The 57671-nt window shown below is 41.4% G+C and carries 56 protein-coding genes and 2 pseudogenes (2 of these 58 cut by a window edge); 51 read left to right on the top strand and 7 right to left on the bottom strand.

Features of this window, described 5'->3' with window-relative positions; all coding sequences use genetic code 11:
• The 11 genes from QM968_RS06650 to QM968_RS06700 form a co-directional block, all read left to right on the top strand.
• On the top strand, positions 1-139 hold the 3' portion of the coding sequence (locus tag QM968_RS06650; protein WP_414383106.1) for a YoaK family protein. The gene continues 542 nt to the left of window position 1, outside the view; 139 of the gene's 681 nt are visible here — the last part of the coding sequence; its start codon lies beyond the left edge, outside the window; the stop codon is at positions 137-139.
• 455 nt (positions 140-594) lie between these two features.
• Entirely contained in the window at positions 595-987 is a 393-nt protein-coding gene (gene merR / locus QM968_RS06655) for an Hg(II)-responsive transcriptional regulator (RefSeq protein WP_001863748.1), read from the top strand.
• A gap of 28 nt (positions 988-1015) precedes the next feature.
• A complete protein-coding gene (gene merA, locus QM968_RS06660) occupies positions 1016-2656 on the top strand; it encodes a mercury(II) reductase (protein WP_009731301.1) in 1641 nt (546 codons plus the stop codon).
• 457 nt (positions 2657-3113) lie between these two features.
• Complete coding sequence (locus QM968_RS06665) at positions 3114-3611, top strand: GAF domain-containing protein (protein ID WP_414383108.1); 498 nt, start codon at positions 3114-3116, stop codon at positions 3609-3611.
• Positions 3611-5287, top strand: coding sequence for a DNA polymerase III subunit gamma/tau (gene dnaX / locus QM968_RS06670; protein ID WP_414383110.1), 1677 nt, complete (start codon positions 3611-3613; stop codon positions 5285-5287). Before QM968_RS06665 ends, dnaX begins: the two co-directional genes overlap by 1 nt.
• Positions 5288-5325: 38 nt before the next feature.
• Complete coding sequence (locus tag QM968_RS06675) at positions 5326-5523, top strand: DUF3272 family protein (RefSeq protein ID WP_414383112.1); 198 nt, start codon at positions 5326-5328, stop codon at positions 5521-5523.
• 207 nt (positions 5524-5730) lie between these two features.
• A complete protein-coding gene (locus QM968_RS06680; RefSeq protein ID WP_049518724.1) occupies positions 5731-6993 on the top strand; it encodes an ABC transporter permease in 1263 nt (420 codons plus the stop codon).
• Between the two features lie 6 nt (positions 6994-6999).
• Positions 7000-7641, top strand: coding sequence for an ABC transporter ATP-binding protein (locus QM968_RS06685; protein ID WP_155172136.1), 642 nt, complete (start codon positions 7000-7002; stop codon positions 7639-7641).
• Between the two features lie 12 nt (positions 7642-7653).
• Positions 7654-9030, top strand: coding sequence for an ABC transporter permease (locus QM968_RS06690; RefSeq protein ID WP_155167599.1), 1377 nt, complete (start codon positions 7654-7656; stop codon positions 9028-9030).
• Positions 9031-9100: 70 nt separating this feature from the next.
• A complete protein-coding gene (locus QM968_RS06695) occupies positions 9101-9754 on the top strand; it encodes a response regulator transcription factor (protein ID WP_009731294.1) in 654 nt (217 codons plus the stop codon).
• A complete protein-coding gene (locus QM968_RS06700) occupies positions 9751-11076 on the top strand; it encodes a sensor histidine kinase (RefSeq protein WP_223356392.1) in 1326 nt (441 codons plus the stop codon). The genes QM968_RS06695 and QM968_RS06700 overlap by 4 nt, the downstream gene beginning before the upstream one ends.
• Before the next feature lie 41 nt (positions 11077-11117).
• Here the strand turns inward: QM968_RS06700 and QM968_RS06705 are convergent, their stop codons facing one another.
• Both QM968_RS06705 and QM968_RS06710 read right to left on the bottom strand, forming a co-directional pair.
• Positions 11118-11807 carry an ABC transporter ATP-binding protein gene (locus QM968_RS06705; RefSeq protein WP_223356394.1) on the bottom strand — a complete coding sequence of 230 codons (690 nt, stop codon included), beginning with the start codon at positions 11805-11807 and terminating at the stop codon, positions 11118-11120.
• 1 nt (position 11808) lies between these two features.
• A complete protein-coding gene (locus QM968_RS06710) occupies positions 11809-12912 on the bottom strand; it encodes an ABC transporter permease (RefSeq protein ID WP_223356396.1) in 1104 nt (367 codons plus the stop codon).
• Positions 12913-13155: 243 nt separating this feature from the next.
• Here QM968_RS06710 and QM968_RS06715 point away from each other — a divergent pair, with 243 nt between their 5' ends.
• The 12 genes from QM968_RS06715 (at position 13156) to QM968_RS06770 (ending at position 21768) form a co-directional block, all read left to right on the top strand.
• Positions 13156-13710: a hypothetical protein gene (locus QM968_RS06715; RefSeq protein ID WP_414383116.1), complete on the top strand. Its 555-nt coding sequence runs from the start codon at positions 13156-13158 to the stop codon at positions 13708-13710.
• A gap of 437 nt (positions 13711-14147) precedes the next feature.
• A complete protein-coding gene (locus tag QM968_RS06720; protein WP_414383118.1) occupies positions 14148-14861 on the top strand; it encodes a hypothetical protein in 714 nt (237 codons plus the stop codon).
• 70 nt (positions 14862-14931) lie between these two features.
• Entirely contained in the window at positions 14932-15417 is a 486-nt protein-coding gene (locus QM968_RS06725; protein WP_414383284.1) for an immunity protein YezG family protein, read from the top strand.
• A gap of 45 nt (positions 15418-15462) precedes the next feature.
• The gene (locus tag QM968_RS06730) at positions 15463-16161 is read left to right on the top strand and encodes a hypothetical protein (protein WP_414383120.1); all 699 of its coding nucleotides are present in this window, start codon (positions 15463-15465) and stop codon (positions 16159-16161) included.
• Positions 16162-16237: 76 nt separating this feature from the next.
• Complete coding sequence (locus QM968_RS06735) at positions 16238-16906, top strand: hypothetical protein (RefSeq protein ID WP_414383122.1); 669 nt, start codon at positions 16238-16240, stop codon at positions 16904-16906.
• 3 nt (positions 16907-16909) lie between these two features.
• Positions 16910-17785 carry a beta-carotene 15,15'-monooxygenase gene (locus tag QM968_RS06740; RefSeq protein WP_414383124.1) on the top strand — a complete coding sequence of 292 codons (876 nt, stop codon included), beginning with the start codon at positions 16910-16912 and terminating at the stop codon, positions 17783-17785.
• Positions 17786-17791: 6 nt separating this feature from the next.
• Entirely contained in the window at positions 17792-18745 is a 954-nt protein-coding gene (locus QM968_RS06745; RefSeq protein ID WP_414383126.1) for a hypothetical protein, read from the top strand.
• Positions 18746-19184: 439 nt separating this feature from the next.
• Positions 19185-19391 (top strand): TipC family immunity protein, encoded by a 207-nt coding sequence (locus QM968_RS06750; RefSeq protein ID WP_414383128.1) that lies wholly within the window; start codon positions 19185-19187, stop codon positions 19389-19391.
• Between the two features lie 97 nt (positions 19392-19488).
• Positions 19489-20010 carry a hypothetical protein gene (locus QM968_RS06755; protein ID WP_414383130.1) on the top strand — a complete coding sequence of 174 codons (522 nt, stop codon included), beginning with the start codon at positions 19489-19491 and terminating at the stop codon, positions 20008-20010.
• 99 nt (positions 20011-20109) lie between these two features.
• Positions 20110-20661: a hypothetical protein gene (locus QM968_RS06760; RefSeq protein WP_414383132.1), complete on the top strand. Its 552-nt coding sequence runs from the start codon at positions 20110-20112 to the stop codon at positions 20659-20661.
• Positions 20662-20745: 84 nt separating this feature from the next.
• On the top strand, positions 20746-21222 hold the full coding sequence (locus QM968_RS06765; RefSeq protein WP_414383134.1) for a hypothetical protein: 477 nt from the start codon (positions 20746-20748) through the stop codon (positions 21220-21222).
• Between the two features lie 3 nt (positions 21223-21225).
• The gene (locus QM968_RS06770) at positions 21226-21768 is read left to right on the top strand and encodes a T6SS immunity protein Tdi1 domain-containing protein (RefSeq protein WP_414383136.1); all 543 of its coding nucleotides are present in this window, start codon (positions 21226-21228) and stop codon (positions 21766-21768) included.
• Between the two features lie 300 nt (positions 21769-22068).
• Here QM968_RS06770 and QM968_RS06775 read toward each other — a convergent pair whose 3' ends face one another.
• The gene (locus QM968_RS06775; RefSeq protein WP_414383138.1) at positions 22069-22557 is read right to left on the bottom strand and encodes a hypothetical protein; all 489 of its coding nucleotides are present in this window, start codon (positions 22555-22557) and stop codon (positions 22069-22071) included.
• Positions 22558-23210: 653 nt separating this feature from the next.
• On the opposite strand from QM968_RS06775, the gene QM968_RS06780 reads away from it, so the two are divergent.
• The 7 genes from QM968_RS06780 (at position 23211) to QM968_RS06810 (ending at position 27850) form a co-directional block, all read left to right on the top strand.
• Positions 23211-23450, top strand: a complete 240-nt coding sequence (locus tag QM968_RS06780; protein WP_003007835.1) for a GlsB/YeaQ/YmgE family stress response membrane protein — start codon at positions 23211-23213, stop codon at positions 23448-23450.
• Between the two features lie 415 nt (positions 23451-23865).
• Positions 23866-24069, top strand: a complete 204-nt coding sequence (locus QM968_RS06785) for a CsbD family protein (RefSeq protein ID WP_021153475.1) — start codon at positions 23866-23868, stop codon at positions 24067-24069.
• A 170-nt stretch (positions 24070-24239) separates the two neighbouring features.
• On the top strand, positions 24240-24602 hold the full coding sequence (locus tag QM968_RS06790; protein WP_414383140.1) for a hypothetical protein: 363 nt from the start codon (positions 24240-24242) through the stop codon (positions 24600-24602).
• Between the two features lie 291 nt (positions 24603-24893).
• Positions 24894-25292, top strand: a complete 399-nt coding sequence (locus QM968_RS06795) for a hypothetical protein (protein ID WP_049517938.1) — start codon at positions 24894-24896, stop codon at positions 25290-25292.
• Between the two features lie 826 nt (positions 25293-26118).
• Positions 26119-26604 carry an immunity protein YezG family protein gene (locus QM968_RS06800; protein ID WP_414383142.1) on the top strand — a complete coding sequence of 162 codons (486 nt, stop codon included), beginning with the start codon at positions 26119-26121 and terminating at the stop codon, positions 26602-26604.
• Between the two features lie 44 nt (positions 26605-26648).
• On the top strand, positions 26649-27308 hold the full coding sequence (locus QM968_RS06805) for a hypothetical protein (RefSeq protein ID WP_414383144.1): 660 nt from the start codon (positions 26649-26651) through the stop codon (positions 27306-27308).
• A 56-nt stretch (positions 27309-27364) separates the two neighbouring features.
• The gene (locus QM968_RS06810; RefSeq protein ID WP_414383146.1) at positions 27365-27850 is read left to right on the top strand and encodes an immunity protein YezG family protein; all 486 of its coding nucleotides are present in this window, start codon (positions 27365-27367) and stop codon (positions 27848-27850) included.
• Positions 27851-27900: 50 nt separating this feature from the next.
• Here QM968_RS06810 and birA read toward each other — a convergent pair whose 3' ends face one another.
• From birA to QM968_RS06825, 3 genes are all read right to left on the bottom strand, one after another.
• Positions 27901-28836 (bottom strand): bifunctional biotin--[acetyl-CoA-carboxylase] ligase/biotin operon repressor BirA, encoded by a 936-nt coding sequence (gene birA, locus QM968_RS06815; RefSeq protein ID WP_414383148.1) that lies wholly within the window; start codon positions 28834-28836, stop codon positions 27901-27903.
• 14 nt (positions 28837-28850) lie between these two features.
• Positions 28851-29858 carry a LacI family DNA-binding transcriptional regulator gene (locus QM968_RS06820; RefSeq protein ID WP_414383150.1) on the bottom strand — a complete coding sequence of 336 codons (1008 nt, stop codon included), beginning with the start codon at positions 29856-29858 and terminating at the stop codon, positions 28851-28853.
• A gap of 67 nt (positions 29859-29925) precedes the next feature.
• Positions 29926-30759 carry an AraC family transcriptional regulator gene (locus tag QM968_RS06825; RefSeq protein ID WP_414383152.1) on the bottom strand — a complete coding sequence of 278 codons (834 nt, stop codon included), beginning with the start codon at positions 30757-30759 and terminating at the stop codon, positions 29926-29928.
• A gap of 160 nt (positions 30760-30919) precedes the next feature.
• Between QM968_RS06825 and QM968_RS06830 the strand changes: the two genes are divergently transcribed.
• The 17 genes and pseudogenes from QM968_RS06830 to QM968_RS06910 form a co-directional block, all read left to right on the top strand.
• Positions 30920-33082: an alpha-galactosidase gene (locus QM968_RS06830; RefSeq protein ID WP_414383154.1), complete on the top strand. Its 2163-nt coding sequence runs from the start codon at positions 30920-30922 to the stop codon at positions 33080-33082.
• 14 nt (positions 33083-33096) lie between these two features.
• A complete protein-coding gene (locus QM968_RS06835; protein WP_414383156.1) occupies positions 33097-34356 on the top strand; it encodes an extracellular solute-binding protein in 1260 nt (419 codons plus the stop codon).
• A gap of 13 nt (positions 34357-34369) precedes the next feature.
• Positions 34370-35236 carry a carbohydrate ABC transporter permease gene (locus QM968_RS06840; protein WP_049523549.1) on the top strand — a complete coding sequence of 289 codons (867 nt, stop codon included), beginning with the start codon at positions 34370-34372 and terminating at the stop codon, positions 35234-35236.
• A gap of 13 nt (positions 35237-35249) precedes the next feature.
• Positions 35250-36083 (top strand): carbohydrate ABC transporter permease, encoded by an 834-nt coding sequence (locus QM968_RS06845; protein ID WP_129299155.1) that lies wholly within the window; start codon positions 35250-35252, stop codon positions 36081-36083.
• A gap of 298 nt (positions 36084-36381) precedes the next feature.
• Positions 36382-37824 (top strand): sucrose phosphorylase, encoded by a 1443-nt coding sequence (gtfA, locus tag QM968_RS06850; RefSeq protein WP_414325765.1) that lies wholly within the window; start codon positions 36382-36384, stop codon positions 37822-37824.
• A gap of 125 nt (positions 37825-37949) precedes the next feature.
• Positions 37950-40373, top strand: a complete 2424-nt coding sequence (locus QM968_RS06855; protein ID WP_414383158.1) for a glycoside hydrolase family 3 N-terminal domain-containing protein — start codon at positions 37950-37952, stop codon at positions 40371-40373.
• 237 nt (positions 40374-40610) lie between these two features.
• Positions 40611-41789, top strand: coding sequence for a galactokinase (locus QM968_RS06860; protein WP_414383160.1), 1179 nt, complete (start codon positions 40611-40613; stop codon positions 41787-41789).
• A gap of 12 nt (positions 41790-41801) precedes the next feature.
• The gene (gene galT / locus QM968_RS06865) at positions 41802-43274 is read left to right on the top strand and encodes a UDP-glucose--hexose-1-phosphate uridylyltransferase (protein WP_414325762.1); all 1473 of its coding nucleotides are present in this window, start codon (positions 41802-41804) and stop codon (positions 43272-43274) included.
• A 64-nt stretch (positions 43275-43338) separates the two neighbouring features.
• A complete protein-coding gene (gene galE / locus QM968_RS06870) occupies positions 43339-44337 on the top strand; it encodes a UDP-glucose 4-epimerase GalE (RefSeq protein WP_414383162.1) in 999 nt (332 codons plus the stop codon).
• Positions 44338-44466: 129 nt separating this feature from the next.
• Positions 44467-45051, top strand: coding sequence for a DUF1307 domain-containing protein (locus QM968_RS06875; protein ID WP_414383164.1), 585 nt, complete (start codon positions 44467-44469; stop codon positions 45049-45051).
• 134 nt (positions 45052-45185) lie between these two features.
• A complete protein-coding gene (locus QM968_RS06880) occupies positions 45186-45515 on the top strand; it encodes a hypothetical protein (RefSeq protein WP_414383166.1) in 330 nt (109 codons plus the stop codon).
• Between the two features lie 86 nt (positions 45516-45601).
• Positions 45602-46027 carry a hypothetical protein gene (locus QM968_RS06885; protein WP_414383168.1) on the top strand — a complete coding sequence of 142 codons (426 nt, stop codon included), beginning with the start codon at positions 45602-45604 and terminating at the stop codon, positions 46025-46027.
• Positions 46028-46039: 12 nt separating this feature from the next.
• Positions 46040-46423, top strand: coding sequence for a barstar family protein (locus QM968_RS06890; RefSeq protein WP_414383170.1), 384 nt, complete (start codon positions 46040-46042; stop codon positions 46421-46423).
• 155 nt (positions 46424-46578) lie between these two features.
• On the top strand, positions 46579-47073 hold the full coding sequence (locus QM968_RS06895) for a hypothetical protein (RefSeq protein WP_414383171.1): 495 nt from the start codon (positions 46579-46581) through the stop codon (positions 47071-47073).
• Between the two features lie 111 nt (positions 47074-47184).
• The gene (locus QM968_RS06900; RefSeq protein WP_414383173.1) at positions 47185-47631 is read left to right on the top strand and encodes an NADAR family protein; all 447 of its coding nucleotides are present in this window, start codon (positions 47185-47187) and stop codon (positions 47629-47631) included.
• 132 nt (positions 47632-47763) lie between these two features.
• Entirely contained in the window at positions 47764-47973 is a 210-nt protein-coding gene (locus tag QM968_RS06905; protein ID WP_414383288.1) for a hypothetical protein, read from the top strand.
• A gap of 6 nt (positions 47974-47979) precedes the next feature.
• Positions 47980-48363 (top strand): annotated as a pseudogene (locus QM968_RS06910) (transposase); the annotation flags it as partial.
• A 120-nt stretch (positions 48364-48483) separates the two neighbouring features.
• Here the strand turns inward: QM968_RS06910 and gshAB are convergent.
• A complete protein-coding gene (gene gshAB / locus QM968_RS06915; protein WP_414383175.1) occupies positions 48484-50748 on the bottom strand; it encodes a bifunctional glutamate--cysteine ligase GshA/glutathione synthetase GshB in 2265 nt (754 codons plus the stop codon).
• Positions 50749-51129: 381 nt separating this feature from the next.
• Between gshAB and QM968_RS06920 the strand changes: the two are divergent.
• From QM968_RS06920 to QM968_RS06935, 4 genes and pseudogenes are all read left to right on the top strand, one after another.
• Positions 51130-51336, top strand: a pseudogene (locus QM968_RS06920) (IS3 family transposase); the annotation flags it as partial.
• A 550-nt stretch (positions 51337-51886) separates the two neighbouring features.
• Positions 51887-52930 carry a M42 family metallopeptidase gene (locus QM968_RS06925; protein ID WP_414383177.1) on the top strand — a complete coding sequence of 348 codons (1044 nt, stop codon included), beginning with the start codon at positions 51887-51889 and terminating at the stop codon, positions 52928-52930.
• A 327-nt stretch (positions 52931-53257) separates the two neighbouring features.
• Entirely contained in the window at positions 53258-55243 is a 1986-nt protein-coding gene (locus QM968_RS06930; protein ID WP_414383179.1) for a peptide ABC transporter substrate-binding protein, read from the top strand.
• Between the two features lie 111 nt (positions 55244-55354).
• On the top strand, positions 55355-57671 hold the 5' portion of the coding sequence (locus tag QM968_RS06935) for a CocE/NonD family hydrolase (protein ID WP_414383181.1). The gene runs 713 nt beyond the window's last position; 2317 of the gene's 3030 nt are visible here — the first part of the coding sequence; it begins with the start codon at positions 55355-55357; the stop codon falls past the right edge of the window.

The following is a 57671-nucleotide window of genomic DNA, read 5'->3' on the forward strand; positions in this document are numbered from 1 at the left end:
GGCCATTTTTTCGACCTACTTGATCCAGTTTTATGGACTAAAGACGATTTGGCTGGTGTCCATCATCTTGACCATCTTTTTAATCTACCGGGCCATTCAATATTTTGAAGTCTTTCACTTCAATCGGCGGCATGAATAGATAAAAGTATCATAAATAACTTTCCTTAGGTGAGTGCGGACGTCAGCGAACTTCTTCGAAGAAGTTCCATGACTAATTATTGAGCCTAAGGTCTCAATAATTCCGTGTGCCTGAAGCAGTTAAGCTTCAGGCACTTTTCTCACAGCGGAAAGTTTAGTATATTCTTTATCAATTTAAATTAATGAGACCTCGATTTTATCTCTTTGCAGAATCGCTTAAGTTATTTTACTAAAAATTAGGGGTCTTCGGAATATATAGTGGAATTACTTTCTTAATAGTTTAAAAACAACTGGTGTTTAAATCGGATTTTCTGGTGGGATGTTAGGATAATCAATAGTATTATATAAAAGTATCAATCACATACGAGTGATACTTTGGGAAAAAAATAAAATAGTCCAATTTACTTGACCGTGTACTATGGTACATGGTTTATAATATTCAGGGGGTGAAATAAGATGATTTATCGCATTAGTGAGTTTGCAGATAAATGTGGAGTTAATAAAGAAACGATCAGATATTACGAGCGAAAAAATTTATTACAAGAACCTCACCGAACGGAAGCTGGTTATCGGATATATTCATATGATGACGTTAAGCGTGTTGGGTTTATTAAACGAATACAGGAACTTGGTTTCTCTTTAAGCGAGATTTATAAATTACTTGGTGTTGTAGATAAAGATGAAGTTCGTTGTCAAGATATGTTTGAATTTGTTTCTAAAAAACAAAAGGAAGTGCAAAAACAAATAGAGGATTTAAAACGAATTGAAACTATGTTAGACGACTTAAAACAACGATGTCCAGATGAAAAGCAATTACATTCGTGTCCAATAATAGAAACATTAACATGAGAGATTAATTAACGAAAGGAGCTTTGTTATGAATAAATTTAAGGTAAACATTTCAGGAATGACTTGTACGGGTTGTGAAAAACACGTAGAATCAGCACTTGAAAAGATAGGTGCTAAAAATATTGAGTCTAGTTATCGTCGTGGTGAAGCAGTATTTGAACTGCCCGATGATATTGAGGTTGAAAGTGCAATAAAGGCGATTGATGAAGCAAATTACCAAGCCGGAGAAATTGAAGAAGTATCATCACTAGAAAACGTGGCGTTAATTAATGAAGAAAATTATGACCTTCTTATTATTGGTTCTGGTGCTGCTGCCTTTTCTTCGGCAATTAAAGCTATAGAATACGGTGCAAAAGTTGGAATGATTGAGCGTGGAACGGTTGGGGGAACCTGTGTGAATATTGGCTGTGTTCCGTCAAAAACTCTTCTTAGGGCAGGGGAAATCAATCATTTATCAAAAGACAATCCGTTTATAGGTTTACAAACATCCGCTGGAGAAGTGGATTTAGCTAGTTTAATCACGCAAAAGGATAAATTGGTGAACGAACTTCGGAATCAAAAATATATGGATTTAATTGATGAATATAATTTTGATTTAATTAAAGGTGAAGCAAAATTCGTTGATGCTAGTACGGTTGAGGTCAATGGGGCAAAGTTATCTGCAAAACGCTTTTTAATTGCAACAGGTGCATCGCCTTCGTTGCCCCAAATTTCAGGACTTGAAAAAATGGACTATTTAACTAGTACAACACTTCTTGAGTTAAAGAAAATACCAAAACGATTAACTGTAATTGGTTCAGGATACATTGGAATGGAGCTTGGACAACTATTTCATCATTTAGGTTCAGAAATAACGCTTATGCAAAGAAGTGAGCGACTTTTAAAGGAGTATGATCCTGAGATTTCAGAGTCAGTTGAAAAAGCGTTAATTGAACAGGGTATAAACCTTGTCAAAGGGGCAACTTTTGAGCGTGTTGAACAAAATGGAGAGATAAAAAGGGTTTACGTAACAGTAAATGGCAGTAGAGAAGTCATTGAATCAGATCAGTTACTTGTTGCCACTGGAAGAAAACCAAATACGGATTCTTTAAATTTAAGTGCAGCAGGTGTTGAAACTGGAAAAAATAATGAAATCCTGATCAATGATTTTGGTCAAACAAGTAATGAAAAGATTTATGCAGCAGGAGATGTGACTTTAGGACCACAATTTGTATATGTAGCAGCCTATGAAGGTGGAATTATTACTGATAATGCTATTGGTGGATTAAACAAAAAAATAGATTTATCGGTAGTTCCTGCTGTTACGTTTACGAATCCGACGGTTGCAACGGTTGGTTTAACAGAAGAACAAGCAAAAGAGAAAGGGTATGATGTGAAGACATCTGTATTACCTTTAGATGCTGTTCCAAGAGCAATTGTAAACCGTGAAACAACCGGTGTATTTAAACTAGTAGCAGATGCAGAAACACTAAAAGTATTAGGGGTTCATATTGTATCTGAAAATGCAGGAGATGTCATCTATGCAGCATCATTGGCTGTTAAATTTGGCTTAACGATAGAAGATTTAACAGAAACCCTAGCACCATATTTAACAATGGCTGAAGGGCTAAAATTAGTTGCACTTACGTTCGATAAAGATATTTCGAAATTATCTTGTTGTGCAGGCTAAGGGAACTTTTTTACAACTCCCTATTCAAGTGAACCAGCTAATGCTTTAAGGGATTTTCTAAGTGAATTTGTGGTCACAAAAATAATTTAACACTGATGATTTCGACATTACAGACAACTTAGGTGTCGATTTTTCCACACTTATTAAGAATTTGGAGAAGGGTGATTTATAAGCCCTTTTCCACCATAAAATCCGAATACCCAAAATTAGTTTATCTATATTCCAGAGGCTGGGGCAAAAGTCATAGCCTCTTAATTGTTTTTGGATTGTCGAGCAAGACGCAGTGGTTGAGTGGGCTCTACTACGCTGATTTCATCAGCTTTTACAGCCCTACTCAACTGTGCGGAGGTAGGACGACGAAATCGATTTCTAACGAATTACCGATTTCTGTCCCACTCTCTTTTCTTTCGCTGTTTGAATCTTAATTTTTGGGCAAAGATTTGGTATAATGAAAGGTATGAAACATTCGAAAAAAGAATCACAATACCAACTTTTACTGGCACAGTTAGATGCTCTCTTAACAGGTGAAAGCAATGCCTTGGCCAATTTGTCTAACGCCAGTGCCCTCTTAAATCAAGCCCTGCCTCGTTCTGTCTTTGCGGGTTTTTATTTGTATGACCAGTCAGAATTGATCTTGGGACCCTTTCAGGGTGGCGTCTCTTGTGTCCACATCGCTCTTGGAAAGGGTGTCTGTGGAGAAGCGGCCCAGAAGCAAAAAACCATGATTGTCGATGATGTCCGCCAACATGCCAACTATATTTCCTGTGATAGCCGGGCTATGAGTGAGATTGTGGTGCCTATGGTCAAGGACGGTCAGCTCCTTGGGGTTTTAGATCTGGATTCGGACTGTGTCTCTGACTACGATCAGCTGGATCAGGAGTATTTGGAAAAGTTTGTCGCTCTCTTGATCGAAAAGACAAACTGGGACTTTAAGATGTTTGGGGTTAAGAACTAATGTATCAAGCTTTATATCGCAAATACCGTAGCCAGACCTTTGGTCAATTAGTCGGCCAGCAAGTGGTGGCACGGACATTGAGGCAGGCAGTGGAGCAGGACAAGATCAGCCATGCTTATCTCTTTTCTGGACCTCGTGGAACTGGGAAAACGAGTGTGGCCAAGATCTTTGCTAAGGCTATGAACTGTCCTAATCAAGTCAATGGGGAGCCGTGTAACGACTGCTATATCTGTGAATCCATTACCAATGGGAGTCTAGAAGATGTTATCGAGATCGATGCAGCCTCTAACAATGGGGTCGATGAAATTCGCGATATTCGTGACAAGTCTACCTATGCTCCGAGTCTAGCCAAGCACAAGGTCTATATTATCGATGAGGTCCATATGCTCTCAACAGGGGCCTTTAATGCCTTGTTGAAGACGCTGGAAGAGCCGACAGAGAATGTGGTCTTTATCCTCGCAACAACGGAGTTGCACAAGATTCCTGCGACCATTTTGTCACGGGTGCAACGATTTGAATTCAAATCCATCAAACTGCCGGATATCGTTCACCATTTGGAAAGCATCCTAGCTACAGAAGGGATTACCTATGAAGCAGATGCTGTTCAGATCATCGCACGGCGCGCTGAAGGTGGGATGCGGGATGCTTTGTCCATTTTAGACCAAGCCCTAAGTCTGACTGCGGGTAGTGAGTTGACGACCGCGATTGCCGAAGAGATCACAGGCTCCATCAGTCTAGCCGCTCTTGATCAGTACGTGGCTGCCATCCTGGACCATGATGCGACGGCTGCGCTGGACCAACTTGCGATTATCTTTGATAATGGCAAGAATATGGCTCGTTTTGTCGCGGACTTACTTCAATACCTGAGAGATCTCTTGATTGTTCAGACAGGTGGAGAAAATACCCATGCTAGTGATTTATTCGCGGCCAACCTTGCAGCCGATCAAGCTCGTCTCTTTGCTCTGATTGATCAGGCGACGACCAGTCTAGCAGATATCAAAAACAGCCTGCAACCGCGCATCTATACTGAAATGATGACCATTAAATTGGCTGAAAGCACGGGTCAAGTTTCTAACTCAGTTGCTGTGGAGCTTCCTTCTAATGTGCTAGCTCAGCTGGAAGACTTGAAGAAGGAAATAGCTCAACTCAAGCAACAGTTAGCGCAATCAGGTAGCAGTCTTCCTGCTTTAAAACCAGCAGTAACTCTTCCAACTAAGTCGAACAAGGGCTATCGGGCAGATCGAAATAAGGTCAACGCAATTTTGCAAGAGGCGGTCGAAAACCCAGAGTTGGCACGAACCAACTTGATCCGTCTTCAGAATGCATGGGGGGAAATTATCGAGAGCTTGGCAGGCGCAGACAAGGCTCTCTTGATCGGATCCCAGCCGGTCGCTGCCAATGAAAATCATGCGATTTTAGCCTTTGAGTCTGCCTTTAATGCTGAACAGACCATGAAGCGGGACAACCTCAATACCATGTTTGGAAATATCCTCAGCAATGCTGCTGGTTTTTCGCCAGAGATTTTAGCAGTCTCGATGGAAGAATGGACCCAAATTCGGGCGGAGTTTTCAGCTAAGGCGCGTGGGCAAAAAGCGGAAGTGGTAGAAGAAGAGGAAAGCCTCATCCCTGAGGAATTTCACTTTTTATCCGATAAAATCACCCTGCAAGACGATTAATACATGAATTTTTTACTGATTCATGGTAAAATGATGGTATGAATACAAAACAATTTGTGATGCTAGCAGTCTTTACTGCTATGGAGACTTATTTTTTCAATGAAGCGACCATGGAGGGGCAGATGTTCTTTGCATTCTTTTGGGCCCTCTTGATCTTGCGCAATCTCCAGACGGCCTATATGGTGGAGAAGATTGCTAATGCCATTGAAAAAGAAATGAAGAAGAAAAGAAAATAAAACCTTTGAAAAGAAATCTTTTTTCAAAGGTTTTTTTCTATGGCGATAGAGGAAGTAACTCTGAACGACTGCTCAGCTTTCCTAGATTTTTCTAGGAAATTTTTTCTATTTCATAAACATTTCACATTTCTCCTCTATAATGAAAGCAACAAATGATGAAAGCGTCCACAATGCATCGCTGTGGACCTTGAAATGGAGGGTAAGATCATGCTCTTACAACAGGCAATCGCCTATATTTCTCGAAAAAGAACGAGGAATCTGGTCCTCTTTCTGATTCTCCTCTTGATCCTCTCTTGCTTGTATTTCTGTTTTTCACTGATGCAAGTGGGAGGAAGACTGGAGGACCATATCAAGCAGTCGGCTGGGACCAGCTTTGCCCTGACCAGTAAACAGGGGAATGCTCCCTTTGCGCTGAAGGAGGCTAAAAAAGTGCAGCAACTAGCTGGGGTAGGATCCATGGTCCCACAATATGAAAGTCCCGTTCGCATTCTTGGGAAAGAAGCGGTAACGGGGCAGCAGTCGGTAGAGCGGGATGATCTGGGGCAGGAAGCCAAGCAAGCGCTAGGCGCTGTCTTTACCCAGAAGACAGACCAGCACCTGGATTTCCGGAGTGGCAGTTTCCAACTGGTGCAAGGCAAGCACTTATCTGATAAGGCTCGCGGCCAGATCTTGATCCACCAAGAGTTGGCTAAGAAGAACAAGCTAAAGGTCGGAGATTCCTTGACCTTATCCAGCTTTCAGATGGGAGAGACTCCTGCCAAAGAGCAAACCTTTGAAATCGTTGGAATCTTTTCAGGTAAGAAACAGGAAAAATTTACAGGAATGACCTCTGATCTGAGTGAAAACCAAGTCTACCTCCCTTATGAGGATGCGACCAAGCTCCTAGGTCTCAGTCAGCAAGAAGTGACCCAGGTCACCTTTGGGGTCAAAGATCCTGAGAAAATCGATGCTCTCTTGAAACAAGTCAAAAGCTTGGATCTGGATTGGCAATCGCTACGCGTGGTCGAAGATCGCAAGGCCTTTGACCAGATGAAGGAATCCTCTCAGACCTTAGAAGGCCTGGTACGGATCATGATGATCGTCCTCCTAGTGACTGGAGCCGGTGCCCTATCGCTCTTACTCAGTCTCTGGACACGGGAGCGGATCCATGAAATCGGGGTGCTCTTATCTATTGGGAAGAGCAAGGGCCGGATCTTTAGACAGTTCCTCTTGGAAGTGGTGCTGGTATCCTTACTAGCGGTGATCCCAGCTTTTCTCATCGGGCGGATGGTCAGCCATCGTTTCTTAGAGCAGTTTGTCGGACAGACCGGTCAACAGCAGACCCTAGACTTGCTCAACCAAATCCCTCAAGGCCTTTCCTTAGGAATCGCCTATGCTAGCCTCTTGTGCTTGATCCTTCTGTCGCTCGGTGTAACTACCAGCATGATCTGGCGCAAGAGTCCAAAAGAAATATTAACAAAAATGAGTTAAGGAGAAATGACACCTATGTTAGAACTCAAACATGTAGCCTATAGCTATCAAAGTTACCAAGAAGAGATCTTCTCAGACGTGAACTATCAGTTCGAAAATGGGACCTTTTACAGTATTATTGGTCAGTCAGGAGCTGGGAAATCAACCCTCCTCTCGCTCTTGGCTGGTCTAGACAATCCCAAGAAGGGGCAGGTTCTCTTTGATGGGGAGGACATCCAGACCAAAGGGTCTAGCTACCATCGCAAGCACCATGTTTCCCTGGTCTTTCAGAATTACAATCTGATTGACTATTTGACGCCACTTGAAAATGTCCGCCTGGTCAACAAACAAGCTGGGAAAGACATTCTCTTGGAATTGGGATTGGATGAAACACAAATCAAACGCAATGTTCTCCAACTATCCGGAGGGCAGCAGCAACGGGTGGCTATTGCGCGTGCGCTCGTTTCAGAAGCACCTGTCATCTTGGCGGATGAGCCGACAGGAAACCTTGATGAACAGACAGCAGGTGACATCATTGCCATTTTGAAGAAATTGGCCAAGGAACGCCAAAAATGTGTCATCGTCGTCACCCACAGCAAGGAAGTGGCAGAGGCCTCCGATGTGGTCTTGGAATTGAGTCGTCGTAGCCTCGTTGAGAAGAGCAAGTAAGGAGGGAATGCTATGTTGCGAAATGCTTTTGCTTATATCACACGTAAATGGCCCAAGTCTCTCTTGCTCTTTGCCATTATTCTCCTCATGGGGACCTTGAGCTTGATCGGACTCTCTATGAAGGGAGCGACCCAAAAAGCTTCATCGGAAAGCCTGGGATCCATCACCAATAGCTTCTCCATGCAGATCAATCGCAGGACTAATCCAGGAACCCCTCGGGGAGCTGGGAATCTCAGAGGAGAAGATATCGAAAAAATCAGCCAGGTAGAGGGGATCACTTCCTCCATCAAGCGGATTAATGCCATCGCAGATATCCTAGACCACGAGATCATTGAGACTGAAGAAACCTTACAAAACCAATCTCCAGAGCGGGCTAAACACTTCAAGAATACCTTGATGGTGACAGGGGTCAATGACTCTTCAAAAGAAGATAAGTTTGTCTCTGGAGCCTACAAGCTGGTCCAAGGGGAGCACCTGACGGATAAAGACAAAAACCAAATCCTTATGCACGAAGATTTGGCGAAAAAGAATGGCCTCAAGGTAGGCGATAAGGTGCGCCTCAAGTCCAACCTCTATGATGCTGACAATGAAAAAGGGGCTAATGAAACCGTCGAAGTGACCATTAAGGGTCTGTTCTCAGGAAAAAACCAAGCACCTCTAACTTACGCCCAAGAATTGTATGAAGATACCCTCATTTCTGACTTGGATACAGCTGCCAAACTCTATGGCAATACTGTCCAAACAGCTACCTATGAAGATGCGACCTTCTTTGCAAAAGGGGATCAGGACCTGGATGCCTTGATCGAAAAAATCAAAGCCTTGGATATCCCATGGAATTACTTTGACTTGGTTAAGAGCTCTTCCAACTACCCAGCCTTGCAAAAATCCATCAGCAGCATGTTCCAAGTGGCGGACTACTTGTTTATCGGTAGCCTCATCTTTGCTAGCTTGCTTCTCACCCTTCTCCTCGTCTTGTGGCTCAATGCCCGTCGCAGAGAAGTGGGTATCTTGCTGGCTCTAGGGCTGTCTAAGGTACAGATTGCAGGGCAATTTGTGGCAGAATTGGTCATGATTTCCATTCCAGCCTTCCTCCTCTCCTATGGAGTCGCAGGTCTTCTTGCCAAAGGAGTCGGAGATACGGTGCTCAAAAACGTCACCAGTGGCATTGCCAAACAAATGGCTCAAGAATCCTCTGCCGCCAACCTTGGTGGAGGAGCTGAGGCGGAAAGCTTCAGTAAGACCCTGACAGATCTCCATATGGACATCCAACCGAGCCAATTGCTGGTGATTGTGTTGGTCGGTGGGCTCCTCTTGATTCTGGTATCCATCCTTTCTTCGCAATGGCTCTTGCATAAGAAACCAAAGGAACTTTTGGTGGATGTCGAATAAGAGATTGTTTCCTAAAATAGAAATAGGGTATAATAGGAGGTAGAAGTTTCTTAGATAAAAAGGAAAGTGTATGAAGATACTAATCGTAGAAGATGAAGTCCTGATTCGAGAAGGGATGAGCGACTATCTCATGGAATGTGGCTATGAAGTCTTTGAAGCAGGCGATGGGCAGGAGGCCCTGGATCTCTTTCACAGAGAAGCGCCGGATCTAGTCTTGCTGGATATCCAGCTTCCCATCCTCAATGGCTTGGAAGTCCTCAAGACTATTCGCAAGACTAGCTCAGTCCCTGTCTTGATGCTAACGGCCTTCCATGACGAGGACTATAAGTTGACAGCCTTTGGAGAGTTGGCAGATGGCTACCTGGAAAAACCCTTCTCCTTGTCCCTCTTGAAGGTCCGTATCGAAGCTATTTTTAAAAAGCTCCAGCCTTCACGGGTCTTCACCTATGGAGAGGCACGGGTGGATTTTGAGAGCTACACAGCCAGCCTAGCAGGCCAAGCAATTTCCATGAATGCCAAGGAGTTGGAAATCTTGGAATATTTGCTCCAGCATGAGGGCAAGGCCCGGACCCGCTCTCAAATCCTCGATGCCGTCTGGAAGGAGACGGAGGAGATTCCTTTTGACCGGGTGATCGATGTCTATATCAAGGAACTACGAAAAAAACTAGAGCTGGACTGTATCGTAACGGTACGCAATGTCGGCTATAAATTGGAGAGACCATGACCAAACGGAGTATCTTTGCAAAAATCTTTCTGATCACCTTTGCCCTTTTTAGTAGCTTAGTCATCCTTCTCCATGCTTCGGTTTACTTTATTTTTCCATCGACCTATATCGAGTCCCAGCGCCAGACGATTTTGAAGAAATCGCAAGCCCTGGCTAAGAGTTTCCAGGGCCAGGAAGAAGGGACCATTGAGTCGGTGATCGACCTTTATTCCAAGACCAATGATATCAAAGTCTCGATTAAGGGCAAGGAAAAACAAAATGCCCTAGAGGTCAAGGATGACCTGCTCGTGAACCCTGACAGCCAGAACAATTCCCTGGTCATTGAAGAGCGAAAGATTCAGACCAAGGAAGGGAAGGACTTGACCTTGCAATTCCTAGCAACTGTTGATTCCCAAAAGGAAGCGCGGGATATCAGTCTGGGCTTTCTTCCCTATAGTCTCCTTGCTTCCTTTGTTCTGTCACTGATTGCCTCCTATCTCTATGCCCGCCTGATTTCTGCTCCAATCCTTGAGATCAAGCAGATGACCAAGCGGATGAAACGGCTGGATCGGACAGCCAGTCTCCCCATTCATTCGCAGGATGAGATTGGCGTCCTCAAGCAACAAATCAACGACCTCTATCACCATCTTTTAGAGGTGATCGACAATCTAGAGCAGCAGAAACAGGAAAATCTGAAGTTGGAGCAGATGAAGGTGGAATTCCTACGGGGAGCTTCGCATGAGCTCAAGACCCCTCTGGCCAGCTTGAAGATTATCCTAGAAAATATGCGAGATAAGATCGGCCGCTACAAGGACCGGGACCGCTACCTGGCGGTCTCCCTCGATATCGTCGATGAGATGAACCAGATCGTCCTAGAAATCCTATCCCTGTCCTCTGTACAAGAATTGGCTGGAGACAAGGAGTGGATCCAGCTGGATCAGGTCTTAGAGCAGATCCTCGACCAGTACAAGGTCTTGTCTCAATCCCGCGCGCTCACGATTGACAACAAAATCCCTGACAAAGCAGTTTATATGGACCCAGCCATTCTGAAATTGGTCCTCTCAAATGTCATTAGTAATGCCGTCAAGCATTCGGATGCCGGTGGAGAGATCCAGCTCCGTCTCGAAGAAGAAGGGACGCACTTGGCGGTTGAAAATACCAGCCAGGAAATGGTAGAGACCGCTAAGATGCCAATGACCGCTAGTCGCCAGAAGAAGGAAGGTGGCTTGGGACTCTTCGTGGTCCAACACTTGCTGGACCATGAAGAACTGGCCTACCAATTTGATAAAACGGCTATGGGCTTACGCTTCCGTATGGAACTGCCCAAAGATCCACAAGAATAAAAACTAGCGAACAAGAGAAATGCTTGTTCGCTAGTTTGTATTTAATCAACTTTTTCGATCTTTAGCAATTGGCCGTGTTTTAATTCATAAATGGTATCTACATAGGTCAGGATGGAGCGGTCATGGGTCACCATGATGGCGCTCTTGTTTTTGGATTTGACTTCTTTCCGGATCAACCTGGCTATTTCTTGTCCCCGATCCGGGTCTAGGCTAGCGGTTGGTTCATCGGCTAAGATGACCTGGGGATTTCCGATAAAGGCCCGAGCGATGGCTGCCCGTTGTTTTTGCCCACCAGACATCTGATTCGGGTATTGGTGGTAACAAGCTTCGATGCCCAGATCTGCCAACAAGGCTTTGACCTCCTCTTGGCGTTTTTTCTTGTCCTTTTCCCCCTTCAATTTGGCCACCAGTTCTAACTGGTCACCGATTTTCATATAGGAGAGGAGCTGGTGATCTTGAAAGATAAAGCCGAGCAATTCCAGGCGTTTTTGCGTCCACTGACCTTGGTTGAGGTCAGTCAAGTCTTGGCCAGCGATAGAAATCCGCCCCTCGTCCGCTGATAAGAGTAAACCAGCTATAGCTAAGAGAGTGGATTTACCAGATCCTGAAGGGCCTAAGATGGCGACAAATTGGTTGGGTTCGACGCTTAAATTAAGCTGGTTGAGGACATGGTGCATCTGGCTGCCATCGGCGTAGGATTTTCTGATATTTTCTAATGCGATAATGGCCATCTTATTCTCCATTTCCACCAATGACTTCGATTGGATCTACTTTTTTGATTTTGACAAGGGACAAGGCACCACACAAAATAGAGGTCAGGATAAAGCTAACCGAGATGATGAGATTGTCTTTCAGGGTCATAAAGGAAGGGACGCTATTGGGTAAAAATGGCGCCATCATAGTTGCCAAACCAAGCCCCAGCAGTACTCCGATGAGGGAGATGATGGTGAGCTGGGATAGTTGGACATAGGTAATCTGGCTCATGGACATGCCAATGGCCTTTAGGACACCAAACTGTTTCAACTTTTGCAGGGTCAGGATATAGAAGAAGACCCCAAGGATAGCAGAAGAAGCGAGTAGCAGCACCCACGTGATCATCCGTAGCGTCAGGTTTTGAGCCTTGTAGCCAGGGATTTTATCGATTACTTGCTTCTTATCCGCCACCATCAAGTTGCTGGCTAGATCACTAGAAGTGATGCTCTTCTTGGTCACAAGGGTTTGGGCTTGCCATTGATAGCTTGGATCTGTTTTTTGCCGCATACCTGTGTAGGTCTCCGAGCTGATATAACCAATCTTGCTATAGCCGTATCTAGCATTTTTCGCAAAGGCCACGACCTTGAGTTTTTGCTTAGAAGTTTTGTCGATCACTTGATCGCCGACTTGGATTCCCTCATCTTCTTTGAAAGAACTGTCCAAAATGACCTCGTTTTTCTGTAAGTCGGAGATCTTGAGGTCTGTATCTTCCATGATTGGATTGAGGATCTCTTTTTCATTGTGATCGGTCGCGAAGTAGGTGATGTCCAGGGTATTGGAATCCTCTGTTTTTGAGACGGTTGCTCGCTGGATGGACAAGCCAGAATAGTCTATCCCTTTTATCTTTTGGACCTCATCTAAATCTTTCGCTGTAATGGTTGAAAAGGGGATAATCCCTTCTGAATCCGTCGAAAGGATGTAGTGCAGGGCCCCATAGTTATCGATTTGGGCCGATACCGACCGGCCCAGTCCATTTGTCAGACCGGACAAGAACACCACCATAAACATGAGAATGGTAATGAGAAGTTCAATCAGGATGAACTTCTTGGGTTGGTATTTAATTTCATTCCATGCAATTTTCATATTGGTTCTCCTTTTAGCAGGGAGGTGCTCTAGAAGGGTTGCTAGCACCTAAACATACTCTACCATCATACCACAAGTGGAGGGATAATAGGGGGATGGTGTTTGGAGAAGTATAGATGAATGAGACAGTTCAAGTTTTTATACATATAATATTATGGATCACCTTGACAATCCCTGTTAAAACTTGTAGAATGCAAAGGTCTTGTGAACCTTTTTCAGTGGTTCTCTCGATTTATAATAGGTATGGATGTTGTTATCTTAATTTTGATCTTAATAGTTGTCATTTCAGCCTTTGTTGTAGGAATATGTTATTGGGCCGTCAGTTATGCTCAGAAAAGCAATAAGGAGTATCAGACTTTTGCTTCCTTGCATGGTTACCAATTTGATCGAGCACAGGGGAATGACTATTACAGAGATTATTCGAAGAAGAAGATGGATCAGGATCGGACTATCACTCCTTTCCAAAGTCCCTTTGTTGAAAAATATGCCAACTTTACGCACTATCCCTTTGGCCGTGGTCATGAGCGAAAGGTAGCCTATGTGATCTCAGGTGCCTACAAGGACTGGCAATTCAGAGCCTTTACCTATCACTTTGTGGGCAATACCATGGAGCAAACTGGGACTGGTGGAGTCTTCAGTGTAGTCATGATTGAGTGTCCTCAGCCACCGCAGGTCCAGCTACCCGAGCAAGTCTTTTATGAGAATGGTGTTTTGTGCGACTACCAGAACGAAAATCTCAATGTAGAAACCCTTCATGATCGGATCGAAAAATTGGGAGAGCTGGCAAAAGGCATATAGGTATGAGCTGTCAGTAAGAATTCTTCAAAGAGAGTCCACTAGGATGATTGAGACAAGAGGCTGGGACAAAAGTCCTAGCCTCTCAATTATTTTGGGATTGTTTAACAAGACGCAGTGGTTGAGTGGGCTCTACTACGCTGATTTCATCAGCTTTTACAGCCCTACTCAACTGTGCGGAGGTGGGACGACGAAATCGAATTCTAACGAATTACCGATTTCTGTCCCACTCTCTTTTATGCTCAGATTCATTCTGCCACCTAGCTTTTATGGTATACTAGTTTTATGCAATTTTTCACAATCCTATGAGTCTAGGGCTGTTTTACAAGCGAGTGAAGGAGTCCGAGACTTTTGTAGGATAGGGATAAAAACAAGCAACCAAGCTACGAAGACTATGGCAAAAAATACTTGAAATAGACTTGGGTGAGAAAGGGACAGATATGTTTTTTAGAAGACAGCGTTATTTTTTGAATCAATATGAAGACAAAGCTGTTTATTTTGATCGGAAGACGCACGAAGTGTTAGAATCACCAAAGAGTAAGCTGTTGGATACAGAGAAATCTAGTAAGATGAACCGCCATATTCCTTATTTGGTTGTTCTTTTTCTGGCAAGCGGAGGTGGACTGGTCTCTTTATTTAGTCTATTCTTTCATGGCACCTATAGTATGGCAACTTTTTGGACAGTTATGTTTATCTGGGTAACAGAGTTTCTTTTCATCACTCTCCTTGTAGAGCGAGCCCTGTATCGAAATGTCCATCGAGCTACAGTCACCACAAAAACGGTCTGCCTAACAATGATGATTGAGAAAGTTGATGAAAATCAGGACGACGAAGAGGCGGAACAAGGATTTAGTAAAAAAGATTTTTTACTATTTTATGCCCTCTTGCTGACAGTTCCTGCGGTCGGTTTCTATTATGCCTATGATTTCCTTTCCCACTTCAGAGAGTTATTAGGGCACCCTATTGGAGGGGAGATTGTCAAGCGAAGTCTTGCAGGCCTTTTGTTAGGAACAGCTTTCGTTGTCTTCAATCAAAATAATTTCATTAGAAATTTGAAATTATTACTGCGTTTTGAAGAAGGAAAAATGAGTGTGGTATGTAGAGACGATGACAATCCAGATGTTTATCTAAAAGTAAGGATGGGAGCAGATTAAGAACCTGTCATCACCCAACTAGAGAAGGATAAAAACCAAGTTTTTAAGTAGAAGGTAGAAAGTGGACATGATGGAAAAAGAAATGAATGAGAAGATTATTGAAATCGTGCATCAAGCCAACGATATGATCCCAGTTGAGTGGGATGATTTGTATATTGTAATCGAGATGGACAAAACATTTAGTGGAGAAGTTTATTTTTATTTCAAATATAAGAATGAATATCACTATTATTTATACATTCCTAGAGATTTTGGTGTAGATAAATTCGAAATTTATAATCAAACAGATCGATTGTTTGAGAAATCGCAAGCATTAAAAAAAGTGTTCGTTGAGAACGATTTGGCTGATTGGTATATTTGTATCATTCATTTGGATGAAGATAATAAGTTATCAGTCGACTTTGACTACGCTCCATGGTTGGAAAGTGGTTATGGTCCAAGTGCTCGAATGGACTTGTTTGAATATAAATACTTAGGCAAACAACCAGCTGATGAAAAAGAACTAGAACAGTTCAAGGCCATGGAAGCCTTCCAAAGAGAGCATAATGAGAACTAGTTTGCTTGGAATAGATTTATCAGTCCAGATAAAGAAAGGGAGTTCATGACAAAAGCTTCAAAGAAAAAGAAAGTAGTGATCGAAGAACGCTACCACGGCCCTTTGATTACAGATGGTGTTAGTCTAGGCTATATCAAGCTTCTATCTTGGATTAGCTTAGCACTCTCTTTTATGGCGTATTTTGGGACAACTTATATCGATCATATTGGCATTTATAAAATCTTGTTCATTATTTGCATGTTCATTAGTGGTATAGCAATCCCACTCTCTTTCTTCGATCGTTTTATTGTGAGATTTAAGAGTTTTATCTATCTTTTTGTTTCTATACTTGTTTTGATTTTAAACGTTGGCACGACTTTTATAGGCTTGCTTATGCTAGTTGGTAATGACGGGATCTATTCAGTCTGGGCACTAATTTACAATCTCGTAGCTCTATGTATCCTGCTTTTTTCTACAGGTCTATATTCCTGGTATTATCTTCCTAAAAATCAGGGGAAAATCTGGGCTTTCAACCGATGGGAGACTTATGGTGGTAAAGACAATGACAAGAAGCAAGAGCGATTGTTTAATTTTTTAGTTGCTTTTGTAGCTGTATTGTTAGCGCCAGCTATTCTCACTGGCTACATTGAGAATGTCTTTGGTGTGTTCTTGGGCATCTTGATGAACCTCTTTTTACCAGCTCTCATAGTGGACGGAGTTCAGGCGGCACGCTATGTACGCAAACACCCAGAATATGAAGAGTAGATTTTTCATTTTGAAGCTTGTTCCTAATGGTTAGGAGATTTTAAGAACTTATTTTCATGATTAGAAAGAGGTATGTATGTTTTTTCTGAGACGTCGTCGTGTTTTTATCGGTGAATGCAATGGTCAGGCGGTCTATTATGACCAAAAGACGCGGGAGGCTTTAGCTGCTCCCAAGAGTGTCTTGCTCAATACTGAAGGGGCTCGAAAGACCAACGCCTATATTCCTGAATTGGTGATTTTCTTCATGGCTGGTGGAACAGGTGGCTTTGGCTTCCTTGCGGCAATGAGTATAGGAGTTTATAATTGGACCAGTCTGACTTTTATCCTATTATTGTGGTTGGCAGAGTTTTTGTTCCTGTTTGCGATTCTTGAACGAGGACTATATAAAAATGTTCACACGGCCCAGCCGACGACAGAGAAGGTCTTTTACTTTGCGGCTTCTCATAACTTGATGGTGGGGGAAGATAACTTTGATCCAGCTAAGTTGTCAACGAAAATCTTCCGATTCGTTCGTTTTCTAATCATTGCCACTAATATCTACTTGTTATATTTTTTTTATAGCTGTACTCAAAAATTTGGTCAGGAGATTGAACTAGGTAATGAATTCTGGCTAGGTGGATTATTATTCTATGTACTCGTGTTAATGTATAATCAAAACAATCCAGTTCGTTTTGTGAAAATTATGAAATTATACAGCCAAGGAAAAGTGCTCTTTAAGAAAGAGCAGGACGACAGTGGAGCGTAAGGAATGAAAAGAATCAGTTTATTTGGAGCTGACTTCGAAGACAGTAAAAAGATCGTAACCTATGGGAAGTATTCATTAACAGCAGGAATGCCAAATCCCATTCATATGAGCTTTCTCAATCGGCTCTTTACAGTTGGTTTTTGTATGTTTTTTGCTTTTGGCATTGTAGGATATTTTATATCAATTCATATGCCAAGTAACATCGGTTTAGAAGGTGAAGTATATTATATTTCTTATGCTTCAACAGTTTTGATTCGTTCAATGGCGGTGTTTTTAAAACCTATAAGTCTGCTATTCTACTTAACTTATCTATTCGCTTCTATTCCTGTTTTTTGGCCGAAGAAGCGCTTAAGCAGTCAGGTCTTTACCTATTTCCCTTTCTATTTTCCGTGGGCATCTTCTGTATTTTTAGCAGTCTTCTATTTAGCAAGTGCTGCAGCCTTCGATGCCTATACTATGCTGGGCTTCTGGCTTCAGTTGATAGTGGGAATTGCTTTCTTTATTTGGATAGTTATCAATAGTATTCAAAATCTCAAGAGACGATTAAATGATGAGGAGCCAAAACCAATTCTGAAGAAAGTCGTGTTGATGACACTAGGAATGATGGCCCTTCTTTTTTCTGTATCTTTAGTTTATCATCTGGTAAATAAGTTACCGATTTTGTGGTATTTCTATCTTTTCGGCTTGTTGTTAATTGTTTTGTTTGTTTCTTATGCTTATTTAGTGGCCTTTCTTATCAATGCCCACATTGTGCAAGCCTACTATATCCATAAGTATCCGATGGAATACAAGGAATATCTGGAAATTAGCGACCGCGACTGGTACAGCAAACGCTATTATAAGAAGTTAATCAAAAGCGGTCAGCTAGAAGAGGAGTAGTGGGGTATGAACCGTCAGTCAGAAGCATTAAATAAGGAATATTTTCAAGCGCTGGGTTCCACGCGAGCTTCTGTTAGAATGTTGAGTTTGGCCTGGGCTGGTTTGTTTGTATTGAGCATCGACCTGACTCATCTATACTTTTTTATCAAGGAGCAATTCACAGTAGATCCTTTTTCGAATGTTCCTTTTCTCTTTCTGTGTCTCCTTCTATTGCTCATGCTGGGCTGTCAAATCATGTCATTTAGCAAACCATTCATCTACAAGCATCAATTCTTTAGTACTGTGATGCTCTTTGTACTGATCAATGGGATCCATCTCTCATTAGTTTTAATGGATTATATTCTCACTATTTTAACGAATGAGGTTCTAAAAGATTCGCTGATCTACTCGCTGATGTATTGGTTGAGTTTCACTGTTTTATTTATCGGTTTGACGGTTTATAATGTCAGCTGGTTAAAAAAGCAATTAGGACGAGGGTTTTCAGAAAAACGAGCTGCTGGGAATTCTATCGCCGCCTCTAGTGTCTATAGCAAATCCTCCCTCTGGATTATTTTCGGAATCACTGTGTTAGGCGGAGGGTTGTCTAGTTTATCTGGTTATTATGTGCAAACATTTGGGATTGTGAGCAATATAGTCTTTACTTCAGCTTTTTCAAGATTAATCGTCGAAGTTGGTTATCTCCTTTATTTAAGAAGTAAGGATAAAACCTATTGGGAAGAAGGACCGAAGGAAGGCCAGAGTCAGTTCTTCTTGAAAACCATAGATCTCAAAAAGGCCAAGCACCGCTTGACTACAGAAGTTGTCTTATTTTTGACTCTAGCAGTGTCTTTAAAACTATTGAATATAGATGTCGAAAATAGCCCAAGTTGGCTCATAGCAACCATAAGAATTTTTGGATATGCAATTCTTTTTGATGCCACAATCAGTTTCGTTTATTCTCAGATTAAAAAGAAGAGATAGGGAGAACATGAAGAAGAAAAGAATGCTTTTAATTTCACTGTTTATAGTTTTTTGCCTATCTTTTTCTGGCATTCAGTACTATAGGCATCAGCGGATTCACAATATTTTTGATGAAATATAATATGAAGAAAGTGATTATCACAATTATACTTTTCTCTGGAATGGTCGAGCTTTTTATCAGTTAAAAGGTTTAAAAATTGTTGACAACGATACTAAAGAAATTTCGATTCATTCCATTGATTATGAAAGTGTAGATTTACCAAATGATATTCAATTTCTAGGTTATTATTTTTATTTTGGCTTTCAGGATATGACAAAAGTTGGAGTAGAAATGCGTTTGAGGATACCAGATTCAGAGACAACTATAAATGTAGAGTATCTTTACGATGTAAATAATCAACAATTAGAACGCTATATGTGGTATTAGGATGAGAACAGCGTGAGATATTATCGCAAGTCTCAAGTAGAAGCCTTTCTGGCGGAGCATGGAAAGACTGTTGAAGATATTCGCAAGGAAGCAGATGAGGTGCTCCGTAATAAAGTCCTGAAAGACTGGACCTCCATCTATTCTAGTCGCTTTAGCCCAAAGAACTGGGGCGATGTGACCGTCAAGGATATTTGGAGAGAGGATATGGGAGAATACTAGATAAAAGATACATAAAGAGTATGAATAACTTTTATAAAAGGATAAAAATGAATCTTAAACTGTAAGTACCCATTCTAGTAGCAAGAAAGGAAGACAAATGATAACACCCCTGATTTTTATTATTTCTCTCGTCTTATTTTTACGTCGTTTTAAAAGCAAACGTTCACGAAAGATCATTGGCTTCTTATATGCTTCCTTTGCGGTTTGGTTTGTTTATTCGATTTTTACTTATGGAAGCTACACCCTCCATCCTGGTCAAAGTGTTACATTGAAAGTTTATCCCAATACGGACCAGTTGGAGTATAGTTCGGAATTGATTTTAGAAAAGAAGGATGATCAAAAAATCAAATTATCTGGAATGACTGTTTGGTCTGAACAAGTTGGTGATGTGTTATTTGAAGTAGAAGGACAAAAGGTCGTGAAGATAAGTGATACTGAAAGTGGTTCTAAGGAGCTTCCTAACAATCAACAGGATATTCAATTGGTAGAAGATGGGATTGTGATCACCTTCATAGGCGAGAAAGTTTTTGATGTCACGAATAATAAGAAATTCACCATCACCATCACCAATGTAGACGATAAGCCAGCCCACTTTAAAGCGCGAGTGGTGGATCGGTAAACTGGACCTCCATCTACTCTAGTCGCTTTAGCCCAAAAATTAGGGGTGATGTGACCATGAAGGATATTTGGAGAGAGGATCTTGGAGCAGACTAGTGACATGTCTCAATCTGAGTTGCTGAGGAGGAATGAGGGAGCAGTGCGTGTGAAAAACAAAAGAGAACAACTTAATAAATGGAATCTAGGATGTTCTGGAGTAGTTGCTATTGTAGCAATTGTGTTTACATGCTGTATTTATTTGTATTTCAAAGATGCGAGTTACACCTTGAAACCAGGCGATTCCATAGTTTTAAAAGTTCCGACCTCAAAACAAAAAGAATTTTCCCCCAAATTATATCTATCTAAGATTTCTGGAGGGAAATTAGAATTATCTGGGAAAACCTCATGGTGGCAGCGTGGAGAAGGAAACCTTGTAGGGACTAACTATGATGTTTTGAAGCAAGAAATTAGCGAAATCTACTCATCATCAAGCAATATTCCAACAAAAATAAAAAAAAATGATCCAAATAATAGTATATATTTATCAAAAGAAGGTGTCGTTCTTCAATCTAAAGAATCTTGGGAATTTGAGCTTCCAAACTCAAAACAAATAAAAATAACGAATATTTTAGACAGGGATATTAGGTTTGAAGCGCAGGTGACAGGTGACTAGAGGAACAGCCAAAAGGGAACTTGAAGTTTAAGGAAATTACCAAAGAGTAGGGTGTTGAACTAAGATTTACGAAGGAGTAGACAGATGAAATTAGATAGCAGAGTTGAACAGGCTTTGCAAGCTATAAATTTTGTGGAGAGGTATAAGGAGCTTTCAGATAAATTTAGCTTAGATAGAACGCCTAAAGACAAACGCTTAAACATTATTACAGGTGAGTTGGTATTTGATATTTTTGAAGATTTAGGGTATAGAGCTAAATTTGATGGACGTGAAAAATTCTTTTATATTGAGCCTTTTAAAGAAAATTGCTATACTTTTGGATTCCATAATAGTATTTTTAAAGGATTAGTAGAATTAATATGGATTGTTAGGGACTCCCAAAACAAAGTGATACTTGGTACCCCACTGATAGAGTTTTCTAGGAGGCTTATCACACCGGACTATAGAATCATGGATCCAGTGATTTCAAATTATGATGATTTAGAAAATGTCATGAAAATTGCTTTTGAGATGTACGAAGACTTCAAACAGGCTTTTCTGAAGATTGCAGCAGAGGATTAATAGATGTTAAAAGATTTTATAAAAGTGGTAGATATGCCCCAAGAAGTTATTGAAAAATACAAGGATCAAGTCCCAGCTGAGTTGCTACAGATTTGGCAGGAAGATGGTCTGGGAACCTTTTTAGATGGTTATCTAAAAGTTATCAATCCAGATGACTATCTAGAGCTTCTCCAAGATAGTTATTTCAGAGGAGACGTCGCTTTTCCTATGTTCGTAACAGCATTTGGAGATATTATTACTTGGGAAGAGAATGAATTTGTTGGTATTGTAAAATATAACGTTCAAGACTGCGACATTATTATAAAGAGCTTGAAATATTTCCTTCAGTATTTAGATAACTCATATGTGACTGATAACTTTGAACTTGATTTATATAGACAAGCTGTGTCAAAACATGGTGCTCTGTCTTATAACCAATGTTTTGGTTTTGTCCCGCTCCTGGCATTAGGAGGCTTTAAAGATGTGGATCATATGGATAAAGTCAAAGTCCTGGAGCACATTTATCTCATGTACCAACTCACAGGCGGAGTGTTTGATGATTGTTAAAAAAAGAACCACCCTCGAGGTGGTTTTCTTGTGGTTTGATCAGATGAGGCTGCTGATAACTCAAGATCAATAACATTAGCGTTCATCTCTTGCTATAATTGACGGGCAGAGTCTACGTAACCTTTGTACTCTTCGTCAATTGAAGCAGTAGGGATGAATAGAAGAGTATATTTTTTCCTTCGACCTTTTCCTTAATTAGTTTACCTGACTTTGAAAAATTTGAACACAAAAATAATGCCATGTTATTAACTTTTTCCTCTTAATACACTGAAAAAATGGTAATGAAGATATTAAAGATTATTAGTTATCATTTTCTCTCTTTTGCATAGAGAGAAACTCTTGAAGGAATAGTTTTTTAGCCTCTCCATCTGATGAAGTATCTAAATCCTCGATAATCATTCTGGCTACTTCTTCGCGTGAGGTTGTTCCGTACTCTTCTAACAATTTATAATCAATTCGTTCTTCAACGTTTGTATATGGGTAACGAGCAAGTAAATCATCGATACGATTATCAAATTCATACTTAGTCCATAACTCTTCAAAGACATCCCTATAATTCTCTATATTAGACTCTGAAGCAATTAAAGATAATGTATCCAGAAATCCAGATTTATATCCTTTTATTTCTGAACAAAGAGCGATGACTTCATCTTTATTAATTTTGGTTAAATCTTCTCGGATGTCTAATAAGTCCTTATCTCCAAAAAGTTTTTCAAAACCTTCAAGTTGAGTATTGAAGCTGCTTAATTTTGAATGCTCTGGTTGAACCAATATTTCTCTAAAATCCATAATAATCTCCATATTTCTCTAAATAAAATATTAGAGTGTCGTGAATAGACACTCTTGGAATGGTAGCTAAAAGTCAAATTAGCTTGGAAGGGCTTACATATAAATATTATACATTTTATAAAAGTATACGTCAAATTTTATAAAAAATTCTCTATAAAATATAGTATTTTAAAAAAATTTTTTAAAAAAGCTCAAATTTCTATCGAATAGAAACTGATACATCATCCTAAATGAAACATAAAATACAATAAAATGAATTTTTTATTCATTTTATTAGTGATCGAGATAGAACAAATAATATAGAAAACAAGCAAAATCAAACACGTTTTTATAGATGTATAAACAAATGAATACATAAATTAACCTAAATTAAAATGTCGTGAAAACGCAAACAATCTTACTATATAAAGATTTATTGTCTTATAAGAATATTTATGCTTTTTAAAAATACCCAAGCATTTTAGTTGACTTTGTTTGGGCAAACGTTTATAGTTATATTAATCATAGAAAAATATTTTGGAAAAAACATCCAAAATAAGATTTTAGCTAAAATTCTACTATTTATTTTATCAATGCAGATTGATAATATTACCAATCAATGGAGATAGATAATATTTAAATAAATATTCTTTGATTTAGAAAGGTGGCCCGTTATGCTATGGTCTATTATTGTAGGAGGCCTTATTGGTCTCATTGCAGGAGGAATCACTAAAAAAGGTGGTTCAATGGGTATCATTGCTAATGTTTTAGCAGGTTTAATTGGTTCATCAGTTGGACAATCTCTTTTGGGTACTTGGGGACCATCTTTGGCAGGTATGGCATTGCTTCCTTCAATTGCAGGAGCTGTCATTGTTGTTTGTGTCGTTTCATTCTTCTTAGGGAAGAAGGAATAAATTTCTTTTTTCAAAAATAGATCATAATCTTTATAACAGGAAAAGATTATGATTTGATTGTAGTTTTGAAAAGATTCGATATTTCAAAATTACAGAAGAAAAAGGCAACTAAGTAAAAGATGCTATTTAAGGTGCAATCATAGATGTTAAGAATTTATTTAATGGTGATGACAAATAAGTCATAAGTATAATCGATTTTTCGTGTTAGATCAACATACTCTATACAATTTTTAGTTCTGTTCATATTAAGTTTTACAATAAGATTATAGAGGCTATAAGCCGATATAATCGAATAAACCTAAGTAAAGCACTATTTCAATTTAACTGAATGGTGGCACACTTAGCATAAGATTTAAGCGAAAAATCGATTTTCTTTTGATATAAAATAAAATATATTACAGATGGAGGTAAGACTATGTCTACAGAAGAAAAAATCAATCAAGCAAAAGGTACAGTCAAAGAAGGATTCGGTAAATTGACTGGCGACAAGAAAACAGAAAAAGAAGGGGCTGCTGAAAAAGTAGTTTCTAAAGTTAAAGAAGTCGCAGAAGACGCAAAAGATGCTGTTGAAGGAGCAATCGAAGGCGTTAAAAATATGATTAAAGGTGACGATAAATAGTTGATAATAGTCATCTTTTAGTCCCTAATGACGCATTCTAATTAGCTCCACTATGGAGAATAGAGTGCGTTTTTGATTTTGTGAGATTAATTTGCTATTGTAACAGATATTTTCGTAGTATTCCTGTAATGGTATTTTGTTATAACATAAACAATTAAGGAGGTATTACAATGAATAAACTATTGGCTCTACTATTTTTAACGATTTTGAGTATGCCTTTAATTTCATGCTCTAATCAAAGAAATCAGACTTTGGATGGGGAATATTATTGGGTTAGTGAATCTAGAAATGAACGAGCATTTACTATCTCAGGAAATAAAGGGATACTTGATAGTAGTGTTGCTGACAACTTTGTAATTGATCGAAAGAATGAAACAATTGAGTTAATGGGCTCGCAAATGTTAAACCGTACAACAAGTTATATATATGAAGATGGTGTCTTTACTGTAGATATCTCTGGTGTAGAGCGTGATTATTATAAGAAAGATAGTGAGGCTTATAAGAAGGCACTGAAGGATTTAGATGAAAATTGACCACAATAATTAATCTTTTCTTTTGCTCTTGTCATTTAACGCTTATCCTATACAAAGGAATTAAGCGTTTTTATATTGTGTATCTCCTAGGTCAAGAATTGACTCTCAGTTATTCTAGTGTGTACTAAATCTGACAAAATTGACAAAATTACATAAATTTGATATAATAAATTTATATAAGGATTTGAATCAAATTACTACAACTAAGAAAGATCCTTTAAATAACAAGCTAGCCTTGTTGCTTGCTGTAAAATAGAAACAAGTTGTATAAATAGAAAGTGAGAATACTATATGAGAATAACAAGTTTTAGAGATATGGACACCACTGAAGATTTTGAATTTGTAGAAGAAAAAATGGGAGAGTACTTCCGTTGGGGGATTGCTGATTTCTATTCGCTTCAACAAGCAACTTATTGGATTGGGGATATCTTGAGAAAAGAACCCAGCGCTAATTTTGAAGTAAGAGCACGACTTTCAGAAGGTGATGATGTAGATGAATATGAAAGAATCGTGTTGTACGAAGGAGACCAGTGTTTTGATTCGTGGTTTTTAGAAGAGAAAGCAAGCTTCATGGCACCATATTCCATGATACTATTTCTCAATAAGGATACAAATGTGGTGTATGCTATTGAGAAAAATGAATTTGATGAGCCTGGACATGTGAAATATTTATGTGAGATAAGAAAATAAGAGAGTTGAAAAACTCTCTTTAAATTTAGTTATTAGTATATTGATAATTATATTTTTGAAAACCTCTTGATAAGAAGAAGGCGACCGACCATAATATAGTTATGGAAATCAAACACAATAAAATACTTGTATTATTATTTATTAATCTCTTCTTGATTGTGCTGGTTTTATTACATACCCAAGAATGTAATAAAACAGTATGAGCAGATAATGTTTTACTAGAAGCATTTACTTTTTCTGCGGATTTATTTTCATCAAAAGGGTCTCAGGCTATAGAACAAGAGCAGTATATGGTCATACACTGCAAGAAAAAATAAATCAAGAATTTGATAACGTTAGAAAACTTTTATAATTATTTGGTACAAAAAACAAAATGACAAGCAAAAAAGAGAGTGGGACAGAAATCGGTAATTCGTTAGAATTCGATTTCGTCGTCCCACCTCCGCACAGTTGAGTAGGGTTGTAAAAGCTGATGAAATCAGCGTAGTAGAGCCCACTCAACCACTGCGTCTTGCTCGACAATCCAAAGATAATTGAGAGGCTAGGACTTTTGTCCCAGCCTCTTTCCTGTTGATTTAGATGCCCCCTGCATGGATTTGGAAAGGACTTTCATATTGAGAGTAATTAAATTTGTTGAAATATAGCTGATTTTAGGAAATACTTTTAGGTGTTTTCAATGTCAGGATTTAAAAATGGGGCAAAAGTGGGGCAAAAACGATTGACTCACATTTGGTTTGAAAACCTATAATACCTAATGGTTATGCTATACTAGATATATAGTGTTGTTATCAACAAATATCAGTGCGAGACTGAATTGGAGGATAAAATGGAACAACCAATCAATCAGAAAATTCGTGAAATTGCACAAAGTGTTAATGAGACGATACCAGTAGCTTGGGATAATCTTTTTATAAACATCACCCTAGCTTTTGATGGTGGTGAAGTCTATTACTTCTTTAACGAAGAGGGTAAAAGTGAATATATTTACAATCTCTATATTCCCAAACAGTATGGGATTCCTAACTTGGAATTCAGAGAAAATGAAAGACGAACTTTTAAGTTGGCTTGGGAATTGAGAGAAATATTTAAAAAAGCAGAACAAGCTTTGTGGACAACATGTATAATAAAGGTTGTTGGCACAAAACTATCTGCTGAATTTGACTATGCCCCTTGGTTTGAGAGTGGATTCAGCTCAGGACAACAAATGGATTTCTTTGAGTATAAATACTTAGGCAAGCAACCAACGAATGAAAAAGAACTAGAGCAGTTCAAGGCTATGGAGGACTTTCAAAGAGAGCATTATGGCAAATAGTTTGTTTGATAAGAGTAATAAGACCAGATTAGTGAGGTGATTGAGTGGTTAAATTTTCAAAAATAGATAAACAATTAAAAAAAGAACTGAATCAATCTGTCCGCGTGGCAGCGAAGCGATTGAAACTTAAATCAAGAAGTGAAAGGTTTTTTGATAAAGTAGGAGACTATCTAGTTAAATATATGATCGATATTAATTTCCCAGATAATAAGTTTCGTCTAATCATTCGTCCTTATATCAAACCCTATATCATTGATGATATTTTTTGGGAAGTCTTTGATATGGAGAGTAATTCACAGGAACCAATGAGTCTTCGAGCGGTTGGAGCTTTTACAGTAGATACCTTTTCGTTACCAACTAAGATCGCCGAAGAAGACTGGACGATGGAGGATATCGACCTAGAAAAGGTTGAAACCAAGGTTTTTGAGGTGCTCTCAAAAGTGCATGAAGAAGTCTTAAAACTAATAAATAGCTTCTCAACTTTTGAAGATTTTTATACTTATGTGGTCGAGAATGCGCCAATTCCTGCCCATTATGACTTGATGGGAATGCTGTTAATAATCCACCGTGAGCAATATGCAGATGCACTCCGAATGGCCGAAGATTTGATTGCAAAGCGTAAACTTGGAAAATTCCAAAATAAGAGTAAATGGATCAATGAATACATTGTGGATTATTGTAAAGAGAAAATCAAATCAGATTAAGGGCTTTTGTCCATGTATTTAATTTCAAATGATTCAACCCCAAATCGGAGGATAAAATGGAAAAACAAATTAATGAGAAAATAATCGAAATCGTACAACAAGCCAACAAGATGATTCCAGTAGAGTGGGATGATTTGTATATTGTAATAGAGATGGACAAGACCTATAGTGGTGAAGCTTATTTTTATTTTAAATATAAAAATCATTATCATTACCATCTTGAAATGCCAGAAGATTTTGGTCTATCAATGATGGAAGTTCTAAACGAGAATACAGTTTTATTTGAAAAATCTGAAGAATTGAAAAAAGTATTCGTTGAGAACGATTTGGCTGATTGGTACATTTGTATCATTCATTTGGATGAAGATAATAAGCTGTCAGTTGACTTTGACTACGCTCCATGGTTGGAAAGTGATTTTGGGCCTACTGCTCGTATGAACTTTTTCAGATATAAGTTTCTTGGTTTTAAACCACGAAACGAAAAAGAGCTTGAACAGTTCAAGGCTATGGGAGCTTTCCAAAGAGAGCATAATGGAAACTAGATGAAACAATCAAAAAAACCACCTTCGGGTGGCTTTTTCTATACTTCATTTTACCATTTCGTCAAGGAAATTTCGCCACTATTGAGCCAGATTTCTTCCTGCTTATCTAACTGGACCAAGAGTTGGCCGGTATCAGAGATGTCTTTGGCGAGGCCTTGATAGGTCTGTTGGTTCTGCTCAAAAGTGACAGTTCGCCCTAAGACCAGGGAGCGCTCTTTGTAGAGGTAGACCAGTTCATCGATATCCGTATGAAGAAATTCCCTCCAAATCTCGCTGATGAGGTCATTTCGGGTGATGGGACAAGGGCCTTCAAATAAGGAACCAGCCTTGCTTTCTAGCTCATCTGGAAAAGTAGAGATAGCCAAATTGAGACCGACTCCAATAATGATATCCGTGACAAGGCCAGTCTCGATGGATGTGATAGCTTCGGTTAGGATTCCTCCAATTTTTTTATGGCGATAGTAAATATCATTGACCCATTTGATATCGACATCGATCAGGGTCAGGTTTTTAATAGCCTTATAGATGGCTCCTGCGACCATGAGGGTATAAGGGGGGAGCTCCGCAGGTGGGAGTTGGGGCTTGAGATGAAGAGACATATAGACACCGCCTTGATCGGGAGAGTAGTAGTCGCGACCAAAGCGGCCCTTTCCAGCAGATTGGGATTTGGCCAGGTAGAGAGCCCTGCCCTCTTTATGGGCTTCCATGCCTAATTTTGCGTCCAATTGGGTAGAATGACATTCTTCATTCAAAGTAACGGTCAACTGGGTATTGCTTGCGATGACCTCAGGAAGCAGAATATCGCCTGAGACCAGTCTATACCCCTTCTTTTTTAGGGATTCGATGACGACCCCATCTTTTTCTAGACGCTGGATGGCCTTCCAGATAGAGGTGCGGGAAACACCTAATTCTTTTGCCAACTGTTCCCCGTTGACATAATCATCTGCCTGAGAAAGGGTTTGAAAGAGGATTTCGTGTGTTTTCATAAGACTAAGATCTCCTAGCGACTGCTGTCTCGAATCGTCAGTTTGGTGGCTAATTTGACCATGCAGGGAACACTTGGTTGACTCCCTTGAAAGGTTTGCCGCAACATCTGAATGGCTTGCTTGCCCATTTCTTCTGTGTAGACGGTCACTGTAGAGAGGGCAGGAAAGACATACTTGGCGATGGAAGTATCATTGAAGGAAATGATGCTGACGCGATCGGGTACTGCGATTTGGTGCTCCTGAAGGGACCGAAGGGCCCCAACAGCTATGGCATCACTGGCCATGAAAAAGGCAGTTGGTAAATCGTCGCCCAGTGCTTGAATCAGCTGCTCCATCATCTGATAGCCCGACTCGGTCGAGAACTGGCCGACAGCGACAAAGCGCTCCTCATAAAGCCCTTTTTCCGTGAGAAACTGTTGAAAGACTCGTTGACGAGGATCCATCTGAAGCGGTGTCGCATCTGCGGTCTCTTCTTGCCCAACCAAGAGTCCGATCTCCTTGTGATGATGCTCAAGAAAATGCTCGAGAGCGGTGATAACAGAATCTTCTAAATCTGTCGTCACGCAAGAATGCCCCAGATAGAGGGTATTGCTATCGACAAAGATCAGGGGTTTGCCGTAGCTTTCTAGATCTTGAATGGTCTTGGGACTGAATTTCCCAAGAGCAATAATGCCGTCTGCCTCCTGAATCAAAGACCAATCGTCCTTGTTAAAGATACGAAAGATCTCATAGCCTAATTCCTGGGCTTGTTTCTCCAAGCCCATCCGAATGGCATAGTAGTAGAGGTCCTCTAATTCTTCTTCGCGCGTGTACCATTCAAAGATGACGATTTTATGAGAATCTTCGACTGGTTGAGGCGCTGTTTTGCGGCTTTTCTTTTGGTAATGCAGGTCCTCAGCGATGCGAAGAATCCGATTGCGCGTGTCTTCACCAACCGATAAGGTCGCATCCTGGTTTAGGACGCGAGAGACCGTTGCCTGAGAAACGCCTGCTTTTTCTGCAATGTCTTTAATCGTTGCCATAGTTCATCCTTTATTGCTTACTAGTTCCAGTATACTCTAAATACTAGTAAAAAGAAATAAATTTTTACTAAATTTTATGTTTGTTGCGATATTGGCTAGGAGTCAGGTGGCTATAGGCCTTAAAGGCCTTTGAAAAATAGAGGGGGTCTGAAAAGCCAACTGAGTAAGCCACGATCTTGATGCTTTCGTCTGTGTTGGTCAGCAACTGCTGGGCCCGTTGCATGCGGACTGAGTGCAGGAATTCCTTGGGAGAGATCTGGTGAAACTCTTTAAAAACAGTTGTTAGGTAGGAACGATGGACATTGAGGTCATCAGCGATCTCTTGAATACTGATATGCTCTTTTGCGTAATGCGTCTCAATCACATGTTTGCAAGTCAGATAGAGTTGATAGGTTGGAGATGGATGGCTCCGATGGATGTCGGGAGCCACTTCACTGATAAGAAATAGCAGTTCATAGATCTGAGAGAGGAGGTGGAGTTGGTAGTGCGAGGTCATCTTAGAGTCCTCTGCCTTGTGGACAAGTTGCTCCATGAATAGTCCAATTCTCTCTGTGTCCACCTCTGTTTTCTTTAGAAAACCTTTGGCATGTATGGTTGAAAAGCGCATGAAATCACTCACCTTGGTGCCGCTAATCCCAATCCAGTAGTAGGACCAAGGATCTTCTGCGTCTGCCTTGTAGTAGGTCACCATATTTTTAGGGAGAAGGAAGAGATCCCCGGCTTCTAAATGGATTTCATTTTTATTGATGTGAAAGACACCTTTTCCCTTGGTGATAAAATGCAGAACAAAATTGTCTCGAAAGCTAGGACCAAATTCATAATTCTTGGGGCAATCTTCGTAGCCGTAAAAATCAAGGGCTAGATCAATCGTGTCGGTTTGGTATTCTGAAAAGACTAACATAGGTAAACCTCCTACCTAACATTTTACCATATAAGCCCAACAAAATTCTATTTTCGAAAGCGTTTACAACGGTTAAAATAAAGACATGTAAAAAAAGAAAAATATTGGAACTGAATATAAAAATACATAGTGATATTTTTAGGGTCCAATGGAGGAAGATATGGCAATTCGTATCGAACAAAATTTGTTCTATGTAGAAAGTAAGGGACTGAGCCTCATCCTTGAAAATCGAGATGGCTACCTGATGCTCAAGCATTTGGGGCGCCCGATTCCGTCCTATCATTTTTCCAATACCGTGCATGAGAAGGACCATGCTTTCGCTGGAAATCCAACACCTGACAATCGAACCTTTAGTCTAGATACCCAGCGACAGGTCTTGGGCCAGCACGGACTAGGAGATTTTCGAAAGCCGTCTATTCAGATCCAGCACGGCATTACAGAGGTGACGGATTTCCTTTATGTCGGAGCCAATATCTACTCTGGCAGTGTCCAGGCGGCCGGTCTTCCGAACCCTCACTCAGTAGATCAGGCTGAAACCTTGGCACTGGTCTTTGAAGATGATCAAGCAGCCCTGCGGTTGACCCTCTACTACACCGCCTACGAGGATCGGACAACCATCACTAGCTTCTCAAAGATTGAAAACTTGAGTGATGAAAAGGTTGTGATCCACAAGGCTCTTAGTGTGTTGGCAGATATCCCAGCAGGTGATTACGATATCATCACTCTGCAAGGAGCCTATGCGAGAGAAAAAACAGTTCGCCGTCAGCAAGTGGAGCAAGGAATCTTCTCCATCAGCTCCAACCGTGGTGCTTCTGGACACGCCCAGACTCCAGCCCTCATTCTTGCCGATCATGAAGTGACAGAAGATGCGGGCTCTGCTCTGGCCTTCCAACTGCTCTACAGTGGGAATTTTGAAGGATTTGTTCAGAAAAATCAACTCAATGAAGTTCGGGTTGGACTGGGGATCAATCCTGAAAACTTCGCTTGGGAATTGGAACCCAATCAGAGCTTTGATACTCCAGTGGCCATGATCACATACTCCCATAAGGGATTGACCGGTCTCAGTCAAGAGAGTCAAGCATTTGTCCAAAACCATATCATTCCTAGTCCCTTTGCCCATAAAGAACGTCCAATTCTTATCAACAACTGGGAAGCGACCTACTTTGATTTCAAAAAAGACAAATTATTGGAGCTAGCAGACGAAGCTCAAAAAGTGGGGATCGAACTCTTTGTTCTAGATGATGGCTGGTTTGGCAATCGTTATGATGACAATCGGGCTCTAGGTGATTGGAGCGTCAATGAAGAAAAATTAGGTGGAAGTCTAGCAGAATTGATCCAAGGCATCCACGACAAGGGACTTCAATTTGGCCTTTGGGTGGAGCCCGAAATGATTTCTGTTGATAGCGACCTCTATCGGGCTCATCCGGACTGGGCTATTCAAGTCCCAGGTTACGAACACACCTATTCACGGAATCAACTGGTGCTCGATTTCGCAAATAGAGAAGTGGTAGCTTATATCAAGCAGGTCTTGGATGACTTGCTTGGAAACCATGAGATCGACTATATTAAATGGGATATGAATCGCAATATCACCAAGCTTGGAAATGGGAAAACCTACCTGGAAACCAAGATGCAATCCCATGCTTATATCTTGGGTCTCTATGAAGTGGTTTCGTACTTGACGGAGAAATACGAGCACATCCTCTTTGAGTCTTGCTCCGGTGGTGGTGGCCGCGATGACCTAGGGATGATGCGTTACTTCCCACAGGTCTGGGCGAGTGACAATACGGATGCCATTGCCAGACTTCCGATCCAGTATGGATCTAGTTATCTCTATCCTACCATTTCTATGGGGGCTCACGTATCAGCTGTTCCAAATCACCAGATGGGACGGATGACACCACTTGAAACGCGCGGACATGTAGCCATGATGGGAAATCTGGGCTATGAATTGGATCTAACCAGTCTTCCGCAAGAAGAGTTGGATAGGATTGCAGCTCAAGTCGCTCATTACAAAACGATTCGACTACTTGTTCAGTTCGGAAAACACTACCGCTTAATGAATCCTAGTCAAGGTGCCAATCAAGCAGCCGTCCAGTTCACTTATCAAGACCGTACGGTTGTAACCTATGTAAGGGTCTTATCAACGGTTGAGGAGATCGAGCCAACTCTGAAACTCAAAGGCTTGGAAGAAGATGCACTCTATAGCTTAGAAGGGACGGACCAAGTCTATTCAGGAGCTGAGCTCATGTATGCTGGCTTAACCGTCGTTCTTCCTCAGGGAGATTTCCTCTCTAAACAATATGTTTTTGTCAAAAAATAAAAGGAGACAGCCAAATGAAATGGTTTAAAAAAATCGGACTTCTTGCAACTACAGGTTTAGCTTTGTTTGGGCTCGGTGCTTGCTCCAACGATGGTAAATCGGCGGATGGCACAGTGACCATCGAGTATTTCAACCAGAAAAAAGAAATGACCAAAACCTTGGAAGAAATCGCGCGTGATTTTGAAAAGGAAAACCCAAAGGTCAAGGTCAAAGTTGTCAATGTACCGAACGGTGGTGAAGTATTGAAAACACGTGTCCTCGCAGGAGATGTGCCGGATGTGGTTAATATATACCCACAGTCCATCGAACTGCAAGAATGGGCAAAAGCAGGTGTCTTTGAAGATTTGAGCAATAAAGACTATCTGAAACGCGTGAAAAATGGCTATGCTGAAAAATATGCCGTGAACGGAAAAGTCTACAACGTTCCTTTTACAGCTAATGCTTATGGAATTTACTACAACAAAGATAAATTCGAAGAACTGGGCTTGAAGGTTCCTGAAACCTGGGATGAATTTGAACAGTTAGTCAAAGACATCGTTGCTAAAGGACAAACACCATTTGGAATTGCAGGTGCAGATGCTTGGACACTCAATGGTTACAATCAATTAGCCTTTGCGACAGCAACAGGTGGAGGAAAAGAAGCCAATCAATACCTTCGTTATTCTCAACCAAATGCCATTAAATTGTCTGATCCGATTATGAAAGATGACATCAAGGTGATGGATATTCTTCGCATTAAAGGTTCGAAGCAAAAGAACTGGGAAGGTGCTGGCTATACCGATGTTATCGGAGCCTTCGCACGTGGGGATGTCCTCATGACACCAAATGGGTCTTGGGCGATCACAGCGATTAATGAACAAAAACCGAACTTTAAGGTTGGAACCTTCATGATTCCAGGAAAAGAAAAAGGACAAAGCTTAACTGTTGGTGCAGGTGACTTGGCATGGTCTATCTCAGCTACTACCAAACATCCAAAAGAAGCCAATGCCTTTGTGGAATACATGACCCGTCCAGAAGTCATGCAAAAATACTACGACGTGGACGGATCTCCAACAGCGATCGAAGGGGTCAAACAAGCAGGAGAAGATTCACCGCTTGCTGGTATGACCAAATATGCCTTTACGGATCGTCACTTGGTCTGGCTGCAACAATACTGGACCAGTGAAGCAGACTTCCATACCTTGACCATGAACTATGTCTTGACAGGTGATAAACAAGGCATGGTCAATGATTTGAATGCCTTCTTTAACCCGATGAAAGCGGATGTGGATTAGGAGTAGAGAGACTATGAAAAAAGTATTACAAAAATATTGGGCATGGGCTTTTGTGGTCATCCCCCTCTTGTTACAAGCAATTTTCTTCTATGTGCCGATGTTCCAAGGAGCCTTTTACAGTTTTACCAACTGGACAGGTTTGACGTATAACTACAAGTTTGTCGGCTTAAACAACTTTAAGCTCCTCTTCATGGATCCAAAATTCATGAATGCGATTGGCTTTACCGCGATCATCACCATTGCCATGGTGGTTGGTGAGATTGCCCTTGGGATCTTCATTGCGCGTGTCTTGAACTCTAAAATCAAAGGTCAAACCTTCTTCCGTGCATGGTTCTTCTTCCCAGCTGTTTTGTCTGGTTTGACAGTAGCTTTGATCTTCAAGCAAGTCTTCAACTACGGTCTTCCAGCGATTGGGAATGCCCTTCATATAGAATTTCTCCAAACCAGTCTTTTAGGGACTAAGTGGGGAGCAATCTTTGCGGCTGTCTTTGTCCTTCTTTGGCAAGGGGTGGCCATGCCCATCATCATCTTCCTCGCTGGTTTGCAATCCATCCCAACTGAGATTACAGAAGCTGCGAAGATCGATGGCGCGACTAGCAAGCAAGTCTTCTGGAATATTGAATTGCCTTACTTGCTACCAAGTGTCTCTATGGTCTTTATCCTAGCCCTAAAAGGTGGGCTGACTGCCTTTGACCAAGTCTTTGCCATGACCGGTGGTGGTCCAAACAATGCCACAACCTCACTTGGGCTCTTGGTTTATAACTATGCCTTTAAAAACAACCAATTCGGTTATGCCAATGCCATTGCCGTAATCTTGTTCTTCTTAATTGTAGTGATTTCGATCATCCAATTGAGAGTATCTAAGAAATTTGAAATTTAAGAGGAGAAGCACGATGAAACAAGATGAAAGAAAAGCCTTGATTGGCAAATACATTCTATTGATTCTAGGATCGGTTCTGATTTTAGTGCCCCTCCTTGCCACCCTCTTTAGTTCCTTCAAACCCACCAAGGATATCGTAGATAATTTCTTTGGCTTTCCAACCAACTTCACATGGGACAACTTTAGCCGTCTCTTAGCGGATGGGATCGGAGGCTATTACTGGAACTCTGTCGTCATCACTGTCTTGTCTTTACTTGCAGTAATGCTCTTTATCCCCATGGCAGCCTACTCCATCGCACGCAATATGAGTAAGAGAAAAGCCTTTACCATCATGTACACCCTCTTAATCCTTGGGATCTTCGTCCCATTCCAGGTTATCATGATTCCAATTACCGTTATGATGAGTAAACTCGGTTTGGCTAATACCTTTGGTTTGATCTTGCTCTACTTGGCCTATGCGATTCCACAGACCCTCTTCCTCTATGTCGGCTATATCAAAATCTCAATCCCAGAAAGTCTGGATGAAGCAGCAGAGATCGATGGGGCTAATAAATTTACAACCTATTTCCGCATCATCTTCCCAATGATGAAACCGATGCATGCGACAACCATGATCATCAATGCCCTTTGGTTCTGGAATGACTTTATGTTGCCACTCCTTGTCTTGAACCGGGATTCCAAAATGTGGACTCTGCCATTGTTCCAATACAACTACGCAGGCCAATATTTCAACGACTACGGACCAAGCTTTGCCTCATACGTGGTCGGCATTATCAGTATCACCATTGTCTATCTCTTCTTCCAACGCCATATCATCGCAGGAATGAGCAACGGCGCAGTGAAATAAGATACAAAGGGACGATTCAGCTTGCTGAAAATTTCTGTAGCACCCTAGGGCATCCACATCCGTAAACGACTGAAGTAGTAACGGCTGTGGAAATATAGGAAATCGACGTAGTGTGCTTGCACACAAGGAGATTTATCTTTTTTCCTAAGAAATTAGTCCCGTGTTCAATTCCGTATACAAAGGGGCGATTCAGCTTGCTGATTTAAATCGTATCCTATGAAGCAATTCTTAAAATACATAAACTCATAAAAGCCAGGTCTCTTCAGACTTAGCTTTCAAAAAAGGAAAGGAAACCATTATGCCCATTCAAAATAAGACCATGTTAATTACTTACTCAGATAGTTTAGGAAACAACCTTAAGGATCTCTATGAAAATCTAGAGAAACATTTTGGGGATGCAGTCGGTGGGGTTCACCTCTTGCCTTTTTTCCCATCAACTGGTGACCGTGGCTTTGCGCCTGTGGACTATGACCAAGTGGATCCAGCCTTTGGAGATTGGGAAGATGTCAAACGACTGGGGGACAAGTACTATCTCATGTTTGACTTTATGATCAATCACATTTCCCGTCAGTCTAAATACTACAAAGATTATCAAGAGAAGCACGACCAAAGTGCTTACAAGGATCTCTTTCTCAACTGGGACAAGTTCTGGCCGGAGAATCGTCCGACTCAAGCGGATGTGGACTTGATTTATAAGCGCAAGGATCGAGCTCCCAAACAAGAAATTACCTTTGCGGATGGGACAACTGAGCATCTCTGGAATACCTTCGGGGAAGAGCAGATCGACTTGGACGTGACCAAGGAAGTGACCATGGACTTTATCCGCAAGACCATCGAACACCTGGCAAGCAATGGTTGTGACCTCATTCGCCTAGATGCCTTTGCCTATGCGGTCAAGAAATTGGATACCAATGATTTCTTCGTGGAGCCAGACATTTGGGACTTGCTGGACAAGGTGCGTGATATGGCAGCCAGCTACGGTGCGGAGCTCTTGCCAGAGATTCATGAACACTATTCCATCCAATTTAAGATTGCCGATCACGACTATTATGTCTATGACTTCGCGCTACCCATGGTGACCCTCTATACCCTCTATAGCTCAAAAGTGGATCGCCTTGCCAAGTGGTTGAAGATGAGTCCCATGAAGCAATTCACGACACTTGACACACATGACGGGATTGGGGTAGTTGATGTCAAGGATATCTTGACAGATGAAGAAATTGACTATGCATCAAATGAGCTCTACAAGGTAGGAGCAAATGTGAAACGCAAGTATTCAACAGCAGAGTACAACAACTTGGACATCTACCAAATCAATTCGACCTACTATTCAGCACTTGGAGATGACGATCGCAAGTACTTCCTAGCCCGCTTGATTCAAGCCTTTGCGCCGGGCATTCCACAAGTGTATTATGTTGGATTCCTAGCTGGGAAGAATGATTTGGAACTCTTAGAAAACACCAAGGAAGGACGCAATATCAACCGTCATTACTACAGCAATGAAGAAATTGCTCAAGAAGTAGAGCGTCCAGTTGTGAAATCCCTTCTCAAGCTCTTTAGTTTCCGGAACAACTCGCAAGCTTTTGACTTAGAAGGAAGCATTGAGGTGGAAACACCAGATGAACATACCATTGTCATTACGCGCCAAAACAAAGACCAGACCGTCACAGCAACAGCCCGAATCAATCTTGCTGACGGGACTTACCAAGTGACAGAAAATGGTCAAGACATTGTGTTTTAAAAAAATAGGAATGAACTAAAGGATAAGTGAAAAAGCGCTTATCCTATTTTTTATTTCAGGTATTGCAACCGTTTACAAAACTATAAAACAATGGTACAATATCCATGAAGAAAGGAGGTCGCTTTATGAAAAAAATCATTTATCCATCTGCGGCCCTATTAACGGCTTTTGCTCTATTATCGGTCCAAACAGCAAAGGCAGACACAGTTCAAACACCGGATCAAGCCAATGAACCGGCAGCAACAGTCGAAGAGGTTGTGGCTTCTCCAGCTCCAGAAACCTCCACAGAAAATCAGGAAGGGGTAGCAGAACCGTCAACTGTGACTGATCGTGAAGCAGTCCCGGCAGCTTCCCCAACGGAAACAACAACGGAGACGGCATCTCCTCAAGTGGAAAAACTACTTGAAGACATGCCTCTCAAGCAAAAGGTTACGCAAATGATCATGCCGGACTTCCGTAAGTGGCAGGAGGCAGGTCAGGAGTCACCACAAGATCTCACCAAGGTCAATGCTGAAGTAGCAGATGCGATCGATAAATATGATTTTGGAGGCGTCATTCTTTTTGCTGAAAACGTCAAAGAAACCAAGCAGACCCTAGCTCTGACCCAAGATATGCAAAAAGCAGCGATTGAAAACAAGGCCAATAACGGGAAGATTCCGCTATTGTTAGCGATTGACCAAGAAGGGGGCATCGTCTATCGATTGGGTAGCGGTACAGCTCTCCCCGGAAATATGGCGATCGGAGCGACCAATGATCCTAAACTAGCTAAAGAGGCCGGTCAAATCATCGGACGTGAACTTTCTGCACTAGGCCTGAATGTGGACTTCGCTCCGGTTCTAGATACCAATAATAATCCACAAAACCCTGTCATTGGGCTTCGTTCCTTCTCCTCTGATCCAAACCGGGTTGCTTACTTAGGAATTCCAATGATGAAAGGGATTCAAGACTACAATGTCGCTGTAGCTGCTAAGCATTTCCCAGGTCATGGAGATACAGCGGTCGATTCCCATACAGGTCTCCCCTTGGTGGACAAATCTCTTACCGAACTTGAAAAATTAGAACTCCTTCCATTCAAAAAAGCCATGGATGCTGGCGTAGACCTCTTGATGACGGCCCATATCCAATACCCACAAATTGAAAAAGATCAGGTTGTGTCAAAAGAAACTGGTGAGAAAATTTATGTTCCAGCGACACTCTCTGATGATATTTTAACGGGCTTGGTACGGAAGAAATACGGCTATAAGGGCGTGATTGTTTCTGATGCCATGGGAATGGATGCTATCGCTAAGAACTTCGGTGAAGTCGAAGCTGTAAAAATGGCCATCAAGGCTGGAGTTGATTTGGTCTTGATGCCAACGACCCTTCGCAGTAAAACCGATTTAAGCAAGATTGATACCATTGTCGATGAAGTGGTGCGTGCGGTACAAACGGGTGACATCTCAGAAGAACGTTTAAATGAGTCAGTTCGTCGGATTCTCACCCTCAAAGAAAAACGTGGGGTCCTGAATTTTGATCCGAGTGCTCGGACGCCTGAAAAAGCAGAAGAAGCAGTCGGCTCCAACCTTAATCGTGATTTGGAACGCAAGATTGCAGCAGCAGCGGTGACGGTTGTAAAAAATGAAGACCATACCTTGCCATTTAAGGTTCAAAAAGGAGATCATGTCCTCCTCCTAGGAGCGTTTGAAAATGAAGTCCCTGGACTAAATTTGGGCATGCGTCGCTTAATCGCGGATGGAGTGCTTCCAAAAGATACCTCCTTTGTGGCCAAGAACTTCACTAAAGAATCCACCCTTGATAGTCTAAAAGAAGACCTCGAAAAAGCTACTCACATCGTCGTGATTTCAGAGATCGGTTATGAAGGGCAACTGGATAAAAATTTCTGGCGAACCAAGATCCCAACTGATATCGTCCATTATGCCAACACCAACCATAAGAAGGCAGCTGTCCTTTCCATCTCGAAACCTTATGATGTAGCCAACTATCCAGCAGCCAAAGCTATTCTAGCAGTCTATGGAAATAAGGGAATGGATCCGACAGAATCCCTCAAACCAGACAATGCCTTCGGTCCTAATATTCCTGCAGGAGTGGAAGTCATCTTCAATGGTAAGGAACACGTAGGTACCTTACCGGTGGATATTCCAAAAATTGTAGATGGAAAAATGTCGGAAACAGAGTATGCTTACCGTATTGGTCATGGTCTCTTCTATCCAGCACCTGCTCCATTACCAACACCATTACCAACACCAGAAGCCCAAGACCCAACTTCACCAGTTTTAGATCCAACCCATCAGACAAAACCAGTAGTGGTTGGAAATACAGAGACACAGGTCCTTCTTAGCAAGCAAGAAAATGCAAGCTCTCTTGATAGACCACAAGTTACTCCGGTCTCTGTGTCACATGACACTGCTCAGGCTCCTGCAAGTGTATCCGCTAGTCCTGCTTCATCGGTATTGCCAAAGACCGGGCAAACCGAGAACCTCCTAGCCCTTATGGGTGTCAGCCTCTTAACCTTCCTTGGATCTTTTGTCTATCCAAGAAAGAAAAACTAAGGAATGAAGAATCTCAATTGGGTCACTCCCAATTGAGATTTTTTGGTAAAACTTTACTAAAATTAACTCAAAATAGAAAAGTATAAGAGGTCGAGATAGAGCAGGAAAGCTCTATTGTAAGCTTTTTGAAGACAATATAAAAAATAAATAAAATTTTACTAAAAATACTTGAAGTTTTACTTTTCATCGATTATAATAAAAGTATAAAAACGTTTACAAAACTAAAAGGAGTTTCTCATGACTACATCAATCACGTCTCAAGATCTACAAGAAAAGTTTCAGGCTGTCTTTGGCGAGAAGGCTGATCATACCTTCTTTTCACCAGGACGGATTAATTTGATCGGTGAACACACAGACTACAACGGAGGGCATGTCTTCCCAGCAGCCATTACGCTTGGTACCTACGGAGCTGCAAGAAAGCGTGAGGATAAAGTCTTGCGTTTCTTCTCAGGAAATTTTGAAGACAAGGGGATCATTGAAGTTCCGCTTGAAAACCTCCACTTTGAAAAAGAGCACAACTGGACCAACTATCCAAAAGGCGTGCTCCATTTCTTGAAAGAAGCTGGTCATGTCATTGATAGCGGCATGGACGTCTATGTCTACGGCAATATTCCAAATGGATCTGGTCTTTCTTCTTCAGCTTCCCTTGAGCTCTTGATTGGCGTCATCGCTGAGAAATTATACGATCTTCACTTAGATCGTCTAGATCTGGTCAAGATCGGGAAACAAACCGAAAATCACTTCATCGGGGTTAATTCTGGTATCATGGACCAATTTGCCATCGGTATGGGGGCTGATCAACGGGCTATTTATCTCGATACCAACACCCTAGAATATGATTTGGTACCGCTCGATCTTAAAGACAATGTCGTGGTCATCATGAATACCAACAAACGCCGGGAATTAGCGGATTCCAAATACAATGAACGTCGTGCGGAATGTGAAACCGCCGTCTCTGAACTCCAAGAAAAACTAGACATCCAAACCTTAGGGGAATTGGATCTCTGGGCTTTTGATGCTTACAGCTACTTGATTAAGGATGAAAATCGCATCAAACGGGCTCGTCATGCTGTACTTGAGAACCAACGGACCCTCCAAGCACGCAAGGCGCTTGAAGCAGGTGATTTGGAAGGCTTTGGCCGTCTCATGAATGCTTCCCACGTATCCTTGGAGCATGACTACCAAGTGACTGGTCTAGAATTGGATACCTTGGTGCATACAGCCTGGGAACAAGAAGGAGTGCTTGGTGCTCGTATGACGGGAGCAGGCTTTGGTGGTTGCGCCATCGCCCTTGTCAACAAAGATAAGGTTGAACCATTTAAAGAAGCTGTCGGCAAACGCTATGAGGAAATCGTTGGCTATGCGCCAAGTTTCTACATTGCAGAGGTTGCTGCGGGAACACGGGTGCTTGATTAAAAAGGAGATAGGATGACAGAACTGGTATTAGATGCATTTGTCACAGCCGTCATTGATGCAAGTGACTATGAAGAGATGGATCGGATTTATCTAAAAAACCGCGTTATGAGTCGCATTGGAGAAGAAGGGCTAGACGCCCCAGCTCATCAAGCTGACTTGATCGCACTCAAAGATCAGCTGGTGGAAATCGCAGTTGCGAATAGTAAGATCCAAGATAGCATGGCCGCAAAGGACAGCTTGGGAGCAGAGTTGATGGATTGGATCACACCCAGTCCTAGTCAGGTCAACCGCTATTTCTGGGAGACTTACGGTCAGTCCAAGGAAGATGCGATTGCTGATTTCTACGCCCTCTCTAAGCGCAATGATTACATCAAGGTCAAGGCGATTGCACAAAACATTGCCTTTGAGGCAGAAACTCCCTATGGCTCCCTTGAAATCACCATCAATCTGTCAAAACCTGAAAAAGATCCTAAAGACATCGCAGCGGCGAAGCTGGCTAAAGCTAGTCATTATCCAGCCTGCCAACTGTGCTTTGAAAATGAAGGCTATCAAGGTCGCCTAGACCATCCTGCCCGTGCCAATCATCGGATCATCCGCTTTGACATGGACGGTCATGACTGGGGCTTCCAGTATTCCCCTTATGCCTACTTCAATGAACACTGCATTTTTCTCGATAGCCAGCATGTTCCTATGGCCATTAGCCGCAAGACCTTTGAGCGACTCTTGACCATTGTCGAGACTTTTCCAGGCTATTTTGCAGGCTCCAATGCAGATCTACCCATTGTAGGAGGATCCATCCTGACTCATGACCATTATCAAGGCGGACGCCACACCTTCCCTATGGAGCTGGCTCCTGTTGAGGAAAGCTTTACCATTGAGGGCTTTGAAGCTGTATCGCTAGGAATTGTAAACTGGCCTATGTCAGTTCTTCGTTTGCAATCGGACGACAAGGCACAATTGATTGCCCTGGCAGACCATATCCTAACAGCCTGGCGAAGCTACTCGGATCCAGCTGTGCTAGTCTTAGCGGCATCCGACGGTCAGCCCCACCATACCATTACCCCTATTGCACGGATCCGTGATGGGCATTATGAACTGGACTTGGTGCTCCGTGACAACCAAACCTCACCAGAGCATCCCGATGGTATTTATCACCCACATGCGGATGTGCAACACATTAAAAAAGAAAATATCGGCCTGATCGAAGTCATGGGCCTAGCGATTTTGCCACCACGACTCAAGGAAGAGCTCAAGCAGGTCCAAAACTATTTGCTTGACCGTGAGAGCACACTGGCAACCTACCACCAGGACTGGGCTGCTGACTTGAAAGCCACTCACCCATCCATCACAGAAGAAGCAGAAGCAGAAACCATTGTTCGTGAATCAGTCGGTCAGATCTTTGCGCGCGTGCTCGAAGATGCCGGTGTCTACAAGAGAAGCGCAGAAGGACAAGCTGCGTTTAGACGCTTTGTTGCGACACTTTAAGTGTGGAGAAGCGACAGAAATTTGATACAATAAGAGAGAAGACAAAGAAGCGAAAGGAAAACAAATGGCAATACTCGTACTCGGAGGAGCTGGCTATATCGGTTCCCACATGGTAGACCGTTTGGTCAATGAAGGACAGGAAAAAGTCGTCGTGGTCGATAGCCTGGTCACAGGCCACCGTGCAGCGGTGCATCCAGATGCCGTCTTTTACCAAGGAGACCTAGCGGATCAAGACTTTATGCGCACTGTTTTTAAGGAACATGCAGATATTGATGCGGTCATCCACTTTGCGGCCTACTCACTGGTCGCGGAATCTATGGCGGATCCATTGAAATATTTTGACAACAATACAGCTGGCATGGTCAAACTCTTGGAAGTCATGCATGAATGTGGGGTGCACTACATCGTCTTTTCTTCAACCGCTGCCACCTACGGTATTCCAGAAGAGATTCCGATTCTTGAAACCACTCCACAAAAACCAATTAATCCTTATGGCGAAAGCAAACTCATGATGGAAACCATCATGCGCTGGGCCGATCAAGCCTATGGCATCAAGTATGTGCCCCTTCGTTACTTTAATGTGGCTGGTGCTAAGCCAGACGGGTCGATTGGCGAAGACCACGGACCAGAGACCCACCTCTTACCAATCGTTTTACAAGTAGCCCAAGGTAAACGCGAGAAGATCGCAATTTTTGGAGATGACTACGATACACCAGATGGTACCAATGTTCGGGACTATGTCCATCCATTTGACTTGGCAGATGCCCATCTGCTTGCGGTGGAGTATCTCAGAAAAGGGAATGAATCGACTGCCTTTAATCTGGGCTCATCGACCGGATTCTCTAATCTTCAAATCGTTGAAGCAGCCCGCAAGGTGACGGGACATCCGATTCCACTTGAAATTGCAGATCGTAGACCAGGAGATCCAGATACCTTGATCGCATCCTCTGAGAAGGCGCGTGCAATTCTCGGCTGGCAACCAAAATTTGATAATATCGAAACCATCATCCAAACAGCCTGGGCTTGGCATTCCAGCCACCCAGAAGGCTACAATGATCGATAAGGAGGGGACTGCAACCATCATTTTTGAGGCTTTTCTAATAACATCTAAAACGACAGTTGATCTTTCTAAATGACTCGTTTCAGACGTCAGTCATTTCCCTAACCATCATAAAAAAGTGAGGTATTCAAAATGAATAAAACCACAAAAATGTTAGCCGTCTTTTTGACAGCGGGTCTTCTTTTAGCTGGTTGCGGACAAAAAGAGAGTACGAAATCTACTAGTCCATCGTCCACTAAAGCGACCAGTAAAGCAACAAGCAAATCATCCGCTAAAGAAAAGACAAAAGAGTCATCAACTGATGAAAGCAAAAAAGAAGATGCACTAGCAGGTGCACAAAAAACCGTTCTCGAAACGAGTGATGAAGCAGGTAAGTCCACTGTAACCTTGTATTACAAGGGAGATACTTTGTTGGTACAAGAAAAAGTTGATGATTACGACGTCTCAAAAGTGCCTGGTGAGAACCCTCTTGAATCCATGAAAGAAGCCGTTGCTAAGAGTCAAGAAAAATTCAAAGATCTGATGGGCCATGGATTTGAACTGACATCAGAATACAAAGACGGAATCTTTTATATTCGCAATACCATTGATTACACAAAAATCGATTTGAAAAAATTAAAAGAAATCGTACCAGGCTTTAATCCGCTAGATGACAATACAGTCAGTTATTCAGTAACGAAAGACAGTCTTATCAAGGGCGGTATGGTAGAAAAATAAACAAAATGGAGAGCAGTTCAGTTTGCTGCTCTCTTTTTGTTTTAGCATGAATTCATGGGCATATTTTGGTAGAATAGGAATTAAGAAAAATAGTGAAATGGATGAACACGTCATTATGATAGCAGGAGTATAGAGTGAATATTCTTAAAAAAATTGAAGATAAAACATATCAAAATGAGGACTTAATAAATAATATAGAGTTAAATTCTGTAGTCTCCTACCATATCATTAAAGAAATTGTTAACAGTAAGATCAATGATATTACCGTTATTGATAAATTAATAGAAATTTCTGTCAGACTATCTGTCAATGATTCAGTTTTAGGTCCAATTTGTTTGGGGCATATGTCTTTAGCTGCATTAAGAAAATTAGGAATTGACGTAAGGAAACTTGATAATCATTCAGCTATTTCTGATTATGATTGGGAATTAGTTGATAAATTTTATAGCGAAAATGGATGGTGAGGGAATAGATTATTTCTAGAAATACGAATGTTAATTCAATTAATTGTATACTAAATTGAAAGAATACAGAGGGCACTGAAGTATAAATGATGAAAAGAACGTACTCCATAGTCGCTTTTGGAAATGAGCAAACAGATCAGATGCTGATTTTGAAGTTTACTGATCCAAAATTTCAATCGTTGTCAGACTTTTTAAATTCTGAGGTTCATAATTTTTACCCTCATGTTTATAAAGAATTGGAAGCAGTTGTTACAGGTCAAAAAGAAGTTTCAGACTTTGGCGGTAATATGCTCAATATTGATATAGGTAAAGAAGAAACCGAAGTATACTATCAAATGGATGATGAAAGTCTTGGACAACCTTGCTTTATCTCAACTGATGAACTATATAAATTAGTTATTGAGTGGAAAGAAATGGAAGAAAGAATGAAAAGAGGGGAAGATAGTTTTCCAGTGACCATAAATGAATTCGATATTAATAAAAAACTACCATTCCGAGAAAGAGATAGTTAGAGGTATGAAATCGTGAAAAATAGAATTCATTACATTACAAAACTTGAATTGCAAGATCGATTGCCTTTTAGTGGCTTTGTAGCAATTTTTGATGGGAAGCAGATCCAAAACAAAGAAGAGCTATTTCATTTTCTTGAAAAAACTGTCGGCCTTCCTGATACGAATAATTGGTCATCTATTACGGATTGGCTAACGGACCTCTCATGGATAAAAGCCGAAACATGCACCTTTATTTTTGAAAATGATGATAGTTTATTAAAAGACGACTTATCTTCTAAAGACTTATTTTTAGAAATTTTGGAAGAAGATGTTCTTCCTTGGTGGGAAAGTGATGTTGAAAAACATGTTGTTGGCGGTAAGGTCAAGAGTTTTCAAGTTTACATAGTGGAAAATTAAAAAATGGTACAAATTTTTATGGAGCTGCTTTAAGGTAACATAATCTTTATCAAAAAGATAAATATCGGGGCCCTGAACGAATAGTCATTTGTGATGATGGTTCAATTTGGTTTATTGAGGATCACTATCAAACATTTAATAGAATACGGTAGCATATGATTAGTAAATTTACAGATGAAGTCTTTGAAAAAATTGAAGAAATTTATGGGATAGTTTTGCCTCTTGAATTTAAGCGATTGTATCGTGATCTTGAACAACTCCCAAATGGATGGTATAACTGGGCAGATTTTTCAAGAGAAAACACTGACTACTTAAAGAAACAAATGGAAGATGTGATGGGGGAGATTGCGGATGAAATAGATGAGCTTGAATGGAATGATAACTGGGGAGAATGTCCAAATACCATTCATGAGGTTCATCATTTTATAAAAAGTAAAATGAAATCTGCACCAGCTTTAATGCCGATAGTTAGCCATCGATATATTGCTTGTGAACCTACTTCGGTTTCGCCGGTATTCTCAATTGTTGGATCAGAAATGATTTATTATTCAGCTAGTTTAAAAGATTTTTTAAAAGGTAAAACAATAACACAGGAAACCGCACTAACAGATTTGACACAGATTTCATTCTGGTCTGAGATAGCTCAGTAATTTTGCAATTCAAAATGAAGGATTCTCTATCCTCAAAAGGAATACCATATGTGACACAGTTATTAAAAGAAAAGCAAAAATCATTAGGAGATTTTGGAATCGAGGGTAAAGGTGAAAGAAATTAAATTTTATAAAGTAAATGATGATTATGGTTTTATGTCCAATTTTGCTCCCTACCCTTTTTCAGATGGTAGCAAAATCTGGCCAACATCAGAGCATTATTTTCAAGCGCAAAAGTTTTTAGTGCCCCAAATTCAAGAGAAAATTCGTCAGATAGCATCTCCGATGGATGCTGCTTTAGAGGGGCGCAATCGTCAAAATCCCTTGAGACCAGGTTGGGAAGAGGTCAAAGATGAGGTGATGCTTCAGGCCCTTCGGATGAAATTTAGCCAAAATCCAGAAATCTTGAAAGAATTGCTCGCGACAGGAGATGCCATCCTCATCGAACATACGCGAAATGATGCTTACTGGGCTGATGGGGGAGATGGCTCTGGGAAGAACAAGCTAGGCCTTCTCTTAATGCAAGTACGGGAAGAGTTGAAAAACTCTATCCTGTAAGATCTCTCCTCTAGCTATTCCATTTAACAGTCTGGGTTTGGTATAACAGTCAACTAGATAGTTACAATGATCAACAGGAGATATTCCTGAAGGTGTAATGTAAGATATTAGTGAAAAGATCGGAGAACATACATGAAATATAGTAAACTAGGCTGGGAAGAAGTTAGTAAGTTTGAGGAAATAAAAGGTTATGGACAACATATTTGGCGACATCATGAGAAATATTCTTTTGTTACAGATGAAGGGGGAATAGCTGAACAGAGGGTAGTCTATGAATTACCATTAGAACTATTTCAATCACCCTACCAAGTTTTTCTGAGTTACTTGAAAAGTCTAACTTAATTTGACAATTTAGGCAATAAAGAAATCCTAGACAAGCTTTTGAGCTATTCAGAAGACTTGAAATACCACTATAATCTCTATCAGCTCTTGCTTTTGCACTTTCAGAATAAGGAACCAGAGAAATTTTTTGGACTCATTGAAGACAATATAAAGAAGGTTCATTCTCTTTTTCAGACTGTCTTTAAAACATTTCTAAAGGACAAAGGGAAAATCATCAATGCCCTTCAGTTATCCTATTCCAACGCAAAATTGGAAGCGACTAATAATCTCATCAAACTTATCAAACGCAATTCCTTTGGTTTTCGGAACTTTGAAAACTTCAAGAAGCGAATTTTCATCGCTCTGAATATCAAAAAAGAAAGGACGAAATTTGTCCTTTCTCGAGCTTAGCTTTTCTTCAACCCTCTACAGTTGACAAAGAGCCGTAGATTTTAGGTATTTACCTTGTCTACTTAAGAGGTATCATATCATCGAGATAAAGGTGATTTGTTTGTTCCTAAGAATTAGGTTTTAGGTTTGACTTGTGGCAACTTCTGGAAAAAGCTTGTCTAGGATTTTTGGAGTGATAGCTTGTCCAGGACCTTCAGCACAATAGGTGTGAATATACATAGAGGGATTGAAGTTGAGCTCGATACAAGTGCAATGAGGTTTTTCCTTGCTAGCAGGCTGAGTTTTATCTGGAATGATGAGGTCAACCCCGCAAGCCCAGGCCCCCATGCTAGTCGCCATAGCTGCAGCTAATTCTTGATAGGATGAATCCATGGTCTCAGTGACATCAATAGAGTCGCCACCTGTAGAGATGTTGGAGTTACGGCGGAGATTGACCTTTTCCCCTTCTGGGAGAATATCATCAGGTGCATAACCTTGCTGAGTCAACATCAATTGTTCGATGTCTCCTAGCTTAATGATTTCCAGAGGTGAGCGGTGGTCACGGCCTCGCAATGGATTGGCATTTTTCTGAGCGACTAATTCACGAATGGTGTGTTTGCCATCACCGACAACATTAGCAGCAACACGAAGGAGGACAGCCTCACAACGCCCGTCCAGAATGAAGAAACGGTATTCGGTTCCTGGGATAAATTCTTCAACAAGAACAGCTGTATCTTCTGCAAAGGCAATCTCGAGAGCTTTCTTATAGTTATCAAGGCTGGCAGGCTCTTGGAAAATGGAAATGCCCAGACCGAAGTTGGTTGATTTTGGTTTAACCACAATTTGCTTGCCCTTGATAAGAGGATAGTAGGCTAGACCTTGTTCTAGACTGGTAAATTCGTCGCCGGCGGGGACAGGGAAGCCAGCATCAGCCAGGATTTTTTTGGTCACGGTTTTATTAGCCATGGCAAGAGGAACTACATAGTTGTCTTTTGAGGTCATGTTACCATTTTTGACGTACTCAACATGATCTTTATGCCAGAGTTTAAGGAATTGATCCTGCTCATCTAGGATTTCAAAATGAAGCCCTTTTTGAATGGCATCAAAGAACAGCATCTGGGTAGAAAGTTCCATCTCCTCATAACCCTTAAGGGCATAGTGGGCAGTCCAGTCGTAATCATGATAGGCAAGCGCCTTGTCAAGGGCAAAGTCAGAAAGGGACTTGTCTTTGATATGAGGAAGAAGTTGAGCAGCTAGTGTCTGACTGGAATCTGCAAAGGCATCTTTAACTTGTTTGACCAGCCCTTGATGATAGTCACCAAGCCCAAAATGTTGCACCAGTTGGTCTAGAGCTGTCGTAATGTTCTGAGTTTCAGCTTCAGAAGGTAGAGGTTCTAAAGGATGAGAGAGGGCAATTTTTTCATTCAGCGCGTGACCTTGAGCCAGAGCCTGATCAACATTTTCAGGGGCATCCAGCCAGAGGAAGGCTAGAAGGAGTAGGTGTACGGTATCCATGGTAGTTTGGCTAATACCGATACGCTCAAAGGGGTTGAGGTCGAAGTTACGGAATTCTAGGTAGGTGATTCCCTTGTCAAGGAAGGAGCGATTAACCTTTTGTCCACGGAAACGAACAGCCGAGTAAAATTCCTTTTCCGCAATCAAATCACCTTGTTCGATATAGTTTTCGATGGCAGAGACATAGTCTTCTAGGCTTGCAAAAGATACTTGTATTTCTTCCTTATTGACATAGCCGTGGTCACTGTTTCGGAAGGAACGCACGAGTTCTGGCACTTCTTGGTCGAAGAAGCCTTGCTCAGCAATAGGTGCAGCCCCAAAAAGATAGGTAATCACCCAACGGTAGCGCAAGTAGTTTTGAGCCAGCTTAAGATAGAGGGCGTTTTTGAAAGCAATTATATCAATCTGGTCACTTTCTTGGAATAGGGCTTCAACCAAATCTTTCCCTAGTTCCATATTATAGTGGATACCTGAGATAGCTTGTAGTTTAGTTCCGTATTTTTCGGCCAGGTAGTTACGATAATGGCGTTCAAATTCATTTTCCAGTTGGGCAACTTGGATTTCTTGGGCGTTGATACGAGGAGGCATGGACAAGGGCCAGAGAAGTTCATCTTTACTGATGGAACGTCCAGCTACATCGGTAATGGCTCCAAGAAATCGACGAGCCTCAGTGGTAGATTTAGCAACTGGTGTGATGAGTTCCATCTGAAACTCACAAAAATCTGTTTGAATATAAGGGTGGAAACTTCGAGCTCCTAGCCATGAAGGGTGAGGCGTATGTGCTAATTTTCCCTGTCTATCGACACGAAGACTTTCGCGTTCAATTCCAAAGTTAGCTTGAAGGATAGGGCTAGTAGGCTCCAGCTTTTGAAGCAGTTGATTTATAGTCATAGAGTCACCTTTTCATCTAATGTTAGTGATAGTCTATTATAAATAGGAGAAGAAAACAACTTTCCGCTACGGTTAAGGGGAATTTCCGAATGTTTCAGATAAGAATTCTTAAAACCAATTGTTTTTTAGCTCTATTATATGCAAAAATTGTAAAATACCCACTGATTTTTATGTAAAATGTTATTTCTCTTGGAATTTAAATCAAATTAGCCTATACTAATGACGTATATATGAGAACGAAAGAATCCCTAGGGTCGGCACTGCACCCATAAAATGAGACACAAGAAAACACTCCTGTTGAATTCTGGTAAACTAGAAACAGGGGTGTTTTGTTATGGTCAAAAAGCATATTCAGTAGAAACTAAACTAGCCTGTATCGAAATGAAGAAGGCAGGCAAATCAAATAAAGTTATCATGGATACCCTCAGCATCAAAAATGCTAGTCAGGCCAAGACCTGGTAGCGATGGTATCAGAATGATGAATTGTACCGTTTCCAACAACCCGTGGGGAAACAATATACTTATGGTAATGGGATGAAACAGTTATCTGAAGTGGAACAGTTACGTTTGCAGGTAGAATTACTAAAAAAGTATCAGAACTTGATAAGAGAATCGACAAAGTAAGTCTTATCAAGCTAGTAGAAGAGTATAAGAAAACGTGCCCTGTATCGATTATTTTAGAATGTTTCGGCGTCAAACGCTCCACCTTTATCGCTGGAAACAGGAGTGTAAGAATTCTCAGAAAAGAGACAAAATAGCAGATAATGGCTGTATCGAATGGTTTCACTCTGTTCTCAAGTCTGAAACCTTCTATCTCCATAAGTGGAGAAACATAACTGAAGATAGTCTAACAGATATTGTCAAAAATTACATCATATTTTATCCTGATAATTATGTATCACCATTGAAATAGCCTGCGTGGAACTTGTTTAGACACCGTTAGTTGTGGACAAGTTTCTTTTTTTATTTTAAGTGCACTAGATGAATCTCTCCCAAAATGTGTTGAAAATATAAATAGAACTCTGGCCTTCTCTTAATGCAAGTACGGGAAGAGTTGAAAAACTTCGACCTATAATCTCTCCTCTAGCTATTCCACCTATTTCATGCTAGAATAAAGAAAAACACATTTGGAGGCATTATGAATCAGACAGTGACTTATTTGCAGGAATTGACAGCCATTCCTTCACCGACCGGTTTTACACGGGAGATCGCAGACTACTTGGTCAAAACCATTGAAGGCTTTGGGTATGAAGTAACTCGGACGGCTAAGGGCGGCGTGAATGTGACCGTGCCTGGTGTGATCACAGACAAGCAACGCTATGTCACAGCCCATGTGGATACCTTGGGGGCTATTGTCCGCGCTGTGAAAGCAGATGGCCGCCTCAAGCTAGATCGTATCGGTGGTTTCCCTTGGAATATGATTGAAGGGGAAAATTGTACGGTCCATGTAGCCAATACAGGAAAGACCCATTCGGGGACAATTTTGGTCCATCAGACTTCTTGCCATGTCTACAAGGATGCGGGAACTGTCGAGCGGACCCAGGATAATATGGAAGTCCGTCTGGATGAAAAAGTGACCAACGAAAAAGAAACCCGTGCCCTTGGCATTGAAGTAGGTGATTTTGTCAGCTTTGATCCACGGACCATTGTGACAGACACCGGCTTTATCAAATCTCGTCACTTGGATGACAAGGTGAGTGCAGCGATTCTCTTGAATCTTCTGCGCGTCTACAAGGAAAAGAATATTCAATTGCCAGTAACGACTACCTTTGCCTTTTCAGTCTTTGAAGAAGTGGGGCATGGAGCTAATTCTAGTATCCCGTCTGAAGTGGTAGAGTACTTGGCAGTGGATATGGGGGCTATGGGAGATGACCAAGCGACGGATGAATACACGGTATCCATCTGTGTCAAAGACGCTTCAGGACCGTATCACTACGAATTCCGTCAGCATTTGGTAGCCTTGGCAAAAGCCCAAGAAATCCCTTATAAGTTGGATATCTATCCTTTCTATGGATCAGATGCCTCTGCAGCTATGAGCGCAGGAGCAGAAGTGAAACACGCTCTTCTCGGGGCAGGGATCGAGTCCAGCCACTCATATGAGCGGACCCACTTGGATTCTGTAGTCGCAACAGAGCGCATGGTCGATGCCTACCTCAAGAGCGACTTGGTAGAAGTTCGCTGACGTCCGTACTCACCTAAGGAAAGTCTCAAATTAGTTTTAACCGAAAATAAAAAGAGGCTGGGACAAAAGTCCTAGCCTCTTAATTGTTTTTGGATTGTCGAGCAAGACGCAGTGGTTGAGTGGGCTTTACTACGCTGATTTCATCAGCTTTTACAGCCCTACTCAACTGTGCGGAGGTGGGACGACGAAATCGAATTCTAACGAATTACTGATTTCTGTCCCACTCTCTTTTTCGAAAAAAAAATAATTTTCTGACAATTTCTTTCCTTCTGAAATTCTTTGTGGTATAATCTTAAAATAAACTTAAAATTTCTTAAGGAGTTTTACATGAAAAAAAGAAATGTCATCGCACTTGCGGGAGTTGCTCTCCTTTCAGCAGGTATCCTAGCGGCTTGTTCTGGTGGTTCTAAATCATCTAGTTCAAGCAACGGCCAAAAATTCTCATATGTCTATGAGACGGAGCCTGAAAACTTGAACTATATCACATCTGGTAAAGCAGCAACCCATGAAATCACAGGGAACTTGATTGATGGTTTGTTTGAAAATGACAAGTACGGAAATTTGATTCCTTCGCTTGCTAAAGATTGGACAGTTTCTCAAGATGGTTTGACTTATACCTATAAACTTCGTGATGATGCCAAATGGTATGATTCAGAAGGAGAAGAGTACGCAGATGTAACAGCTAAAGATTTCGTAACCGGAATCAAATATGCGGCTGATAACAAATCAGAAATGCTCTACATTATCCAAGATTCTATCAAAGGCTTGAATGACTACGTCAGCGGAAAAAATAAAGATTTCTCTGCTGTAGGAATTAAAGCAGTTGATGATCATACCCTTCAAGTTACTTTGAACCAGGCAGAGCCTTTCTGGAATTCTAAATTGACTCTTGGAATTACCTTCCCAGTCAACGAGAAATTCGTGAAATCAAAAGGGGATAAATTCGCCCAAGCAAGTGACACTAGCTCTCTTCTTTACAATGGTCCTTACATCTTGAAGAGCTTCACTTCTAAATCATCTATCGAGATGAGCAAGAATGAAAACTACTGGGATAAAGACAATGTTCACGTCACAGATGTTAAGCTAGAGTATTATGATGGTCAAGACCAAAGTAAAATGGCCAATTCATTTGAGGACAACGCTCTTAGCCTTGCTAAATTGTTCCCAACTGGACCTGGATTTACAGACCAAGCTAAGAAGTTTAAAGATGAAATCATCTACACTCCACAAGATGCCAGCACCTTCGTGATCGGGGTTAATATCGACCGTCAGTCATACAAGTACACTAAAAAAACAACAGATGAAGAAAAATCATCTACTAAGAAAGCTCTTTTGAACAAGGACTTCCGTCAAGCGATCAGCTTTGCCTTTGACCGTGAATCTTATGCTGCCCAAGCAAATGGTAAAGATGGAGCAAGCAAACTGATCCGTAACCTCTACATCCCACCTACATTCGTTCAAGCAGATGGCAAGACCTTTGGTGAAATGGTTAAAACTGAGTTGGTGACTTATGGAGACGAGTGGAAAGATGCAAATCTTGATGATGGTCAAAATGGTCTTTACAACGCAAAACAAGCCAAAGAAGAGTTTGCGAAAGCGAAATCTGCACTTGAAGCAGATGGTGTGAAATTCCCAATTCACTTGGATATGCCAGTTGACCAAACGACTCCATCGAAGGTTCAACGTGCTCAATCCTTCAAACAATCAGTTGAAAGCTCACTTGGAAAAGACAACGTCGTTGTCGACATCCATATGGTATCTAAAGAAGATCTCTTGAACGTGACCCTCTTTGCTGCTAAAGCAGAAGACGAAGACTGGGATATCTCAGATAACGTTGGATGGAGCCCTGACTACCAAGACCCATCAACTTACATGGATATCTTGAAAGCTTCATCTGGTGAAAATACTAAGACTTTCCTTGGATTTGATCCAAGCGAAAACAATGAGGCAGCTAAGAAAGTTGGCTTGTACGACTTTGAGAAGATGATAACGGAAGCAGGAGCTGAAACAAAGGATCTTAACAAACGTTTTGAGAAATATGCAGCAGCTCAAGCTTGGTTGACAGATAGTGCCTTGGTAATTCCTACAACATCTAAGACTGGTCGTCCATTCTTGACTCGTGTAGAACCATTCTCAGCACCATTCGGCTGGACCGGTGGTAAAGGGAAAGACAATGTTGTCTATAAAGGCATGAAGCTTCAAGACAAGGCTGTAACAACTGCTGACTACAACAAAGCTCTTGAAAAATGGAAGAAAGAGCAAGCAGAGTCAAACAAAAAAGCACAAGAAGAATTAAAAGATCATGTGAAATAAGCATCTTTTATCGAGGCAAATTTGCCTCGATTTTTTCTTGGAAAGAAATTGATATAAAAGCGCTTACATAGTATAATAGCTATATTGATTACAAAATGTAAGGAGACTGACATGAAAAAGAAAACAATGGTTTCTATTGTCGCATCAAGCTTACTGATCGCGCCGATGGTCTTGCATCAAGTGGCTGCTGCAGAGGAGCAGACGGGAGATTTGGTCCCTGCGACAGAAGTGCTCCATGCTCCAGTCGCAGAGGGGTCACCGACAGCAAGCGACACAAGCACTAGCTCTAGTGAAGAAGGGATAAGCTCAAGTGAGGCCTCGTTGGTTCGGGCAGCAGTTGTAAATCAAGTTGCTCCTTCATCAGTGGAACTTTCAAGACAAAGTGGTCCAACCGTCCCAGTAGCAAGTCCAGCAGCAACAAACAGGGAAGCTGCACCTCAATCCACTCCTACTTCAGAAGCACTGGCAACAAGTCAGGATTTGGCAAAAGTCACAGGTTCGACCCTTGCAGCGGATCAGACCTCTAAAGAGTTGACAGTGCAAGATGCTGTTAATGGCTTGCTTCAATGGGCAGCAACAGATCCTAGCCAATTGGGCCAAAGCCAAGCAGATCGCGAACGCTTTGCCAAGAGTTTAGGCTTGATTGAAAAATCAGAAGATCTGACTCGTAAGGTTAGTCAGCCAGAATTGGCCAAGATGTACGAAACAGCTAAGAAACTCTACGATGCCTATCGTGCTGAAAAGAAAAGCCCGCTCTTTTTAAATGGTCGTGCCCAGCCGATTTTCCCTTATACGACGGGAGAAAAAGAAGACCAAGACTACAAATATGAAGACAGCCAAATTGTACGCTTCCCAGTTTATGTCGAAACGGACTACGATACCGATGCAGATGGCAAGCCTGACTTAGTCAAAGCCATTGTTCAATTACCAAAAGCAGTCGCTCAAGGGGATTTTAAGGCAGCAACCATTCTGGAAGCGCGTCCTTACGTAGCGGGAACCTTGGATGAAAACTATGTGACTCTTGAAAGTCTGGGCTTGCCGACAGATGGATCCTACGACATGAAGAAGTTGCGGGAGCAACCAGCTAAACGCCAAGCAGTCGCCAGTGAAACAACAGTAGAAGCAGCGAAAAAAGCCAAAGCATCGGATTGGTACTACTACAGTCCCTACGAGTATATCTATGACTACGAAGATCTCAACTGGTACGACTATTTCTTGGTCAGAGGCTATGCCTTTATCTCGAGTGCTGGACTTGGGACCAAGGGATCAGAAGGATTTAACACGACAGGGTCTGACCTCGAAATCAATGCCTTCAAGAATATCATCGAATGGGTCAATGGCAAACGCAAAGCCTACACCGATAAGACAAGCAATATCGAAATCAAGGCAGACTGGGCAAGTGGCAATGTCGCAATGACCGGTCTATCCTGGGCTGGCACCACAACCTTTGGTGTGGCAGCGACTGGCGTAGAAGGCCTAAAGACCATCGTTCCAGCAGCAGGGATTGCTTCTTGGTATGATTATTTCAATAGCCAAGGGACCCAATTTGGCAATGCACCTTATAGTGACCTTTCATGGCTCTCCCTCTACGTTAGCACGCGGATGCTGGACCAAGACGATTGGGCAGGGATTTGGCAAAACTATTCCAACTACATCAACCAATTGAATAAGGACCAGTACGCTCATGATCGCAACTACAGTGATGTCTGGAAGGAGCGGGATTATACCCTTCATCCAGAAAATCTCAAGACCAGCGCCCTGATCGTCCATGGCTTGAATGATGACAATGTCAAGACCAAGCATTTTGAACTTATGTACGATGCCCTCAAGAAAGCAGGCCAAGATGTCAAGCTCTATCTCCACCAAGGGGATCACGTCTATCCAGCAGCGATGTCTCGTGGCTATGGGATCACCGCCAAGGGCCAAGATTTCTATGACCTACTCAATACCTGGCTGACCCATTACCTCTATGGTGTGGACAATCACATCGAAAGTTTGCCAGCAGTTCTAGCTCAAAACAACTATGATCCAAGTAAGTGGACCAGCTATGATAACTGGAAGAGCAGTCAACGTCTCTTCTTGAATGCTCAGTCGAAACGCTTGGAAGAAACCATTTCAAGTGACTATGCGGCTGCGGGTGTTGAGATCGCTAACCGTAATGAAACTGTCAGCAAAGCCTCCTCTAAGGCTAATCTGACCTTTGTTTCTGATGTTACTGAGGACACTACGATTAAGGGCCATATTCCCGCTCATTTCAAGGCAGCTCTAGCCAAGGGTCAAGGAAAGAATTTCCAAATCAACGCCCTCTTGGTAGACGTGGCAGATGAGGACTTTGACGTTGTGGGAAATGGTAGCGTCAAGCAAGATAAAACAGCAGACGCTTTCTGGATGGGAAGCAATTTAAGCAACTTATCTGTAGCCGAATACG

The organism is Streptococcus sp. OMI870 (genome assembly GCF_047460295.1).
Classification (GTDB): domain Bacteria; phylum Bacillota; class Bacilli; order Lactobacillales; family Streptococcaceae; genus Streptococcus.

Excerpts from the sequence above, each read along its gene's own strand:
- birA (WP_414383148.1), bottom strand. The coding sequence starts at position 28,836 with ATGAAAACACACGAAATCCTCTTTCAAACCCTTTCTCAGGCAGATGAT.
- QM968_RS06740 (WP_414383124.1), top strand. The coding sequence starts at position 16,910 with ATGAAAAGAATCAGTTTATTTGGAGCTGACTTCGAAGACAGTAAAAAG.
- QM968_RS06845 (WP_129299155.1), top strand. The coding sequence starts at position 35,250 with ATGAAACAAGATGAAAGAAAAGCCTTGATTGGCAAATACATTCTATTG.
- QM968_RS06720 (WP_414383118.1), top strand. The coding sequence starts at position 14,148 with ATGTTTTTTAGAAGACAGCGTTATTTTTTGAATCAATATGAAGACAAA.
- QM968_RS06715 (WP_414383116.1), top strand. The coding sequence starts at position 13,156 with ATGGATGTTGTTATCTTAATTTTGATCTTAATAGTTGTCATTTCAGCC.
- QM968_RS06875 (WP_414383164.1), top strand. The coding sequence starts at position 44,467 with ATGAATAAAACCACAAAAATGTTAGCCGTCTTTTTGACAGCGGGTCTT.
- QM968_RS06925 (WP_414383177.1), top strand. The coding sequence starts at position 51,887 with ATGAATCAGACAGTGACTTATTTGCAGGAATTGACAGCCATTCCTTCA.
- QM968_RS06710 (WP_223356396.1), bottom strand. The coding sequence starts at position 12,912 with ATGAAAATTGCATGGAATGAAATTAAATACCAACCCAAGAAGTTCATC.
- QM968_RS06775 (WP_414383138.1), bottom strand. The coding sequence starts at position 22,557 with ATGGATTTTAGAGAAATATTGGTTCAACCAGAGCATTCAAAATTAAGC.
- QM968_RS06760 (WP_414383132.1), top strand. The coding sequence starts at position 20,110 with ATGTCTCAATCTGAGTTGCTGAGGAGGAATGAGGGAGCAGTGCGTGTG.
- gshAB (WP_414383175.1), bottom strand. The coding sequence starts at position 50,748 with ATGACTATAAATCAACTGCTTCAAAAGCTGGAGCCTACTAGCCCTATC.
- dnaX (WP_414383110.1), top strand. The coding sequence starts at position 3,611 with ATGTATCAAGCTTTATATCGCAAATACCGTAGCCAGACCTTTGGTCAA.
- QM968_RS06690 (WP_155167599.1), top strand. The coding sequence starts at position 7,654 with ATGTTGCGAAATGCTTTTGCTTATATCACACGTAAATGGCCCAAGTCT.
- QM968_RS06730 (WP_414383120.1), top strand. The coding sequence starts at position 15,463 with ATGACAAAAGCTTCAAAGAAAAAGAAAGTAGTGATCGAAGAACGCTAC.
- QM968_RS06885 (WP_414383168.1), top strand. The coding sequence starts at position 45,602 with ATGATGAAAAGAACGTACTCCATAGTCGCTTTTGGAAATGAGCAAACA.
- QM968_RS06860 (WP_414383160.1), top strand. The coding sequence starts at position 40,611 with ATGACTACATCAATCACGTCTCAAGATCTACAAGAAAAGTTTCAGGCT.
- QM968_RS06800 (WP_414383142.1), top strand. The coding sequence starts at position 26,119 with ATGGAACAACCAATCAATCAGAAAATTCGTGAAATTGCACAAAGTGTT.
- QM968_RS06790 (WP_414383140.1), top strand. The coding sequence starts at position 24,240 with ATGAATAAACTATTGGCTCTACTATTTTTAACGATTTTGAGTATGCCT.
- QM968_RS06895 (WP_414383171.1), top strand. The coding sequence starts at position 46,579 with ATGATTAGTAAATTTACAGATGAAGTCTTTGAAAAAATTGAAGAAATT.
- QM968_RS06700 (WP_223356392.1), top strand. The coding sequence starts at position 9,751 with ATGACCAAACGGAGTATCTTTGCAAAAATCTTTCTGATCACCTTTGCC.
- QM968_RS06695 (WP_009731294.1), top strand. The coding sequence starts at position 9,101 with ATGAAGATACTAATCGTAGAAGATGAAGTCCTGATTCGAGAAGGGATG.
- galE (WP_414383162.1), top strand. The coding sequence starts at position 43,339 with ATGGCAATACTCGTACTCGGAGGAGCTGGCTATATCGGTTCCCACATG.
- QM968_RS06855 (WP_414383158.1), top strand. The coding sequence starts at position 37,950 with ATGAAAAAAATCATTTATCCATCTGCGGCCCTATTAACGGCTTTTGCT.
- QM968_RS06810 (WP_414383146.1), top strand. The coding sequence starts at position 27,365 with ATGGAAAAACAAATTAATGAGAAAATAATCGAAATCGTACAACAAGCC.
- QM968_RS06765 (WP_414383134.1), top strand. The coding sequence starts at position 20,746 with ATGAAATTAGATAGCAGAGTTGAACAGGCTTTGCAAGCTATAAATTTT.
- merR (WP_001863748.1), top strand. The coding sequence starts at position 595 with ATGATTTATCGCATTAGTGAGTTTGCAGATAAATGTGGAGTTAATAAA.
- QM968_RS06725 (WP_414383284.1), top strand. The coding sequence starts at position 14,932 with ATGGAAAAAGAAATGAATGAGAAGATTATTGAAATCGTGCATCAAGCC.
- QM968_RS06745 (WP_414383126.1), top strand. The coding sequence starts at position 17,792 with ATGAACCGTCAGTCAGAAGCATTAAATAAGGAATATTTTCAAGCGCTG.
- QM968_RS06840 (WP_049523549.1), top strand. The coding sequence starts at position 34,370 with ATGAAAAAAGTATTACAAAAATATTGGGCATGGGCTTTTGTGGTCATC.
- QM968_RS06755 (WP_414383130.1), top strand. The coding sequence starts at position 19,489 with ATGATAACACCCCTGATTTTTATTATTTCTCTCGTCTTATTTTTACGT.
- QM968_RS06785 (WP_021153475.1), top strand. The coding sequence starts at position 23,866 with ATGTCTACAGAAGAAAAAATCAATCAAGCAAAAGGTACAGTCAAAGAA.
- QM968_RS06770 (WP_414383136.1), top strand. The coding sequence starts at position 21,226 with ATGTTAAAAGATTTTATAAAAGTGGTAGATATGCCCCAAGAAGTTATT.
- QM968_RS06685 (WP_155172136.1), top strand. The coding sequence starts at position 7,000 with ATGACACCTATGTTAGAACTCAAACATGTAGCCTATAGCTATCAAAGT.
- QM968_RS06930 (WP_414383179.1), top strand. The coding sequence starts at position 53,258 with ATGAAAAAAAGAAATGTCATCGCACTTGCGGGAGTTGCTCTCCTTTCA.
- QM968_RS06820 (WP_414383150.1), bottom strand. The coding sequence starts at position 29,858 with ATGGCAACGATTAAAGACATTGCAGAAAAAGCAGGCGTTTCTCAGGCA.
- QM968_RS06680 (WP_049518724.1), top strand. The coding sequence starts at position 5,731 with ATGCTCTTACAACAGGCAATCGCCTATATTTCTCGAAAAAGAACGAGG.
- QM968_RS06780 (WP_003007835.1), top strand. The coding sequence starts at position 23,211 with ATGCTATGGTCTATTATTGTAGGAGGCCTTATTGGTCTCATTGCAGGA.
- QM968_RS06905 (WP_414383288.1), top strand. The coding sequence starts at position 47,764 with ATGAAATATAGTAAACTAGGCTGGGAAGAAGTTAGTAAGTTTGAGGAA.
- merA (WP_009731301.1), top strand. The coding sequence starts at position 1,016 with ATGAATAAATTTAAGGTAAACATTTCAGGAATGACTTGTACGGGTTGT.
- QM968_RS06830 (WP_414383154.1), top strand. The coding sequence starts at position 30,920 with ATGGCAATTCGTATCGAACAAAATTTGTTCTATGTAGAAAGTAAGGGA.
- QM968_RS06705 (WP_223356394.1), bottom strand. The coding sequence starts at position 11,807 with ATGGCCATTATCGCATTAGAAAATATCAGAAAATCCTACGCCGATGGC.
- QM968_RS06835 (WP_414383156.1), top strand. The coding sequence starts at position 33,097 with ATGAAATGGTTTAAAAAAATCGGACTTCTTGCAACTACAGGTTTAGCT.
- QM968_RS06735 (WP_414383122.1), top strand. The coding sequence starts at position 16,238 with ATGTTTTTTCTGAGACGTCGTCGTGTTTTTATCGGTGAATGCAATGGT.
- galT (WP_414325762.1), top strand. The coding sequence starts at position 41,802 with ATGACAGAACTGGTATTAGATGCATTTGTCACAGCCGTCATTGATGCA.
- gtfA (WP_414325765.1), top strand. The coding sequence starts at position 36,382 with ATGCCCATTCAAAATAAGACCATGTTAATTACTTACTCAGATAGTTTA.
- QM968_RS06675 (WP_414383112.1), top strand. The coding sequence starts at position 5,326 with ATGAATACAAAACAATTTGTGATGCTAGCAGTCTTTACTGCTATGGAG.
- QM968_RS06665 (WP_414383108.1), top strand. The coding sequence starts at position 3,114 with ATGAAACATTCGAAAAAAGAATCACAATACCAACTTTTACTGGCACAG.
- QM968_RS06825 (WP_414383152.1), bottom strand. The coding sequence starts at position 30,759 with ATGTTAGTCTTTTCAGAATACCAAACCGACACGATTGATCTAGCCCTT.
- QM968_RS06795 (WP_049517938.1), top strand. The coding sequence starts at position 24,894 with ATGAGAATAACAAGTTTTAGAGATATGGACACCACTGAAGATTTTGAA.